This is a genomic window from Gardnerella sp. Marseille-Q9691 (assembly GCF_046507715.1).
Lineage (GTDB): Bacteria > Actinomycetota > Actinomycetes > Actinomycetales > Bifidobacteriaceae > Bifidobacterium > Bifidobacterium greenwoodii.
The window spans coordinates 173,015-230,685 of record NZ_JBKFXI010000002.1 but is presented as its reverse complement, the minus strand read 5'-3'; the positions used below and the strand labels follow the sequence as shown (position 1 = coordinate 230,685).

The 57,671-nt window shown below is 45.8% G+C and carries 35 protein-coding genes (2 of these 35 running past the window's edge); 25 read left to right on the top strand and 10 right to left on the bottom strand.

Translation table 11 applies throughout. The features are described from left to right. On the top strand, positions 1-844 hold the 3' portion of the coding sequence (locus tag ACLD6A_RS04450; protein ID WP_410313716.1) for an ATP-binding protein. It extends 413 nt beyond the left edge of the window; 844 of the gene's 1,257 nt are visible here — the last part of the coding sequence; its start codon lies off the left edge, out of view; its stop codon occupies positions 842-844. Between the two features lie 161 nt (positions 845-1,005). On the opposite strand, the gene ACLD6A_RS04445 is transcribed toward ACLD6A_RS04450, so the two are convergent. Both ACLD6A_RS04445 and ACLD6A_RS04440 read right to left on the bottom strand, forming a co-directional pair. Then, complete coding sequence (locus ACLD6A_RS04445; protein ID WP_410313715.1) at positions 1,006-1,446, bottom strand: hypothetical protein; 441 nt, start codon at positions 1,444-1,446, stop codon at positions 1,006-1,008. Positions 1,447-1,482: 36 nt separating this feature from the next. Further along, positions 1,483-2,526, bottom strand: coding sequence for a hypothetical protein (locus ACLD6A_RS04440; protein ID WP_410313714.1), 1,044 nt, complete (start codon positions 2,524-2,526; stop codon positions 1,483-1,485). A gap of 172 nt (positions 2,527-2,698) precedes the next feature. Between ACLD6A_RS04440 and nusA the strand changes: the two genes are divergently transcribed. The 5 genes from nusA (at position 2,699) to ACLD6A_RS04415 (ending at position 9,874) form a co-directional block, all read left to right on the top strand. Continuing rightward, positions 2,699-3,736, top strand: coding sequence for a transcription termination factor NusA (gene nusA / locus ACLD6A_RS04435; RefSeq protein ID WP_004135703.1), 1,038 nt, complete (start codon positions 2,699-2,701; stop codon positions 3,734-3,736). Between the two features lie 212 nt (positions 3,737-3,948). Then, on the top strand, positions 3,949-6,846 hold the full coding sequence (gene infB / locus ACLD6A_RS04430; protein ID WP_410313713.1) for a translation initiation factor IF-2: 2,898 nt from the start codon (positions 3,949-3,951) through the stop codon (positions 6,844-6,846). Between the two features lies 1 nt (position 6,847). Continuing rightward, positions 6,848-7,399 carry a 30S ribosome-binding factor RbfA gene (gene rbfA / locus ACLD6A_RS04425; protein WP_410313712.1) on the top strand — a complete coding sequence of 184 codons (552 nt, stop codon included), beginning with the start codon at positions 6,848-6,850 and terminating at the stop codon, positions 7,397-7,399. Positions 7,400-7,422: 23 nt separating this feature from the next. Further along, positions 7,423-8,559 carry a tRNA pseudouridine synthase B gene (locus ACLD6A_RS04420; RefSeq protein ID WP_410313711.1) on the top strand — a complete coding sequence of 379 codons (1,137 nt, stop codon included), beginning with the start codon at positions 7,423-7,425 and terminating at the stop codon, positions 8,557-8,559. A gap of 70 nt (positions 8,560-8,629) precedes the next feature. Further along, positions 8,630-9,874 (top strand): bifunctional riboflavin kinase/FMN adenylyltransferase, encoded by a 1,245-nt coding sequence (locus ACLD6A_RS04415; protein ID WP_410313710.1) that lies wholly within the window; start codon positions 8,630-8,632, stop codon positions 9,872-9,874. A 25-nt stretch (positions 9,875-9,899) separates the two neighbouring features. Here ACLD6A_RS04415 and radA read toward each other — a convergent pair whose 3' ends face one another. Then, positions 9,900-11,402: a DNA repair protein RadA gene (gene radA, locus ACLD6A_RS04410; protein WP_410313709.1), complete on the bottom strand. Its 1,503-nt coding sequence runs from the start codon at positions 11,400-11,402 to the stop codon at positions 9,900-9,902. A 117-nt stretch (positions 11,403-11,519) separates the two neighbouring features. On the opposite strand from radA, the gene ACLD6A_RS04405 reads away from it, so the two are divergent. Together ACLD6A_RS04405 and ACLD6A_RS04400 are read left to right on the top strand one after the other, a co-directional pair. Next, positions 11,520-12,122 carry a hypothetical protein gene (locus tag ACLD6A_RS04405; protein WP_373276889.1) on the top strand — a complete coding sequence of 201 codons (603 nt, stop codon included), beginning with the start codon at positions 11,520-11,522 and terminating at the stop codon, positions 12,120-12,122. Positions 12,123-12,226: 104 nt separating this feature from the next. Next, positions 12,227-12,316 carry a 30S ribosomal protein bS22 gene (locus tag ACLD6A_RS04400; protein WP_004268639.1) on the top strand — a complete coding sequence of 30 codons (90 nt, stop codon included), beginning with the start codon at positions 12,227-12,229 and terminating at the stop codon, positions 12,314-12,316. Between the two features lie 456 nt (positions 12,317-12,772). On the opposite strand, the gene rpiA is transcribed toward ACLD6A_RS04400, so the two are convergent. The 4 genes from rpiA to ACLD6A_RS04380 all read right to left on the bottom strand — a co-directional run bounded on the left by rpiA (position 12,773) and on the right by ACLD6A_RS04380 (position 17,481). Further along, positions 12,773-13,471, bottom strand: coding sequence for a ribose-5-phosphate isomerase RpiA (gene rpiA, locus ACLD6A_RS04395; protein WP_004105437.1), 699 nt, complete (start codon positions 13,469-13,471; stop codon positions 12,773-12,775). Positions 13,472-13,619: 148 nt separating this feature from the next. Further along, positions 13,620-14,549: a ribonuclease H gene (locus ACLD6A_RS04390; RefSeq protein WP_410313708.1), complete on the bottom strand. Its 930-nt coding sequence runs from the start codon at positions 14,547-14,549 to the stop codon at positions 13,620-13,622. A gap of 98 nt (positions 14,550-14,647) precedes the next feature. After that, on the bottom strand, positions 14,648-16,321 hold the full coding sequence (pgm, locus tag ACLD6A_RS04385; protein ID WP_004134346.1) for a phosphoglucomutase (alpha-D-glucose-1,6-bisphosphate-dependent): 1,674 nt from the start codon (positions 16,319-16,321) through the stop codon (positions 14,648-14,650). A gap of 35 nt (positions 16,322-16,356) precedes the next feature. Beyond that, complete coding sequence (locus ACLD6A_RS04380) at positions 16,357-17,481, bottom strand: diacylglycerol/lipid kinase family protein (protein ID WP_410313707.1); 1,125 nt, start codon at positions 17,479-17,481, stop codon at positions 16,357-16,359. 112 nt (positions 17,482-17,593) lie between these two features. On the opposite strand from ACLD6A_RS04380, the gene ACLD6A_RS04375 reads away from it, so the two are divergent. From ACLD6A_RS04375 to ACLD6A_RS04350, 6 genes are all read left to right on the top strand, one after another. Further along, positions 17,594-18,541: an alpha/beta fold hydrolase gene (locus ACLD6A_RS04375; RefSeq protein ID WP_410313706.1), complete on the top strand. Its 948-nt coding sequence runs from the start codon at positions 17,594-17,596 to the stop codon at positions 18,539-18,541. Positions 18,542-18,624: 83 nt separating this feature from the next. Continuing rightward, positions 18,625-20,469 carry a L,D-transpeptidase gene (locus tag ACLD6A_RS04370; protein WP_410313705.1) on the top strand — a complete coding sequence of 615 codons (1,845 nt, stop codon included), beginning with the start codon at positions 18,625-18,627 and terminating at the stop codon, positions 20,467-20,469. Between the two features lie 10 nt (positions 20,470-20,479). Beyond that, the gene (locus tag ACLD6A_RS04365; protein ID WP_004134358.1) at positions 20,480-21,904 is read left to right on the top strand and encodes an App1 family protein; all 1,425 of its coding nucleotides are present in this window, start codon (positions 20,480-20,482) and stop codon (positions 21,902-21,904) included. Between the two features lie 10 nt (positions 21,905-21,914). After that, positions 21,915-24,515 (top strand): S9 family peptidase, encoded by a 2,601-nt coding sequence (locus tag ACLD6A_RS04360; RefSeq protein WP_410313704.1) that lies wholly within the window; start codon positions 21,915-21,917, stop codon positions 24,513-24,515. Between the two features lie 168 nt (positions 24,516-24,683). Continuing rightward, positions 24,684-25,409 carry a Crp/Fnr family transcriptional regulator gene (locus ACLD6A_RS04355; protein WP_019260739.1) on the top strand — a complete coding sequence of 242 codons (726 nt, stop codon included), beginning with the start codon at positions 24,684-24,686 and terminating at the stop codon, positions 25,407-25,409. A 36-nt stretch (positions 25,410-25,445) separates the two neighbouring features. After that, on the top strand, positions 25,446-27,773 hold the full coding sequence (locus ACLD6A_RS04350) for a transglycosylase domain-containing protein (RefSeq protein ID WP_410313703.1): 2,328 nt from the start codon (positions 25,446-25,448) through the stop codon (positions 27,771-27,773). A 130-nt stretch (positions 27,774-27,903) separates the two neighbouring features. On the opposite strand, the gene ACLD6A_RS04345 is transcribed toward ACLD6A_RS04350, so the two are convergent. Continuing rightward, complete coding sequence (locus tag ACLD6A_RS04345; protein ID WP_410313702.1) at positions 27,904-29,058, bottom strand: quinone-dependent dihydroorotate dehydrogenase; 1,155 nt, start codon at positions 29,056-29,058, stop codon at positions 27,904-27,906. A gap of 175 nt (positions 29,059-29,233) precedes the next feature. On the opposite strand from ACLD6A_RS04345, the gene ACLD6A_RS04340 reads away from it, so the two are divergent. Then, positions 29,234-30,091: a DeoR/GlpR family DNA-binding transcription regulator gene (locus tag ACLD6A_RS04340; RefSeq protein WP_410313701.1), complete on the top strand. Its 858-nt coding sequence runs from the start codon at positions 29,234-29,236 to the stop codon at positions 30,089-30,091. An 80-nt stretch (positions 30,092-30,171) separates the two neighbouring features. Here ACLD6A_RS04340 and ACLD6A_RS04335 read toward each other — a convergent pair whose 3' ends face one another. Both ACLD6A_RS04335 and ACLD6A_RS04330 read right to left on the bottom strand, forming a co-directional pair. Beyond that, positions 30,172-30,999 carry a peptide ABC transporter permease gene (locus ACLD6A_RS04335; RefSeq protein ID WP_410313796.1) on the bottom strand — a complete coding sequence of 276 codons (828 nt, stop codon included), beginning with the start codon at positions 30,997-30,999 and terminating at the stop codon, positions 30,172-30,174. A 31-nt stretch (positions 31,000-31,030) separates the two neighbouring features. Then, positions 31,031-31,720 carry a tRNA (cytidine(34)-2'-O)-methyltransferase gene (locus ACLD6A_RS04330; protein WP_410313700.1) on the bottom strand — a complete coding sequence of 230 codons (690 nt, stop codon included), beginning with the start codon at positions 31,718-31,720 and terminating at the stop codon, positions 31,031-31,033. A gap of 468 nt (positions 31,721-32,188) precedes the next feature. On the opposite strand from ACLD6A_RS04330, the gene rpoB reads away from it, so the two are divergent. The 10 genes from rpoB to thiD all read left to right on the top strand — a co-directional run. Continuing rightward, positions 32,189-35,737 (top strand): DNA-directed RNA polymerase subunit beta, encoded by a 3,549-nt coding sequence (rpoB, locus tag ACLD6A_RS04325; protein ID WP_032841565.1) that lies wholly within the window; start codon positions 32,189-32,191, stop codon positions 35,735-35,737. Between the two features lie 82 nt (positions 35,738-35,819). After that, positions 35,820-39,839 carry a DNA-directed RNA polymerase subunit beta' gene (locus ACLD6A_RS04320; RefSeq protein WP_410313699.1) on the top strand — a complete coding sequence of 1,340 codons (4,020 nt, stop codon included), beginning with the start codon at positions 35,820-35,822 and terminating at the stop codon, positions 39,837-39,839. Between the two features lie 434 nt (positions 39,840-40,273). After that, positions 40,274-41,356, top strand: coding sequence for an ORF6N domain-containing protein (locus ACLD6A_RS04315; protein WP_410313698.1), 1,083 nt, complete (start codon positions 40,274-40,276; stop codon positions 41,354-41,356). Positions 41,357-41,606: 250 nt separating this feature from the next. Continuing rightward, positions 41,607-41,948: a type II toxin-antitoxin system RelE/ParE family toxin gene (locus ACLD6A_RS04310; protein WP_004134390.1), complete on the top strand. Its 342-nt coding sequence runs from the start codon at positions 41,607-41,609 to the stop codon at positions 41,946-41,948. Continuing rightward, a complete protein-coding gene (locus tag ACLD6A_RS04305; RefSeq protein ID WP_004134392.1) occupies positions 41,948-42,280 on the top strand; it encodes a helix-turn-helix domain-containing protein in 333 nt (110 codons plus the stop codon). The genes ACLD6A_RS04310 and ACLD6A_RS04305 overlap by 1 nt, the downstream gene beginning before the upstream one ends. Positions 42,281-42,995: 715 nt before the next feature. Further along, the gene (locus ACLD6A_RS04300) at positions 42,996-44,969 is read left to right on the top strand and encodes a SpaH/EbpB family LPXTG-anchored major pilin (protein ID WP_410313697.1); all 1,974 of its coding nucleotides are present in this window, start codon (positions 42,996-42,998) and stop codon (positions 44,967-44,969) included. 232 nt (positions 44,970-45,201) lie between these two features. Continuing rightward, positions 45,202-45,375, top strand: coding sequence for a hypothetical protein (locus ACLD6A_RS04295; protein ID WP_375169074.1), 174 nt, complete (start codon positions 45,202-45,204; stop codon positions 45,373-45,375). Positions 45,376-45,744: 369 nt separating this feature from the next. Continuing rightward, positions 45,745-46,911, top strand: a complete 1,167-nt coding sequence (locus tag ACLD6A_RS04290; RefSeq protein ID WP_375169073.1) for a class C sortase — start codon at positions 45,745-45,747, stop codon at positions 46,909-46,911. 170 nt (positions 46,912-47,081) lie between these two features. Beyond that, on the top strand, positions 47,082-56,684 hold the full coding sequence (locus tag ACLD6A_RS04285) for a hypothetical protein (protein ID WP_410313696.1): 9,603 nt from the start codon (positions 47,082-47,084) through the stop codon (positions 56,682-56,684). 331 nt (positions 56,685-57,015) lie between these two features. Then, positions 57,016-57,671: the 5' portion of a bifunctional hydroxymethylpyrimidine kinase/phosphomethylpyrimidine kinase gene (gene thiD, locus ACLD6A_RS04280; RefSeq protein ID WP_410313695.1), read on the top strand. Its footprint extends 277 nt past the window's final position; only the first 656 of its 933 coding nucleotides appear in the window; the start codon lies at positions 57,016-57,018; the stop codon falls past the right edge of the window.

The following is a 57,671-nucleotide window of genomic DNA, read 5'->3' as shown; positions in this document are numbered from 1 at the left end:
TACTCAAAATAGTGGAAATATCGTAGATAGTCTTATAGAAAGTAATCCAAATCTTAAATATGAAAAAGAAATAAGCAGAGAAGAAGTATATAAAATGATGGCTGCTGGCGGATTCCCAGAATATCAGCAATCATATGATTCTTACGAGGCTTGGGAACGCGAAAAGCTTGTGTCAAGCGATATTCTTGCGGTGTTGGGAGATACTATTCTTCCAGGAGAGCGATTAGACAGAAGCTTGGCTGTTAGCATACTTAATAAGTTGCTGTGTGCTCCTGGTGGGATTCTTAACACGAGTTCAATAGGTCAAGATCTTGCTTTAGATAGGCGAACTATTGAGCGTTATGTTAGCGTATTCTTACGCAGGTTTTTAATAAATGCTCTTCCGAATATAAAAACTGCGCCGAATCGTCAAACTTTCGCTAGAGCAAAAATACATCCGGTTGATACGTCTTTAAGTGTTCAAACAATGATTAGTAAGGGTCATAATCCTTTGGAAGATCCCGTTATGTATGGGAATTTGCTCGAAAGTTTTGTTGTAAATCAGATTATGCCTGCTGTGCAATGGTCTAAAACGCATCCGGATTGCTTCTATTGGCGTGAAACTGGTAGCAGTCCTAAAGAAGTTGATCTTGTGCTAAGTTTCCGCGGGAATCTGGTTGGAGTGGAAGTAAAAAGCTCTAGTATGGTGAACCGTAACGATTTTAAGGGACTTGTAGCTCTTTCGCAAAATCCTGAATTTAAGCGCGGATACGTTGTTTATTTGGGTCAAAAAATTATGCAGTGGGCGGATAATTTGTGGGCAATACCACTAAGCGCACTGTGGGAGCGTGAAGCATTTGAATAACTTGAGATAAATAATTTAAGATTTATAAATATAAGTTTTGTAATATTCAGCTTGCATTTGTTATATATCTATGTTGAATATAAAAGAGGCCTGCTAGCTATTGCATAGTAGGCCTCTTTTTGCCGATTGCTCTAGATTTTTAGATTATAATGACATTTAGTTTAATAAACTTTATTTTCATTTGCTTGTGATTCTTTTTCTAATACGGAACTAATCCAATCTAAGTCGTCCATAGTAGATATCTGCAATTCATTGGTATATCTACGAAGATATAGCCATCGTCCAATTACATCCCAAATAAAAATACTTCTTGTACAAGTATTTTTTTCATCAAAATTAGGTGTTTTTCTCTTTCTAACTAATTTAACGTATTTTTGCAATGATTTAGATTCTTCTATATCTTCAACAACAGATGCAGTGGAATTTGCATTTACTACAGCATATTCACAAACTGATTCCTCATGTTCAAGAAGTATATATGATAACAAAAGTAAAATCATATACGAAGCAATAAAAACAGTAATATATTTACGAATACGTTTTTTAGCTTGCTCTGATAAGCGATTAGACAGTGTACGTTTTAAATAATGTAGTAACGACATTAGTTATACCTCTATTGGAGACCATACCAAATTATACTATTTCAAAACCAAATTTGTATCTGTTGGGTAGCCTAGAGCGTAGGCGCGCAATAATCTGGAAGTAATCAGCTTTATTACAGCATCTTTAAAATCCTTATGCGCTTGAACAGCAGAGTATTCGTAGCTTGTTTCGTTGCGATTGTTTTTTGACGCGCTTTTAGTTTTATTTTCTTCAATAACTATTATTTGATTAAAAGCAGTAAGTTCAGTTCGTGCGCAATCCATATAAGCTATGGCTGCAATCGGCAAATCTTTTCCGCTTGCCTTATCTTGCGCTTTTCCACTTTCAAGAGCGTCGGATGGAATCTCATATATTTTTTTGCGCAAATCATCGCCTTTTCCGGATGCGTTCATAAAAGTTTGAGCATTTGTTGATGCCATATCGCTATATTCCAACGGCAGTCCTGGAACTTTTTTTGCGGCTAAAGTTTGTAGTATAAACGCTAGCTGATCTTCTGCAGCTGCTGCGCTGGCCAAAGGGTGATGTGTCCATTGAAAATTGTTGTAATGCTTTACTGTTTTTGTAAATTGTATATAAGCATTACGCTCTAGTTGATGAGTTATTGAAGATTCTGGGTTTTCTTGGTTTTCTGTGCTTGCGTAAGCATTTTCCTCATCGCTTGTGCCAGCAATCTCTTCGGCGATTTTTGACTTATTGTTTCCAGATTCTTTAGATAATATTTCCCATTTTGCTTTAGCGCTATAAACAATACTTTCGCTTAATCTTCCTGGGCATTGTTGTGCTACAGTTTCCCATTCTTTTGCGTAAGATTCCAAGTCTGAAGTAGATACATTATTTACGTTATTTTCAATAAATTGTTGATTTTTTTGCGCTAAACGGTAGGCTTTTGCGCAAATATTTTCGCCAGAAGTAGATTTTACAGTATGATCTACGTGAATGTTTTGCAATGTGCCGCAAGATGCTAGAGTAAAAACTAGCGTAGGTGTCAATAAAGCACAAACGAAAATCTTAAGCGCAATTTTTATGCTGCGCTTTGCGTTAGTACGCACGGCTTTTAACAAAACATAAAGTGTCTGCATAATCTACTAAAATAGCCACTGACTGTGACCAATATCGACTGTATTAATTCAGTAAGGTGTTGGCTTGTCTGCAACTTAAAGCAAATCTGATTATAAATGCTGTATCAGAAGGCAAAACGGTTGCAAAAATAATAATCATAAATGAATGCGTTATAACGAGAGGACGTGCGCGATGGAATTGGATTTGGCGGGAATGCATCAGCTTGCGGCACAGCAGGGGATTAATGCCGAGGAGCTGGACGAGGCGCTCGCCGAGGCCTTGCGTCTTGCGTATATGAAAACCGCTCATCCTGCAAAGCATGTGCGAGTTGAACTGGATGAACGTGCAGGTTCGTTCACTGTGTGGGCTAGGGATGAAATTCCTGGTAAGCCTACTGAAGATAACCCGTATCCGGCTCCAACGCTGGGAGAAGAGTACGACGATACTCCTCGCGATTTTGGTCGTCTTGCTGCGGCAACAGCCCGCCAAGTTATTAGCCAAATCTTCCGTAAGGCTGAAGATGATCGCGTATTTGGTGCTTTTTCTGGTCAGAAAGGCAAGCTGATTAACGGAATTATTCAGCAGGATGCCAAAGATACTACTAATATTCACGTTGCTGTTGGGGATGTTGAAGCGATTTTGCCTCGCCGTGAGCAGGTTCCAGGTGAACGTTACCGCCATGGTGAACGTATTCGCGTATATGTTGTAAATGTTGCGCGTGGTCTTCGCGGACCAGAAATTGTGGTTTCTAGGTCGCATCCTGAGCTTGTTCGTCGTCTTTTTGAGCGTGAGGTTCCAGAGCTTGTTTCTGGCGCTGTTTCGATTATGGCGATTGCTCGAGAGGCTGGAGCTCGCACAAAGATTGCTGTACGCGCTAACTCTGAGGGCGTTAATCCAAAGGGAGCTTTGATTGGTCCTGGCGGTTCTAGGGTGCGTGCGGTAATGGAAAATTTGGGTCAAGAAAAGATTGATATTGTCGATTGGTCGGATGACCCAGCGAAGTTTGTTGCCGCCGCGCTTTCTCCAGCAACTGTTACGCAGGTGCAGGTAGTTAGCGAAAAAAATCAGACTGCTGTTGCGTTTATTCATGATGCTCAGCTTTCTCTTGCTATTGGCAAGGAAGGTCAGAATGCTCGTTTGGCTGCAAAGCTGACTGGTTGGAAGATTGGCATTGAGTCTCAAGAAGAGCATGATAAGAAAGTTGCTGCAGCTCAAGGTCAAAACGCATAATCTTTAGTAGTGGCGACACTCGCACCAATCCAACGTTTCGAGTATGCTGAAAGCTGGAATCTGGGCGAAAAAGCAGTAGCATCGTCCTGCACAAGACGAGGTACAAGATCATGGTCGCACGATGATATATCGCACGATAATAAATAATAAGCTCGCAATAATGTAAAGTGGCCGCGTGTGCTAGCGCTGCCACAGACAGAGGAGAACACTGAGTGGTTAAAAAGCGCGTGTATGAACTGGCCAAAGAATTTGGTGTAGACAGTAAAACCGTGTTGGAGCGTTTGAAGGGCATGGGCGAATTTGTTAAGTCCGCTTCTTCAACAGTTGAGGCTCCAGTAGTGCGTCGTTTGCAGGCGGCGCTGGCAGCTGAAGGAAATCAAGCAGGTAACAAGTCAGGTAGCAAGCCTGCTAAGGCTGCTGCAAATCCTGCTGCAACTACAGCTTCAAAGCAAGCTGCAAATCAGTCTGCAAATCAGTCTGCAAATCAGTCTGCAAAACCTTCTGGTGCTGCAAAACCTTCTGCGCCAAAAGCTAAGTCTCAGGCTGAATCTCAAAAACGCGCTGCAGGCAATCAAAATTCGGAGCAATCCGAACGTTCTGCAGCTTCTAAGGCCTCACCAAAGTCTGAAGCAAATCACTCTCGCGCAAATCATAATCCTCGTCCATCTTCTTCTGGCGAATCAAAGAATGCAGAGCGTCGTGGTGAAAACCGTGAGAATCGCGAGAATCATGCGCAGATGCCTCCTCGTCCGCGCCCGCATCAGGGTGCTCAAGGAGCAGGTAATGCAACCCCTCGTCCTGGTAATAATCCGTTTAGTCGTAAGCAGGGCATGCATTCTCCTACCCCTGGAGATATTCCTCGTCCTCACCCAATGTCTCGTCCAGGCGCTAAAGATGGCCGCGGTGGCCGTCCAGGCCAGGGTGGAGCTGGTAACGCAAATGGTGCGCGCGGTGAACGTGGCGGAAATCGTTCTCGCGGCGCTCGCTCTAACCAAGGAGCTGGGCGTTCTCAGTGGTCAGGTCAGCGTCGCGGCGGCGCATCTAATGGCTCTGGCTCTTCAAATAGCAGGCCGTCTGCAGAATCGCGCTTTAATGCAAATCAAGCTGCAACTTTCCAGGCTGCAGCAGCTGGTGCTCCAAACGGTGGTCCATCTCGCGGCGGCGGTCGCGGTAGAGCAGGCGCTGCAGGTGCATTCGGCCGTCAGGGAGGCAAGTCTTCTAAGGCTCGTAAGAATCGTTTAGCTAAGCGTCGTGAATACGAAGAGCTTAAAGCACCAGTTATTGGTGGCGTGCGCATTCCTTCTGGTAACGGCGCTACTATTCGTTTGCGTCAGGGCGCAACTCTTTCTGACTTGGCAGAAAAAATTGATGTCAATCCAGCAGCTTTGGTAACTGTGCTCTTCCACTTGGGAGAAATGGCAACAGCTACACAGTCCTTGGATGAGTCGACATTCCAAATTTTGGGTGAAGAAATCGGCTGGAATATCAATATTGTTTCTGCTGAAGAAGAAGATAAAGAGCTTTTGCAGCAATTCGATATTGATTTGGACGAAGAAGAGTTGCAGGAAGATGACGATTTGCAATCTCGTCCACCTGTTGTTACCGTTATGGGTCACGTTGATCACGGTAAAACTCGTTTGCTTGACACTATCCGTAAGTCGAATGTTATCGATCGCGAAGCTGGCGGTATTACGCAGCGAATCGGCGCTTATCAGGTAACTGTAAATCTTGAGGGTAAGCCTCGTAAGATTACATTCCTCGATACTCCAGGTCACGAAGCGTTTACTGCTATGCGTGCTCGTGGTGCTGAGCTTACTGACGTTGCTATTCTTGTTGTTGCAGCAGACGATGGTGTTATGCCTCAGACTGTTGAAGCTATTAACCACGCTCAAGCGGCTCACGTGCCAATTGTTGTGGCTGTGAACAAGATCGATGTTGAAGGTGCTAACCCAGACAAGGTTCGCGGTCAGCTTACGGAATACGGTTTAGTTGCTGAAGAGTACGGTGGCGACACCATGTTTGTGGATATTTCCGCAAAGCAGGGCACTAACGTTAATAAGCTTCTTGAAGCTGTGCTTCTTACTGCAGACGCTGAGCTTGATCCTAAAGCAAATCCAAATATGGATGCTCGCGGCGCAACTATTGAGGCTCGACTCGACAAGGGTCGCGGTGCTGTTGCTACTGTTTTGGTGCAGCAGGGTACTCTTCACGTTGGCGATTCTATTGTTGCAGGCACTTCTTACGGACGTGTTCGCGCTATGCTCGACGAAAACGGAAATCACCTGCAGGATGCAGCTCCTTCTACTCCTGTTCAGGTGCTTGGTTTGACTTCTGTTCCAACAGCTGGTGATTTGTTCTTGGTTACTTCGGACGACCGTTCTGCTCGTCAGATTGCGGAGAAGCGTGCAGCTACAGAGCGTGCAGCTCAGCTTGCTAAGCGCCGCAAGGTTGTGTCTCTTGAAAGCCTTAAGGAACAGTTCGCTAAGTCTGAAGTTGATATGCTGAACATTGTTATTAAGGGTGATTCCTCCGGTTCCGTGGAAGCTTTGGAAGATTCCTTGATGAAGATTGAGGTTTCTGAAGAAGTTGGAATTCAGGTTATTCACCGCGGTGTTGGTGCAATTACTCAGAACGATGTGAACTTGGCAACTGTTGACAAGGCTGTGATTATTGGCTTCAACGTGCGTCCAAACCGTCAGGTTGCTGATTTGGCAGATCGCGAAGGCGTGGAAGTTAAGTACTACTCTGTTATTTACAAGGCAATTGAAGATATTGAAGCTGCTTTGAAGGGTATGCTTAAGCCGGAATTCGAAGAAGTTGTTACTTCGCATTCCGAAATTCGCGAAATCTTCCGTTCTTCCAAGTTTGGCAATATTGCTGGTGTTATGGTTCAAGACGGCGAAGTCAAGCGTGGTACGAAGTGCCGTATTTTGCGCGACGGCGTTGCTACAGTCAACGACCTGGAAATCTCCAGCTTGCGTAGGTTTAAGGATGACGTGCAGTCCGTTAGCGAAGGTTATGAAGCAGGTATTAACCTTGGAAGCTTCAACGACATTGAGCTTGGCGACGTAATCGAAACCTTTGAAATGAAGCAGATTGAGCGCAAGTAATATGGCAGGAACAAATCCTAGAGCTGCACGTATTGCAGCGTTAATTCAGCGCGTAATCGCCTCTAATATGGAGTCGCAGTTGCACGATAAGCGTCTTGCTAGTGTAACTATTACGGAAGTTAGAGTTACTAACGATTTGCAAATTGCAAAAGTTTATTGGACTCAGCTTGGTCATGCTGGAAAAGAGCAGGGTGAGCGTCAGCGTGCAGCCCAGGCTTTGCAGCAGGCTCACGGACGTTTGCGATCCTTGGTTGGTGCAAAAGCTGGCTTGCGTTTAACTCCGCAATTGCAATTCGTTTACGACGAAGTGCCTACGGAAGCGCACGAAATTGAGGATATTTTGGTTGCTGCTCGTCATCGTGACGAAGAGTTAGCTAAAATGCGCGAAAATGCTAAGTATGCTGGCGAGTCGGATCCGTATAAGAAGCCGCATGAAGATGATGAGTCTGACGACGACTTTGAAGATGACGACTTTGAAGACGACGACTTTGAAGACGATTCTGACGACGACGAACCTGCAGAATCTTCCGAATCTGCAGAATCTGCAGAATAGCGCGAAAAAATCTTAATTTGCATATGTCGCAATTCACACCATCTTCCGGCCTTTTACTTGTAGATAAGCCGCAAGGCGTTACAAGTCACGACGTTGTAGCCTGCGCGCGTCACCTTTTGCACACAAAACGTGTAGGTCACGCAGGAACGCTAGATCCTATGGCAACAGGTTTGCTAATCGTAGGTTTTGGTAACGCAACGCGCTTGCTCAACTACATGCTCGGTCACAACAAAACCTACGAGGCGGTAGTTCGCTTGGGTGAGTCTACGACTACAGATGATGCAGACGGTGAGATTTTGCAACAAAACAATCTGCAATTAGGTCCGGGAGTTGTTACTAAAGCTGCAGACGATTTGCTTTTGAAGCTTCTTTTTGAAAGCGATTCTTGTAATAGTGAGCTTATAAACCGAGCTTTTGAGCGCATTAAGCAAGTTATTAAAGAAAACTTAACTGGCAAAATTATGCAAGCTCCAACCGCTTTTTCTGCAATTAAAATTAACGGTCAGCGAGCATACGATTTAGCTCGCGAAGGAAAAACTGTAGAAATTCCGTCTCGCGAAGTAACTATTAGCGATTTTTATGTTGCTAATCCTTGTATTTTGCGCGGCAAAAGCGGAAGAAAAGTATGCGATATTACTGCAACTGTTTCTTGCAGTAGTGGCACGTATATTCGTGCTTTAGCGCGCGATTTAGGCCGTCTTCTTGGCGTTGGTGGACATTTGATTTCGCTTAGACGCACAAGCATCGGCGATTTTTCAGTAACAGATCCTCGCGTTCTTAAACTTCGCACGGAAACTCGCGAATTTACCGATAGGGAAGGTGTTTTACAAAAACGTTCAAAAGCTGTGCCGGAAAAAGATTTTGACGCCGATATTTGTCTTCCTAAAACCTGCTTAAACATGTTTGAAGCAGCCGAGCATACTTTACCAATGCTACAAATTGACGAAACTCAAGCTCGAGACTTGCGTTTTGGACGCTGGCTTAGTTTTGAATCAGAAGAAAATTCTCAACAATATCCTGCAATAGCCTACGTTAAATCCTCAAACAATGCGCAAAATGACGTAGTTGCTGTAGTTGAGCAAGCAAAAAATAGCAAAACTAATCAAATCAAACCAATTGTGGTATTTCCGGCAAGCCAGAAGACTGGTAAACTGTATTAAGGATTGAAAATAAGGAATTACGCAAGACGTATTGCGTACGTAAAGCTTCAACGCGGATAGTAAGGATATCATGAAGGTCATCGACATTCGACCAGATGCCAACGGCATGATTAATTGGCCAACGCTAAGTGCAGAGCGTAAAGCAGTTGTTACAATTGGTGTGTTTGACGGTATGCACAAGGGGCATCGTGAGGTTGTTCGCCGCACTGTGGAACTTGCGCACCGTCACGGCGCGTTTTCTGTTGTTATTATGTTCGATCCGCGCCCAAGTGTAGTACATGCAAACCCTGATTTATACGACGATTTTGGAGATTTCAACACGGATCTTCCGGAAGATTCGGATGCGCTTACCAGCGTTCGTCAACGCTTGCGCGCGCTTTCTGAGCTAGATGTTGATCACGTTGTTATTGTGCGTTACAGCCTTGCTTTTGCTGCAAAATCGTACCGTTTCTTCTTAGGTCAGCTTGTAGGAAAGCTTGGTATGCGAGCTTTGGTTCTTGGCTCTGACGCTGCTCTTGGTGCTCGTAGGGCTGGGAATATTCAAGCGATCCGCGAATTATCTAAAGCAACGGGCGTTTTTGAGCTTATTGAGGTAGAAGATTTAGGTCCGGAGGATGTTCGCGTGCCGGATCCTATTGTGCGCGAAGTTCCTAAGGGTTCTGGAGAGCCGGAAGATCCTGCTGAAGGCATGAATAAGGCGGAATATCGCGCTTGGAGTAAGAGTATGCCGAATAAGAAGGTGCGTGCTTGGAGCTCTACGAATGTTCGTTGGATGCTTGCAACTGGGCGCGTTAAGGCGGCTCGCGAAATTTTGGATCAACCGCATCGCGTTGAAGGAACAGTGGTTCATGGGGATGAGCGCGGTCGTGAGATTGGTTTCCCAACAGTAAATCTTGGCGAAAAAATTGAAGGATATATTCCAGTTGACGGCGTATACGCTGGTTGGGTTGTTGATTTAGATTCAGATAATAAGAATGAAATGCGCCCAACAAAGAGCACTGTGCCGGATGTTAGCGTTTTGCGCCGAGATGAGCTTCATTTAGGCGTACATTCTCCATGGCGTTGGCCAGCTGCGATTTCAATCGGCACAAAGCCAACGTTTAATAAAGATGGTGAGGACGAAGCTGAGCGCACAGTTGAAGCTTACGGATTGTTCGACGATTGGAAGGATTTGTACGGACACCGCGTTTGCATTGAGTTTGCTAGCTTCTTGCGCCCACAGCAGGCTTTCGATTCTGTTGATGAGCTAAAAAATATGCTTAAAGCCAATGTTGAACAGGTGCGTGAAATTACTGACGCTGAGGCTGAAGACTAAGTTTACTTAACTTGTCTTACATCCTTTACAGCCCAAGCGCTTGCAACGCATCTCGAACGTTGCTCACTTCAACAATCTGCAATCCTGGAATATTAATTTTCTTTCGAAGCGGGCACACAACAGCTCGCTTGTATCCTATTCTGGCCGCTTCGCGCAAGCGTGGCTCCATTCTAGGAACAGGACGCACTTGACCAGTTAAGCTTATTTCGCCAATTGCGCACGTTTTTTTAGCTACAGCTTTTCCGCTGGCAGCGCTTGCCAAAGCGGCAACAATTGCAACATCGCACGAAGGCTCTTTTGCAAGCGCGCCTGCAATCGTAGAAACATACAAATCTTTTGCAAGTAAATTAACTCTTCCATGACGATACAAAACAGCCGTAAGCATTGCAATACGGTTTGCATCAACACCAGAAACTGCGCGACGAGGTGTTGGGAGTGCAGATTGCGTTACAAGCGCCTGTATTTCAATTGGCAGGCTTCTGTGTCCTTCCAGTGTAAAAGTGACGCAAGTTCCGTCGTTTGTGCCATCTTGCGCATTTTTACCTTGATTATCGTTTTCTGTAGAAGATAAAAATAGTCCGGAAGGATCTGGCACTTCCTCAATTCCCTCGCCACTCATATCGAAGCAGCCAACTTCGTCAGTTGGTCCAAAACGATTCTTAACAGCCCTAAGCATGCGCAAAGCCGTCTGCGAATCTCCCTCAAACTGGCAAACTGTATCAACTAAATGCTCAAGAGTGCGAGGGCCTGCAATAGAGCCGTCTTTAGTAACATGGCCAACCAGCATAACTGGAATATTATTCGTTTTAGCAACGTCAATAAGAGCGCTCGCAACTTCGCGCACCTGAGTGGAGCCGCCGGTAATGCCTTCAACGTCTCGAGCAACAATTGTTTGAGCAGAATCAACAATAGCAAGCGTTGGCCTGTGTGCTTCAATAAGATCAAGAACAGTGTCTAAGTCTCCGGTTGTTGCAAGAAGCAAGTAGTCGTTTACAGCGTTAATTCTCGATGCGCGCAACTTTACTTGAGCGGCTGACTCTTCGCCGGAAATGTATAAAACAGGAGGATTTCCATTTAATTTCGCCTGTTTTGCAATATTTGCAGCAGCTTCTAAAAGAAGAGTTGATTTTCCGATTCCAGGCTCGCCTGCAATAAGAGTTACTGAACCAGGCACAAGACCGCCGCCTAAAACGCGATCAAATTCGCCAAAGCCTGTGTGAATACGAAGCGCATCGTCGGCTTCAATCTCGCTCATCGGTTGAGCTGCAACTGATGCGTTTATTGCGTTTATTTCGTTGGCTGAGTTGCTTGAGTCTGCTACCGCATTTCTAGTATTTCTAGCATTTACAGCATTTCCTGCGCGCGTCATCCTCGAAGCGCGAGTGGTTTTTGAAAGCCCGCTAACGCGCGCTTCTTTAAACTCGTTTACTGTGCCCCATTCTCCACATTCCGGGCAGCGTCCATACCATTTTGACCCGCTCCATCCGCATTCGGAGCATAAATAGTGCAGGGGAGATTTACTAGCCATATTTAGACGCTATATGTCTTTAGCGACAATGACGCGCTGTGCTTTATAAAGCCTCAAAAAAGCAGCATTGCAGACTTACGCGTCATCGTGCTGTGAGATAATGCAAGTATGTCGGATATGAATGTTTCAAATGCTAATGGATCAACACATCACAAATTATTAGTTGTAGTTACGTCTGCAGCAGTAGTGGTTATTTTAGCGTTTCTTTCAGCTTTCGTGTGGCCGGGTTGGGCGCTTAATCACGATAATTCTGCAAATAAAAATCATGTTGCTTTACCAAAAACACCATCTATACCTGCTAAAGCTTTGCCGGTTTCTTCAACAGCTTTGTTGAAGTCTATGCCAGATAGTGTTCTTGATTTTGCGCGAGTTGACGCAATTCCTAGCGCAACTTGGACTGAATCGTCGCCTTTGGAAGAATATAGCGTAAAGTATTCAACTGGTCAGAGCGATGGTGAGGTTTCGCTAACTGTTGCGCAATGGTCGAATCGTGATTCTGCAAATAAGCAATACGAAGCATTGCTCGATGGTCTTAAAGGCTCGGATGTTGCAAGCGGTAAGATTCAAGTTGCTGGTAAAACGGTTGGCAGCTATGTGCTTCGCGTTGATGAGAATGATAAAACTCAGGCTAGTGCATTATGGCAAAACGACACTGCTGTTTTTGAGGTAACTGGTTCAAAGCAAGCTGTAGAGCGTTTTTATCACAGCTTCCCAATGTAAATTTCTTCAAAAAGCACTGTTCTTTGTGACGGCACTGTCCAAAGTCGTCAAAACGGTGTAACATTAGGCAAGTTGCACACTTTACATAGGAATGGAGGCTTCAGATGGGTTCTGTCATCAAGAAGCGCCGCAAGCGGATGAGCAAGAAGAAGCACCGCAAACTGCTGCGTAAGACTCGTCACCAGCGCAAGTAATTATGCTTATGCGTTGATGCGTGTCTGAACGTTTAGGCACGTAAATACTTTTTATAAAGCGTCGGGTTTCCGGCGCTTTTTTATTTATTTACATATTTCGCGGATTGTCTTGCAAATATTCGTGTAGTGAGATTTGAGATTTTTCGCACTGAGCGAGGCGAACGTCAGAGCCGAAGGCTGCTGATTCGTCGAGTGAAGAAGAAAAATCGAAAAATCTCTGCGATTGAATGAGGCTATTAAAGATTAAACACGCAGAGTTTGGGGGATTTCTTTACGAGCACTAAAAGAGGACTGAGAAGCTACATTCTTTAAAGAAAGGCGAACACACTAAACTCTTTTAGCAGCCAGAGCGCCCGAAGGACGGGACGTGCGAGGAAAGAAATCCCCCAAAACTCGCGCCACAGTAATAAAAAAGTAGAGCCCGCGTTTGCGGACTCTACTTTTCGATTAGTTTCGTTACTTATTTGGGTTTGTAAGCGTGCGAGGACCGTTAGGGTCGCCGACAATTACGGTGTCAACCATGTTCAAGAACAAGCCGTGTTCAACAACGCCTACGGTCTCAATCAAATCCTTCGCAAGCTCCTGCGGATGCTCAATGCGCTCCATGTGCAAGTCAACCACGAAGTTGTTCTCGTCGGTGCGCACTTCCTTGCCATCCGCGTCAAGACGCAAAACTGGCTTGTATCCGCGCTTTTCAAACTTACGAATCACCTGTGCGGAGCCGAATGGAATCACCTCAACAGGAAGTGGGAACTTGCCGATTGTGTCTACAACCTTGCTTGCGTCAACAATCCACACAATGCGGTCAGAGTTAATAGCCACAATCTTTTCCCAAAGAAGAGCTGCGCCGCCGCCTTTAATGCCGTTGAAGTTCTTATCGACTTCGTCGGAGCCGTCGATTGTAACGTCAATGTGGTCTACTTCGTTAATGTCTAGAATCTTAATGCCGTAGCCTTCTGCCTGCTCTTGCGTGCGGCGAGAAGTGGTAACTCCCGTAAAGCTCAAGCCTTCTTCTTTAACTCTGCGGCCAAGTTCGTCTACCAAAAAGCGCACGGTGGAGCCGGTGCCGAGGCCAACCATCATGCCGTTCTTCACAATCTTTGCGGCTTCAATGCCGGCTGCTTTTTTAAGCGCGTCTTGTTGTGCTTTATCCATTATTCCTGCTTTCTTATGTTTTGTTATTCCCGAGTTCGTCGATGAACTTCCATCGCATTTGCGGGAGAGGCGCTTATGCTTTTATGCGTGCCTCGTTTTCGTACATTTCCATATTAGTCTTTGCCAAGATTTTTATGGCTTTTTTGCCTTACTGATTCAGGTAGAAGGCGGTTGGAGCAAAGTGTAGTGTGCCGTCGGGCTGCACATAGCCGCTTACGTTAATTGTGCCGGAAATAAAACGCGGCTTGCCGTCAAAAGTTGGGCTTGTGTTTGGCGGGGGAGTAAACTGCAGCACGCCAGAAACGCTTAATCCTTGAACTGGCTGAGGCTTTATTTCTGACTCGTGCGCTTCATGCGACTCGTCTGCTTCGTTTGATTTTTGCGCGATATCTTCCGTATTTTCGGCAATTTTAGACGCGTCTCGAACGCTGCTATTTTTAGCAAAATCTGGGTTTGTATCTTCTCCAACTGCGCGCCCAATATGGTAATCCTCGCAAGAAATCTTATTTTCCATTAGATCTTTTGCGTCTTGCGGAACGTCAGTTCCACTTGCGTATGGCGAAGAAAGTAGCGACTTCCAACCTTCTAAAGGCAAGTATCCGCTTTTTGCGCCGCTTCGGCAATCTTCTGCGTATGTGCGCGCTAATGTATCAACTTTTTCGTTTCCAGCGTTTCCAGCGTGACCTTTAACCCACACGAACTTTACTGATCCTTCGCGCTTAGTAAGTTCCGCGTCAATTGCGCGAATCAAATCTGCGTTTTTAACAGGCTCGTTTTTGGAATTCTTCCAACCGTTCTTTTTCCATCCGTGAATCCACGTAGTTGAGCAGTTGATTGCGTATTGTGAATCAGTTTCGATTGTGAGCGGCTCGCTTCCTGGGTGCGCTCGCAAAGCTTCCAAAACAGCGCATAATTCGCCGATTTGATTTGTGCCGTTAGTTGCGCCTCCAGCGTCCGCGTTGCCGGTGTGATGGTGCTCGCTAGTGCTTCCAGCTTCTAAGCTGTGATCTGCCCATGCCCAACCCATTGAACCATTCGGGTTTCCTAATGCGGAACCGTCTGTAGAAACAACTATCATGGCAAACCTTTCAAAAATGCGCCGGCTGCAAATTGCAACCAGCGCAATTAGTTTTTATTTACGTAAGATTATTAATATTCCTACGTGAGATTATTACGTTACGCTAAAGCCTTGTCGACTACGGCAGTAGCTTCTTCAAGCACCTTGTCAAGTGCTTCTGGAGAAACGAAGGATTCTGCGTAAACCTTGTAAATGTTTTCGGTGCCAGATGGGCGAGCGGCGAACCAGTTGTTCTTGGTAGTCACCTTTAAGCCGCCAATCTTTGCGCCGTTTCCAGGAGCTTCCGTAAGCTTTGCGGTAATATCTTCGCCAGCAAGCTTAGTTGCTTCCACGTCGTCGCCGCTTAGAGCTGCAAACTTCTGCTTCTGCTCAAGCGTGGTTGGGGTATCAACGCGCTTGTACCAGCTTTCGCCAAAGCGAGCAACCTGGTCTTGGTGAAGCTGAGCTGGGTTCTTGCCAGTCTTTGCAGTAATTTCAGCTGCGAGCAAGTCTGGAATCAGGCCGTCCTTATCGGTAGTCCAAACGCGACCATCCTTGCGCAAGAAGCTCATTCCGGAGCTTTCTTCGCCGCCGAAAGCAACTTCGCCGCTAAAGAGTGGGTCAACGAACCACTTGAAGCCAACTGGCACTTCCACGAGCTTTGCGTTAATAGAAGCAGCCACGCGGTCAATCAAGGAAGAAGACACAAGTGTCTTGCCGATTGCCGTGTTCTTTGGCCAATCTGGGCGAGCGCCGCCGAACAAGTACTCCACGCACACTGCAATGTAGTGGTTCGGGTTCATAACGCCCCAGTTTGGGCACACAATACCGTGGCGGTCAGCATCTGGATCGGTGCCGCCAACCAAATCGTACTTATCCCAAGCGCCGGCGTTAAGCTGGTCAACTAAGCCCTTCATTGCGTAAGGGGAGCTTGGATCCATACGAATCTTGCCATCGTGATCAATGGTCATGAATCGCCAAGTTGGATCAACTTCTGGGCGAACAACGCCAATGTTAAGGCCGTACTTTTCGTTCATAAGTGGCCAGTAGTTTACGCTTGCGCCGCCGAGTGGGTCGATTCCCAAACGCACGCCGCTGGAGCGAATCACGTCGAAGTCGATTACGTTAGCCAAATCGCTTACGTAATGTTCGCGGTAATCGAAGCCTTCGACTAAGTCAGACTTGATTGCTTCTTCGAATGGAACGCGCTTTACGGACTTGTAGTTGTCGAGCAATTCGTTTGCGCGAGCTGCGATTGCGTTAGTTACGTCTGCTGGGGCAGGGCCGCCGGTTACAGGATCGTACTTAAAACCGCCGTCGGTTGGAGGATTGTGCGAAGGGGTGACGACGATGCCGTCAGCTAAGCCGTCGCCGCTAAAACGCTGAGTGCCGTCGGCTGCGCGATTATGCGTCAAAATAGCTTGGGACACAACAGGCGTTGGCACGAAGTCGCCGCGAGAGTCCACGCGAACGTGAACGCCGTTAGCAACCAAAACTTCGATTGCGGTTTTTTGAGCAGGCTCAGAAAGTGCGTGCGTGTCACGGCCGATGTAAAGTGGGCCGGTTACGCCAGCTTTCTTGCGATATTCGGCGATGGCTTGGGTGATTGCCACAATATGAGCTTCGTTAAACGAAGTTTTTAAAGCGGAACCACGGTGGCCGGACGTGCCGAAAATCACGCGCTGTTCTGGAATATTGGAATTTGGAACTTCATCATAGTAAGCGCCAACCAAAGCGTCGACGTCGACTAGATCTTCTGGGGTGGCGGGCATTCCCGCATTTTTTGCTACCATAATTTTTTATTTTGCCACGGCGCTTGTATTTTATATTATTCACTCACAGAAGCGCTAGTTTTTACGCTTGCTGGCACGCGCACGCACAGTGCTTGTTTGTCAACAGTGAATCGCAAATGTTTTGTGTAACCCAAAATGTCGCCGTCCACCTGCACTGGCGCCGCTTTTTCCAACTGCACTTCCGCACTAAATCCTTGCGTCTGGTCAATTCTGGAGCCGGCCGAAAGTGACTCCTGCTGTAGTGCGTGCCCGGTTACGGTTTGGTGTACTACTCCGCGGAATAAATTAGCCCAGCCAATTAATCCGCCCGAAGTATCAATAATTTCAAAGTCGAGTACGCCGTCGTCGTAAGCTGCTTCTGGCATTAGCGAGAACATAGGAATTTGCCCGCAATTTCCTGCCATAAGTGTTCGGAAGGTGAGTCCTTTTAGCACGCTTTCGTCGCCGTTTGATCTTTGCAAGGTTACGGTTGCGCGATACTTCGGCATAAACAAATGTTTAACTCCGGCCACAAAATAAGCAAGCCAACTAATATTTTTCTTTAGCTTCGGGTCGGTGTCGTCAATCATAAGCGCATCGAAGCCAATTCCAGCAATAATCAAAAACGCGTGGCCGTGGTCTTCGTTTGGATTGTCCAGAATTGTTACGCGTCCAACATCAACCTGCCTGGACCCGTGCGAAGTAGCCACGCGCAACGCAGCTTCCACATCGTTTACAGGTATGCCCATGTTTCTTGCAAAAAGATTTCCGGTGCCAATAGGAATAATTCCCATCGCATGCCCTTTGCCGCTTACTGCGCTCGCAACTGTTCTAACTGTGCCGTCTCCGCCAACTGCCACAACAACGTTAGCTCCGTTGGAAAGTGCATCTAAAGCGCACTCGCGTCCGTCTTTATCTAGCTGCGTGTCGATTATTTCGTAAGTTAGCTTGTGCTCGTTGCAATAATTTTGAATACTTTCGCGGTAAGATTCTGCCTGCGGCTTTGAAGGATTTAAAATAAACGCGTAATGCACGGAGTCGCCGTGTCGTTTTGCGAGTTTTTTCGCTAAATGATGCCGTTTCATGGCGCGCGTAACAATCATGATGACGAATGGCGCAATAACTAGCGCAAAAACAATCACCATAAGTGCAATGGTTGCTTGAATAGGCATAATTGGCATACCCCCTATTCTTGCACATTATTTCTATTGATACGATAAATTTTGCTTAATACTGTGAATATTTACGTTTTTTACACATTTGTGTTATTGGCTAAGACTATTATTAGGCACTATGTGTGAAGCTTTTAATAACGCAAATAATAAGTGCGATTCTTTTAAGGATTGCTCACTTTTTCAGTTGCACAATACGGTTTATAGAGATGTAAAAAATTCTGACGATTCAAACAATTCCAATATTGTTCCAATCGTTTTAATCCACGGTTTTCCGGTTGATCACCGCATGTGGGATGCTTGTGCAGATTCTTTGAACGCACAAATTGATGCCGCTCTTGAATCCGGCTTGTTAAAGCATGACGTTCCTATTTTTGCTCCGGATATGGTTGGTGCCGGCTTGAGCGAGACTCCAAAAGCCGAAAGCTCTGAGTTTAACGAGGCTGATTACGCTCACGCTCTCGACGCTCTTAGCGCATCTTATGTAAAGCTTATTAACGATTTGGGCTTTAAGCGCGCTGTATGGGTTGGTCTTTCTATGGGCGGCTATGTGGCTTTGGACGTTCAGCGTCTTCTTCCTAAAGCTGTTGCCGGCATTGCTTTATGTGATACTCGAGCCTGCGTTGACGCTCCTCAAGCACGCGCTAAGCGTCTTGAAATTGCAGATGTTTGCGAGCGCGACCAAACGGTTGAACCAGTTATGCATTTTGCTCACGCAACCGAAAAAGATTCTACGGTTAAACAGTCGCCTGAGTTTATTCAAACTTTTGAAAATTGGATTCATGATCAGAAGCCTGAAGGTTTGGCATGGCGTCAGCGCATGGCAGCCTTCCGTCCGGACATGGAAGATCAGCTTCCTTTGATTACAGCTCCGGCTGCTGTTATTAGCGGCACTTTGGATCCTTCTAGTGCGCCTGAAATTATGCGACCAATGGCCGAGGCAATGACTTCTTCAAAGCATGTTGATTTTACGGTTATTGAAGATTGTGGACATTTCAGCGCTACTGAGCATCCGTATGAGGTTGCTTCTGCTTTGGTGACTTTATTGTCGGCAGTGCAGCGTTTGTAGAGCAATATGTAATTTCGTGCGTCGCTAGTGATAGACTGTACGAGCGTGTTTTTGCGTACAATTATTGAGCAGAGGTTATTAATATGACTGATATGCAGCACAATCCTGAAGGCGAAGATTCCTTCAATCAAATGCCGGGTCATACGCCTGATGACGCAAGCGACGACACAGTTGCTTTTGCGCAAGTCGAGCAGAATCAGGTAGATAATCAATCTGCCGATAATGATGGAAAAACTCTTGCCGAAAATCTTGGTGAAGTTGCAGACGAGTACGAAGATCAAGATTCTTTCGACAGCGGTCTTTCTGTACAAGAAATACTTATTAACAATTCTGCTGATTCTACAGCAACAGACACTTTTAAGGCTGTAACGCCTGATTCTCAATCTGAGTCCGAAAATGGCGGCAGCAGAAATGGTAAAGGTGGCAATCGAGGCGGTCGTGGTGCTAACGAAGCGAAGGCAGGCTCAGCTAATCACGGCAATCGTTCTGCGCTCGCATTGCTTTATTCTCTTCTAGTTTTTGTTATTTTGATAGCTGTAGCATTCTTTGCGCTACAGTGGTATTTCCACGATCGCGTATCTCCAGGCGTTAATTTTGGTGATGTTTCTGTTGCTCGTAATCTTACGGGTTATAAGGAGGATTCCGTAAAGCGCGTTGTAAGCGATGCCGTGGATGCTTCTTCTTTGGTTATTAAGGACGACCGTGGAAACAGTATTACTGCAGATTTGGGTGAGCTTGGTGTAAAAATCAATCAGCCGAACACTGTGCGAGCAATTATGCAAGCTAAGCATGATAATTTATTCACTCGCATTATGCCTTGGATTCAGCAGTCTGTTAGTTTGCAAGCTAAGGTTGATCATTCTGCAATGGATTCGTATGTGCTTACTAGGTTTGTTCGTGAGCGTGATCGTGCCGTTCCTTACAGCGCAAAATTCGACAAGAATTCCGAGTCTTACGTTGTAGAAGATGGTATTCCTGGACGCACTATTGAAACTTTGTCCGTGCGCGAAGCTGTGAAAAAAATACTGGCTCATCCTGGTAAAAGCTTAAAAGTTTCAGTTACTTCTCGCAAAACGCAAGCTCCTATTAAGCGCGATGCTGCACAGAAACTTGTTGACGAATTAAATAAGTTGCTGTCGAAAAAAATTACGTTTAATAACGGCGACGGAAAAGATTTTACTGTTCCTAAAACAGTTCTTGCTTCTTGGATTACTGTAAAAGCTGATACTACGCGTCGTAAGCTTTCTTACACTATTGATACAGATAAAGCTGACGAGTTCTTGTCTCAGGCGCTTCCTAAAGAGCTTAATCAGCAGAAAGTTAATCAGGAAGACGCAATCAATAAAGACGGAAAGTTTATTTTCACAACCATGAAGGGTTCTAATGGTGTTGAAATCACTTATGCAAAATCAGCTGCAGAAAAAGCAGTTGAGGCTTTGCGTAAGGGTAATGATTTTAAGCTGACTCTTCCTGCGAAAATCACTAAGTTTACGGTTGAGAAAAAGCTTGTGGAAATGCGCATTGTTGTTGATAAGTCAACTCAGACTGCGTCTGTTTATAGAAACGACGAGCTTGTGAAGACTTTCCCTGTTTGCACCGGTAAGACTGGCGCGGATGATTCAACTCCTGGCACGTTCTTCATTTACTTGCGTTACGCTTCTCAAGATATGCGCGGTAGAAATGGCGATGGTTCTTCTTACTTCTCGCCTAATGTGCGCTGGGTTAGCTATTATCACGCTGGAGAAGGATTCCACACTGCTTCTTGGAATTATGATGGTATTGCTACTGGCGATGCTGCAAATCACGGTTCTCACGGATGCATCAACATGTACGAGCAGGATGCGCGCTGGATTTATGAGAATTGCCCGCGCGGCACAATCGTGCAGATTGTAGGAACTACTCCGGATGGCCCTGTGCGCGAGAAATGAGCGTATGAGCATGTATGAGGGTGAGGGTTCTGGGAATGAAACTAGCTCATTCGATAAGAATGTAGCTACTTCTGCAGCGCCCTCAAAGCCTGCTGCCGCGCAACCTGCAGCACCTTCGCAATCTCGTAGAATTAGCAGCACACCAATTCCTGTACACGTTACAGCCACACTTTTTGACGCACCGTCTGAAGACGAAAAAATCAACAATAAACCTTGGTTTGTGCGCGTAGTAAGACGTGTTATTACGTCTTGTGTTGGAATATGGATGCGATTTGCTTCTCGCATTGCTCGCCGGTTAGGGTGGTATCCAAGCGTAGAGCCGTATATTGGTTATGGAACGCATCGCTATGCTCGCTTAATTTGCCGCACAGTGTACGCACCAAAACGCGGACACCATTCGGCTCTAAAGCGCGGTATTTACGCTATGCTTGTGATTCCAGCTGTTCGTGTTCGTGTTGCGCTATCAATAGACAATATTCCTGTAGAAACCGCGCAAGTCGGCGATTCTGAAGTTTATGACAAGCCGGAAGAAGCTCGCGGTGGTAGTGCTGAATATTGTATTTCGGATCGCGCAGGCTACTTGGATTTGATTACCGAACGCGCTCTTTTGCCGGGTCGTCATGTTGTTTCTTACACGCTTGAAAATCGTGAGCCGGTTAAAGCAAGCTTGTTTGCTATTGATGACAACGTGCCAATCGGAATTATTTCCGACGTTGACGACACTATTATGGTCACTCAAGCGCCTTCTCCAATTCGCGCCGCCTACAATCTGCTTATTATGAATCCGGCGCATCGTTCGCCTGTTGCTGGAATGTCGGAGTTTTTCCAGTCGCTGTCTAATTTGCGTAACGATATTCCATTTTTCTATCTTTCAACTTCTCCTTGGAATGTTGAGGCTTCGATTCGTCACTTTATTGAGCGCGAAAAGTTTCCTGAAGGCCCTCTTTTGCTCCGAGATTTAGATCCTCGTCCTAAAACTTTTATTCCAAACGGGCCGCAGCATAAGTTGGAGTTTGCAACCCAGCTTATGGATGATTTTCCAGGTATGCGTTTTGTGCTTATTGGCGACGACGGTCAAAAAGATCCAAGTACTTATGCGAATATTATTCGTCAGCATCCTGGCAGAGTGCTTGCTGTTGGTATTCGTCAGCTTCATAAGCGAGATACTGTAGACAATTTCCGACGTAAATTATCGCGTGACTTTGCGGTTGCTCTTAGTGTTTCTCGTCGCGCTTATATTTTTGAAGACGAAAACATTCCAGAAATTCCTACAACGGAACTTGAAAAGTTTGACGATAATCTAAATGTTGTAGAAGCAAAAGGTGCTGCCGGAACATTGCAAGGAGTGCCATTTTTTGCAGCGCCTACAGGTCAAGGATTGTCGGAAGTAATGCTTCCGTTTATAAAAGAGGCTATTAAAAGCAGAGTAAGGTAAAAAAATATTTATGAGCGAAAAGATTTGCGAAACAAGCTGTAAAACAACTTCCCAAACAGTCTTTGAAAAACCTGCAGAAGCTAAGCGAATACCCTCGAAGCGTGAATTTCATGGCGATACTTATGTTGACGAATACGCTTGGATGAAAAATCGTAGTAGCAGCGAGCTTCTTGAGTATATCAATTCTCAAAATGCGTATACTGCTAAGCGTGTTAAGCATTTAGAAAACTTGCGTTCTACATTATTTAACGAATTGCGCTCTAGGGTTCAAGAAACAGACATGTCTGTTCCTGTGCGAATGAATAATTACTGGTATTATGTTCGTACGCAAGAAGGAAAACAGTATGCTATTCAATGCCGTATGAAAGTTAGCGATGAAGCTAATTGGAATCCGCCTACTATAGATGAGTCTGCTGAGCCGGGCGTAACTTTAGGTGAAGAAATACTTTTTGATGCAAACAAAGAAGCGGAGCTTGCTGGAAGTAAATTCTTCCGGCTTGGAGGCATGGATTTAAGCTCCGACGGCACTCGCATGCTTTACGGAGTTGATACTCAAGGCGACGAACGTTTTAGCTATTTTATGCGCGATTTTTCTTCCAGCACATGCTCTTGGTCTACTTTGGAAGAGTCCTGGGAGAATCTTTCTTCTGCTTCACTTTCTCCGGACGGAAAATGGGTGTTTTATGTAAAAATAGACAGCGCATGGCGTCCTTACCAGGTTTGGCGTCACCGCGTTGGAACACCAATAAGCAGCGATGTAAAAGTTTTTGAAGAAAAAGACGAGCGCTTTTTTGTTGACGTTTACGAAAGTTTTGACGAACGCTACATGATGATTAGTAGCAGCTCTAAAACAACCTCTCGTGTGCTTATGCTTCCGCTGAGTACGCCTGAAGGTGATTTTCGCATGGTTATTGAGCCGGTTGAAGGCGTTGAATACGACATTTCCTTCGCATGCTTTGAAGGCGCTGGTAAAAACGGTGAAGATATTCCGGTTGCTATTGTTTGCCACAATGCTAAAAATCCTAATTTTGAGATTGACGTTATTGATATGCGAAATCTTCCGGACGCAGAATCGGACGCAGAATCGGACGCAAATACGGACGCAAATGCAAGCGCTGGTGCAAGCGCAACTACAAGCGCAGTCTCATCTAAAATTGCAACTTATAAATTAGGCGATGGCGTTTGCGTTGCTTCCGGTTCTCCTTACGGCTGTGAAAATGGAGATTTGTGGGAAGATTCTGCCAGCAAAAAGCCTATTTGTCAGCCGTATAATTGCGAACAAAATCCTGAAATATTGCGAAACTCAGTAGGCTTAAGCATAAGCGGATTGTCAATGTATAAAAATTATGTTGCGTTGGCGTATCGCGCTCAAGGATTGCCGCATCTGGCTGTAGTTAGCAAAAAGCGCGCTGCAGAAGACTTTTTAAACGGAAAGCCGTGGCGTTTTTACGAAGTTCAGCCTCAAAGTGTTTTAGAGCACGAATCTACTCGCGTTAATGTTCAAAACGTAAGTACTTCGCACGCTAATAATCTGGAATCTTGTATAACTAATCAAACTAAATCTTCTTCGCGTGAATCTCTTTGCAAAATATCTAAAGAAGAAATCAAAAATAATCGCTTGTTTAGTATTTCTATGACTGGAAATCCTTCTTATGAAGCTCCTCGCATGCGTTACGCTTTTGGAAGTTACGCAACTTTAGGTCAGCTTCGTGAGCTTGATCCTTCTAGCGGCGAAGACGTGTTGCTTAAGCGCGGGAAGATTCTTGGCGAGTTTGACGAGCATAATTACGCCGAAAAGCGCATATGGATTAGCGCTAGAGATGGCGAGCGCGTGCCGGTGTCTATTGTTTGGCGACCGGATAAAATTTCGCAAAACGAAGCAATGTTTATTACAGGCTACGGCGCGTACGAAGTAAGTTCGGACCCTAGTTTTTCTGTTGGACGCTTGAGCTTGCTAGATCGCGGAGTGCTGTACGCGCAAGTGCATGTGCGAGGTGGCGGCGAAATGGGTCGCGCGTGGTATGAGCAGGGTAGGCGCGTTAATAAAAAGCACACTTTTGAAGATTTTGTTGACGCAACGCGCGCATTGCAGAATGCTGGTTTTGCTTCGGCTTGCCATACTGTTGCAAATGGTGGTTCTGCAGGCGGTTTGCTTATGGGTGCTATAGCAAATATGGCACCACGATGTTATGCGGGAATTGAAGCGGACGTGCCGTTCGTTGACGCACTTACTTCTATGCTCGATTCTTCTTTGCCGCTTACTGTAACCGAGTGGGATGAGTGGGGAAATCCGCTTAATAATGCTGAAGATTACGCTTATATGAAGTCGTATACCCCTTACGAAAACGTGCCTTGTGCTAGTAGTGAAGAGGGGCGCAAAAAATTAGCTGATTTTCCGAAAATCTTAATCACCTCGTCTATTCACGATACTCGCGTACTTGTTACTGAACCTATGAAATGGCTTGCGAAATTGCAGGCTTCTGGGGTGGATGCTATTGCGCGTGTTGAAACTGACGGCGGCCACGGCGGAACTTCTGGCAGGTATAGGCAGTGGCAGGAGCTTTCGTACGAAAACGCTTGGTGTCTTGGTGCGATGGGCATAAACGAATAGCCTAACGACCAAAACTACTCAGTTGCGAGTAGTTTATGTGCCTTCCAGCTAATATTCGTGATATTATAGTCCTTAGTGTTGTTCGTTTACGCGCATACGTTTACGTTCATCCGTGTGCGTAGGTAACTCAAAGGCGATGTATCTACTTTGCTTGAGAAGGGTAAAGCAATGGTGATAAGCAAAACTAGTGCAGTGATCACAAATAGTGATAGATTGTCTCTGCAACACACTGCATTGTTTAAGCAAGTTCCTGCGGATCAAATGAAGGAACTTTTGGTGCATCTTCAGGAGTCGATTTTCAACAAAGGTGAGTCGATTTTTAATGAGGGAGATACCGATCACAGAATGTATCTTCTTGAGCGCGGTCGCGTAAAATTAGTGCGTCATTCTAACGATAATCGCGTGCAATTGCTTAGTATTCATACTGCTGGCGAAATTTTGGGCGAAATTCCTGTTTTTGACCCAAAGGGCGGTCCTCGTACCGCTTCGGCAATCACGATTACAAGCAAAACAAAAGTTTTGTGGCTGGAAAACGATATTTTATTCGCTTGGCTAAATAATCATCCTCGAGTTGCTGTAGATATGCTGCAAGTTTTGGCTGCGCGAATGAGAGCGAATAATGAGAGAATTTCCGATTTAGTTTTTATGGATGTTCCAGCTCGTTTGGCAAAAACTCTGTTGAATTTGGCATCCAGATTTGGCGAGCCAATGAGTGACGGTTTGCTTGTGCCGCACGATTTAACTCAGGAAGAATTAGCTCAGTTGGTTGGTTCTTCTAGGGAAACTGTAAACAAGGCGCTTATGGATTTTGCAAATCGAGGGTGGATTATGCGAAAAGGACGCTCGATTATTATTTATAAGCCGGGAATGTTAATTCGAAGAGCAGAGCGCTGATTGTTCAAGTAGAGGCAAACCTTTAGAATAGTACGCATGCCGAAAAAGAATTCACTTACTGCTCGCCGTGTGCTAGCGCTGTTTCTTACCTACATCACTTTGTGTGTTGCTGGTGGTGTTGCTGCAAGTATTATGTTCGTTCCTGGCGTTATGAGTGTGAATAGCGTGGTGAAAACAGTTGTTCCTTCACTTCGCGTTGATGGCATCGATTTTGACGTAACTGCTTTGCCACAAAAATCGCGACTTTATGCAGCTGACGGCAAAACAATTATCGCAACATTTTACGCGCAAAATCGCACTGTTGTGCCGCTTAGACGTATTTCGCAATATATGCAGCAGGCAATGGTTGCTCGTGAAGATAGGCGATTCTTTGAGCATTCTGGCGTTGACGTTCAAGGCGTTATGCGCGCGTTTGTGAAAACATTCGTTAAAAAGTCAGATATGCAAGGTGGCTCTTCCTTAACACAGCAGTATGTGAAAAATGTGCTTATGATCAAAGCGCGCGAAAACAACGATCCTTTGGCGGAATATCACGCTTCTGAAGGCACAATTGCGCGTAAGCTTCGCGAAATGCTCATAGCAATCCAAATGGAAAAGAAGTATTCAAAACTTGAGATTTTGCAAGGCTATCTTAATATTGCGCAATTTGGTAGCAATAATATTTACGGTGTAGAAACTGCAGCTCACCGCTACTTTAATACGAGCGCAGCAAAGCTTAATCTTGTGCAGGCTGCAACTATTGCTGCAATCACAAAAAATCCTTCTCATTACGATCCATCTATTGAAGAAAATCAACCAGAAGCGCAAAAGCAGCGCAATATTGTGCTTGATTTAATGCTTCGTCAAGGTTTTATAAATCAGAAAGAGCACGATACTGCTGTAGCAACTCCGCTAAAAGATACTCTTAATGTGCAGCGAGAAGTGTCTAAGATTGGTTGCCAGGCTGCAGGTGACGCTGCATTCTTCTGCGATTACGTAACCAAGCGAATTTTGCACTCTCGCGAATTTGGAAAGACGGCTGTTGCTCGAGAAAAGCTTCTTACTGAAGGTGGTCTCGATATTTACACCACTATGGATTTGCGCGCAAGTAAGGCTGCAATGAAAGCTGCCCGTGACACGATTCCAGTAAACGATAAAAGCGGTTTTGAAGTTTCGATTGCCGCTATTAAGCCTGGAACTGGTGAGGTTTTGGCCTTTGGTAGCAACCGTATTTATGATGCGTCCGACGCTGCTAGGTCTGACCCAACTCATACTGCTCTTAACTACGCTGTTGACGAGCGAGATGGTGGCGGTCTTGGCTGGCAGATTGGTTCTACTTGGAAGCCTATAAATATGGTTGCGTGGATGCTTGCTGGAAAGTCAATCAACCAGCCTCTTCGCACAACTATTAGATACAATAATTCTGATTTTAACTGCAATAAGTTCCGCGGAGCCGGATCATGGTTTGTGCAAAACTCCGGCGGTGGCACTGTTAGCCCAGAAACGCCTTTGCAAGGTCTTGTTCGTTCTCACAACACTACGCAGGCGTCTATGGCTCAGCAAATTAAGCTGTGCTCTATTGCAGACGCTGCTAAAATTCTTGGCTACCATAATTCGCCTCTTGGTCAGGAAAGCGTGTATTCTGCCAATTCTTTGAACCCGCCAATGACCATTGGTTCTGTGCAGGCTTCGCCTTTAACTGTTGCGAATGTGTATGCAACTTTGGGTGCGGATGGTGTTGCTTGCGACCCGATTGCCATTAAGCGAGTTATTGATAAGAACGGCAAGCGTTTAAGAGTTCCTAGTGCGCATTGCCATCAGGCTATTCCAAAGGGTATTGCACAAACTGCCGCATACGCACTTAATCAGGGTGTTGTTCAACCTGGTGGTGAGGCTTCAACAACTCAGCTTGACGGCGGACGTAAAACCTTCGCAAAAACTGGTACTAACGAACAGTACTACATGACCACAGCAGGATTTGTGCCGTATCAGGTGGCTTCGTTTGTGGCTGTCGGCAATGCCGAATCACAAAAGAGCTTCAACGGCATGACTATTAACGGTCGCACAATGGCAGCTTGGTATGGTATGTATATTGCAACGCCTGCCTGGAAGCAGTTTATGAACGACTATTTGAAGGCTGCTAATATTCCTGTTGATAACGATTACGGAAAGCCGGATCCAAAGTACACTGCCGGAGCTTCCCCAACGCACGACTCGCTTTATAAGAAGCCTGCACAAACTGAGCAGGAGAAGCGAGATGAAGACGCTCGTCGTCAGGCCGCTAGCGAACAGCAGGAAGAGGCTAATAGGCAGCAGCAGACTCAGGATCAGTATGGAACTGCTCGTCGAGATGACTACAGCACCTCCACAGGAGATGGGTATTAAGTTTTAGATGATTAAACAGCGCAGGCGGCATAAACTACTTGCACGTGCGCTGTTTTGGCCAAAAATGCGCAAAAAAAACGGCATAAACTACACGCAACTGAGTAGTTTATGCCGTCACTTTTAGTCTAATTTAGTCTAAATCTGCTCCAACAGCGTCGGAAACATGCTCGAATCCGTCTCGCTTCAAAAGATCCGCAAGTCCGCGCTTTAGCGTCGTAATCTGCTGCGGTCCTCTGTACATAAGCGACGTAATAAACATAACCAAATCCGCACCAGCGCGAATCTTCTCGTATGCTTGCTTTGGTGTAAATACGCCGCCGATTCCAGCAATAGCAAAACGATCGCCAAAAGCCTTACGCGTGCGACTAATAAGTTCGTTACTTGCTCTGTAGGTAGGGCCTCCAGAAAGTGCGCCTTGCCAATCTGCTGGAACGTCAAGTCCGGAGCGGTTCTTCTGCAAGTTTGCAATACTTACGCCATCAACCTTATGCTCGGCAAGAACGTCTAGAAGTGACTTAAACTGCTCCCATCCTCCCGGCAAATTAAGCGGCATCTTAACAAGAGTTGGCTGCGGTCGCTTAATAGTATCAAGATCGCTAAAAAGCTTATCCAGCGCTTCCGGCTCTCTAAAAGGCTCACCTACGCGAGTATTCGGGCAGGAAATATTCACCTCAATAATCGAGCTGCGTCCAGCAGCGCGTTCCATAGAAATGTGATAATCTTCAATGCCTTCGTTTAAATCGCCAACTAAATCGTCGTTAGTGCGAGCAATCGAAATAGACATATTCATTGACTTAGCTTTAGTCCACGCTTTTTCTGCGCGCGCAACAACCGCTTCGCTGCCGTCGTTTGCTAAGCCTGCGTGTACCAAAATAGAGTCGTATTGCGGAAGACGATGATACCAAGGCTTCTGGTTTCCTTCGCAAGGACGGCTTGTAGTTGAGCCAACTGTTTCAAAACCAAAGCCGGCATTGTCTAGCACTGTTGCCATTTGGCAGTTTTTATCTAAGCCGGCGCTTAAGCCGAACGGGTTCGCAAAATCCAATCCCATAACATTCGTTTCAAGAACCGGATCCGTGTAGTTAAGCATTGTGCGAAGAAGCCACATAAGTCCCGGCGTATTTTCGCTGAATTTGCAGAAGTCAATCATGCGTTCGTGAGCTTCGTCAGGAGGAATGTTGAACACAAAATGAGGCTTTATTACATGCTTGTAGGAGAAAGTGAAAAGATTAGTCGTGGCTTTATTGACGACATTGTGCAATGAATTTTCAGAAACGTAATGCATATCTATATACTAGTGCATTATTTGTGCGTTTGCCACCCGAATGCGCGTTCGTTTTTGTGCGATTTATTACAAAAATAAGATTTGTACGCGGGTAAATGTGCGTTCTTTTCGTTTTTACACCCCAAAACGCTCAATCGCGTTTGTTTTTTGCGTATACTTGTGCGATAATGTTCGTATGATTTCTTCGCAGCGTCAACATTTGATTTTAAGCCGTCTTCGTACTCGCGGTGCAGTTCGCATTACCGCGCTGTCTAAAGAGCTGAACGTTTCTGCAATGACAGTTCGCAGAGATATTGCAGAGCTTTCCGATCGCGGTCTTTTAAAGCGAGTTCACGGCGGCGCTGTAACAACCAACACTTTGCTTTCCGAGCCGCTGTTTTCTGTAAAGTCGCAAATGGACATTGGTTTGAAGGATGCTATTGCGCGTTTGGCTGTGGACTACGTTTCTCCGGGAGATGTTATTGCTATTGGCGGCGGCACAACAGCTTACGTGTTTGCGCAGCATTTGCTGGAGTCTCGCAGGGCTTCCGGAATTACGATTTTGACTAATTCGATTCCTGTTGCCGAGCTTGTGCAGGCTTTGGAATCCAAGGATGTTGAGGTTATTGTAACCGGCGGCGTGATTACGCGCTCCAACTCTCTGGTAGGCCCAATTGCAGACAAAGTTGTGGCTTCTCTTCGCGTGAATACCGTGTTTCTTGGCACGCACTCGGTGTCTCTTCCTCGCGGATTCCTTATGCCGAACTCTTTGGAAGCGGCTACAGATATGGCTTTAATGGATATTGCTGACCGCACTATTATTTTGACGGATCACACTAAGTGGAGCTGCACGTCGCTTTCGCTATTTGCGCGTTTTGATCAGGTTGATACTGTTATTACCGACGATGGTTTGGACGCTGATTCTCAGCTTCGTACGCGCGAGCTTGTTAAGGATTTGGTTTTGGCGCCTGTTGGTGACGATCGCGAGATTCTTAATTCTGCTACAGATTCTGCGGATTTTGATTTAGCACATAATTCTGCAGACGAAAACTGACGCGAAGTTTTGCGCGAAGTTGCGATAGGTTTGCGCGAAGTATTGCGCGAAGCTGGAATACGTTTTTGCTTAACTCACGCTTAGCGCACGTTTACAAAAAGCGGCTCGCTATGCAATCCCGCAACGCGCTTATGCTCAACTCTAAGAACATAAGTTCCGCGATTTACCTTCGGCAAATCCTCGTCTGCAGTGCAGCCTTTTCCTGCATTCGTATTGGTATTCCAGGTAATCTTCTTTTCAAAATGATCGCCCTTAGCCATAAGAAGAGGTTTCAAAGCAGTATCGCAAGTATCTGAACGCCACACTGCGTTAGATAAGTAGTTGCTGCTATTTGCGTCTTTCGTGTCTTTTGAATCTTTAGTATTTTTGCCGCTTTTTACTTCTTTGTTATCTTTGACATCTTTACTATCTTTTGCGTCATCATTCGCCTTACTAACAGCATCGCTACTGTTTACAGACAGCACAGAATTCATATCTGAAGCATCAATAAGACACGAAGTATTCCCCTCATAAACAAAACGCTCAGTAAGCTCAACGCTTCCGCCCATAGGAACGTTTTGAGATTTCACAGAAAGTTCAATATTAATATCGCGCGCAGTGCATCGTGGAGTAAGGCCAACCGGGCGCGGATCCGGCACGGACTTTCTAGAAACATTAACCTCATGTCCTGTAATCGCTCCGCCAACTGCAGCAAGTCCCTTACCTAAGCTAATAACGCAAAATATTGCCAGCGACACAATCAAAAAAAGCACTACACACACAAAAACGCGTCTGCGAAAATACATTTTTTGCTGCGACGTGCTCATTTTTTTGCCGGATTTACGCAATTTACTGCGATTAAATATGGCGCTCGCTTTGCGCTGCACCTGTCGCTTTATTTTGCGCTGTATTCCGGATGGTGTGAACATATTATCCATTGTAATGCATAGTTTGATGTGCTTACTTGCCGCCGGCGAAACCGAGCTGTCTCCACGCTTCATACACTGCAATAGAAGCGCAATTCGTAAGATTTAAGCTACGAAGCGAAGGTCGCATTGGAAGACGAACCTGCTCTGCCACATGCGGGCCTGCCATAACATCCATCGGATCCGGAATATCTCCTGGCTCTGGTCCAAAAAGCAGAATATCGTTCGGCTTGTACTCAATATCAGTGTAAAGTTTCGTAGCATTTGCTGTAAAAGCAATAATTCGCGAATTAGGCATCGACTCAACTAAATTCTCAAAATTAGGATGCAAAACAACGTGAGCCATATCGTGATAATCCAAGCCTGCGCGACGCAGTTTAGTATCGTGCAAATTAAAACCAAGCGGTTCAACCAAGTGCAATATAGTGCCAGTTACAGCGCAAAGACGAATTGCAGAACCGGTATTTCCTGGAATACGAGGGGAGTAGAAGCAAAGATGAGGAGTGTGCGTTTCTGCTCGTGCGGCATCGTCGGCGCTGAGCATGGCGTCCATAACGCTAATTGGATTTCCATGAGCGTCGGTTACAAGCTCGTCCGGACCGTAGTTTGACTTGCGGTATCCGTACTCGTACATTTGCTCTACGCGGCTTGCGGCGGCTTTGTGCGCGTCGGTTTGCTCTTCGGTTTTTGCCGCTGCTTCTTGCGTATTCTCGCTGTTATCCATTCTATTCCTTAGCTTTTAAGTATTCCTTACGTAACTTCGTAATCGTAACGTATTTAGTTTACTCGCAACTTGCACATTATGTTTCATTGTTTTGGGAAACATTTGTCGTGTGGTTTTCTCGCGTTTGGAGGGTTTGGGGTTGCGTATCGCTCCAAATGTGGGGTGGTTTTCTCGCGTTTGGAGGGTTTGGGGTTGCGTATCGCTCCAAACGCGCGCAATTTTTCCGGCGTTTGTTGTCGGTTTTTTATTGGCGTGGTGATAGCTGCGAAAAGTCCGGAGCTTTCGCTAGAATAGACAGTCTGTGTAAGGTGTGTCATATAGCGGGCATGCTCATGGAACCGAAGAAGGCGCCCGCGAATCAAAATATGCTTAAATAAGCACCAAATTTGCCGCGATTTTCTTCAGTTTTCAAATATTGATATTAACTAGCGAGTGATAAAGGAACGTCCATTGGCTGCTGAACAAGCTATGACGAGCACCACGAAAGTCATCGCACGTGCTGACGAGCATGATATTAAACTGCACAAAGCGTCAGATCGTGTGAATTTTGGCTCCATTTGTGAGCCTATTGATGTGCCATACCTCCTCGGCGTGCAAACCGACAGCTTTGATTGGTTGATCGGCTCTGAGCGCTGGAAGAAGCGCGTCGCTGAAGACGAGGCAAACGGAACTCACACCGTGCCTCATGTTTCCGGTCTTGACGAAGTCTTCCAGGAGATTTCCCCAATCGAGAACTTTGCTGAGACAATGAGCCTCACATTCTCCGACCCATACTTTGAAGAACCACGCCACACTGTGCTTGAGTGCAAGGAAAAGGATTACACCTATTCCGCACCACTTTATGTGAACGCTGAGTTTGAAAACGGCGAAACTGGCGAAATTAAGAGCCAGACTGTTTTCATGGGTGATTTCCCACTTCAAACTCCTCACGGCACCTTCATTATTGGCGGAACCGAGCGAGTAATCGTTTCTCAGCTTGTGCGCTCCCCAGGCGTGTACTTCGACCGTGCGCAAGATCGCACTTCCGACAAGGATGTTTTCGGTGCGAAAATTATCCCAAGCCGCGGTGCATGGTTGGAATTTGAGATCGACAAGCGCGACGTTTTAGGCGTTCGCGTAGACCGCAAGCGCAAGCAGTCCGCAATCGTATTCCTTATGGCAATCGGCATGACGAAAGACGAAATTGCCGAAGCTTTCCAAGGATATCCTCTTGTTTTGGATGCGCTCGCAAAAGAGCCTATCGATACTCAAGACGATGCACTTACCGACTTGTATCGTAAGATTCGCCCGGCTGACACTGCAACTCCAGAAGCTGGCCGCAATCTTCTCGATTCCTTCTACTTCAACACAAAGCGTTACGATTTGGCTCGCGTTGGTCGCTATAAGATCAACCGCAAGCTTGGTCTCGAAGCAGACTACAGTGATCGCAGCTTGAACCGCGAAGATATTATCGCCACTATCAAGTATTTGGTAACCTTACACGCAGGCGAAAAAACCTTCCCAGGTAAGCGCGATGGTCAAGACGTGCAGTTGCGTGTTGACGTTGACGATATTGATCATTTCGGCAACCGTCGTATTCGTCAGGTTGGCGAGCTTGTGCAGAATCAGCTTCGTACCGGCTTAAGCCGCATGGAGCGCGTTGTGCGCGAACGTATGACAACTCAGGATGCGGAAGCAATTACTCCACAGTCCTTGATTAACATTCGTCCAGTAAACGCAACTATTAAGGAATTCTTCGGAACTTCCCAGCTCAGCCAGTTTATGGATCAAAACAATCCATTGGCAGGCGTTACGAACAAGCGTCGTCTTTCCGCACTCGGCCCTGGTGGTCTTTCTCGCGATCGCGCTTCCATGGAAGTTCGAGACGTGCACCCATCCCACTTCGGACGTATGTGCCCAATCGAATCCCCAGAAGGTCCAAACATCGGTCTTATCGGTTCTTTGGCAACCTTCGGACGCATCAACCCATTCGGCTTCATCGAAACCCCATACCGCAAGGTTGTTAACGGTCACGTAACTAACGAAGTCGAATACATGACTGCAGACCGCGAAGCTGAGCACGTTATTGCTCAGGCAAACCAGGAACTCGACGAAAACGGCAACTTCGTTGGCACTCAGGCACTTGCCCGCGTGGACGAAGAAGAAGCAGTCGATGTGCCTGTAAGCACTGTAGATTACATGGACGTTTCCCCACGCCAGATGGTTTCCCTCGGCGCTTCCTTGATTCCATTCTTGGAGCACGACGAAGGCCACCGTGCTTTGATGGGTACGAACATGCAGCGTCAGGCTGTGCCGCTTATTAAGTCCGAGCGACCACTTGTTGGTACCGGCTCTGAATGGCGTGCAGCAGTTGATTCTGGCGACGTAATTTTGGCAGAAAAGCCAGGTGTTGTAACCTACGTTTCTGCAGATATTATTCGCGTTATGAACGACGATGGAACTCAGTCCAGCTACAAGCTTTCTAAGTTCCAGCGTTCTAACCAAACTACTTGCTACAACCAGGTGCCACTTATTAAAGATGGCGAACGCGTTGAAGCTGGTACTGTTTTGGCAGATGGTCCTGCAACCGAAAAGGGTGAACTTGCATTGGGTAAGAACTTGCTCGTTGCATTCATGCCTTGGAATGGTTACAACTACGAGGATGCTGTGATTATTTCCCAGCGTCTTGTGCAAGACGATACGCTTTCTTCCATTCATATTGAAGAATACGAAATCGATGCTCGCGAAACCAAGCTTGGTTCCGAAGAGATTACTCGCGATCTTCCAAACGTTGGCGAAGATGCGATTGCAAATCTCGACGAGCGCGGCATTATTCGCATCGGTGCAGAGGTTGAAGCCGGCGACATTTTGGTTGGTAAGGTAACTCCTAAGGGCGAAACCGAGCTTACTCCAGAAGAGCGTTTGCTTCGTGCAATCTTCGGCGAAAAGAGCCGCGAAGTGCGCGATACTTCTTTGCGCGTGCCACACGGCGAAACCGGTACTGTGATTGCAGTTAAGGAAATCACTCGCGAAGACGCTGAAGACGACGGTGACGAGCTTCCAAACGGCGTGAACCAAATGATTCGCGTCTACATCGCTCAGCATCGTAAGATTACGCAAGGCGATAAGCTTTCCGGCCGCCACGGCAACAAGGGTGTTATTTCCCGCATTTTGCCAGAAGAAGATATGCCATTCTTGGCTGATGGTACTCCAGTTGACATCATGCTTAACCCGTTGGGCGTGCCTTCTCGAATGAACTTGGGCCAGGTGCTCGAGCTTCACTTGGGTTGGATTGCTCACGCTGGCTGGGATATTAACTTGGATCCAGATCTTGAGGCTGCTTGGAAGAAGTACGTGCCGCAGGGCGCTGAGCATGGCGATCCATGCACTCCAGTTGCAACCCCAGTATTCGACGGCGTTCGCCCAGAAACTTTGAAGGGCTTGCTTTCTACAACGCTCGCAAATCGCGATGGTGAAAAGCTTGTTGGCTCAGACGGCAAAGCAACTTTGTTCGACGGTCGCACTGGCGAGCCATTCCCGAAGCCGATTTCTGTGGGCTACATGTACATTTTGAAGCTGCATCACTTGGTTGATGATAAGATTCACGCTCGTTCCACTGGTCCTTACTCCATGATTACCCAGCAGCCGTTGGGTGGTAAGGCTCAGTTCGGCGGCCAGCGCTTCGGCGAAATGGAAGTGTGGGCGCTCGAGGCTTACGGTGCTGCTTACACATTGCACGAAATGATGACCACGAAGTCTGATGACGTCGACGGTCGCGTGCGAGTGTATGGCGCTATTGTTAAGGGCGATAACCTCCCACCAGCAGGCATTCCTGAATCCTTCAAGGTGTTGCTTAAGGAAATGCAGTCGCTTTCCCTTAATGTTGAAGTGTTGAACGCTGAAGGCGTTGCAATCGACATGAAGGATGAAGAGGACGACCCAGTTTCATCTTCCGACGATCTTGGCTTCAATATTGGCGCTCGACCAGATTCGTCCGCCAAGGAAGACCAGATTGCTGTTGAACCTGAATACCAGTGATTCGGTAACCGATTCGGTAACGAACACACTTTAAGAAATTAAGAAACATTAGAAAACAATTTCATGAGACAGGACGATAAGAGTGCTGGACGTCAACGCATTTGACAAACTGAGGATTGGACTGGCCACCGCCGAAGATATCCGTAGCTGGAGCCACGGCGAAGTAAAGAAGCCAGAAACCATTAATTACCGTACCCTAAAGCCAGAGAAGGACGGTCTGTTCGGTGAGCAGATCTTCGGTCCAACTCGCGACTGGGAGTGCGCGTGCGGCAAGTATAAGCGCGTGCGCTTTAAGGGAATCGTGTGCGAGCGATGCGGTGTAGAAGTTACCCGCAGCCGCGTTCGCCGCGAACGCATGGGTCATATTGAGCTTGCAGCTCCGGTAACACACATTTGGTTCTTCAAAGGTGTGCCAAGCCGTTTGGGCTACTTGCTCGACATTGCACCTAAGGATCTTGAAAAAGTAATCTACTTCGCAGCCTACATGGTTACGAAAGTCGACGAAGAGCAGCGTCATCAAGATCTTCCAGATTTGCAAGACGAATTCGATACTGAAATCGGCAATCTTCGCAAGCGTCGCGATAACGAAATCGAAGCGCGCGCAAAGAAAGTTGAAGAAGACTTGCACGAGCTGGAAGAATCTGGCGACGGTAAGGGTGCTGCAAAATCTAAGTTGCGCGCTAGTGCAGAACGCGAAATGTCTGCTATTCGCACTCGCTACGATGAGCAGATTCAACGTTTGAACGCCGTGTTTGACCGCTTCAAGGGCTTGCGTGCAGGAGACATGGAAGGCGACGTTGACTTGTGGCGCGAGATGGAAGATCGCTACGGCGACTACTTCGAAGGCTGCATGGGTGCTGAAGCTATTAAGAAGCGTTTGCAGGACTTCGATTTGAAGTCTGCCGCAGAAGAGCTTCGCGCAGAAATCGACAATGGAACCGGTCAGCGCAAGGCTCGCGCTTTGAAGCGACTGAAGGTTGTAAACGCATTCTTGACTACTGGAAACAAGCCAGAAGCTATGGTTTTGGACGTAATTCCAGTAATCCCACCAGATTTGCGACCAATGGTTCAGCTTGATGGTGGTCGTTTCGCAACTTCCGATTTGAACGATTTGTACCGTCGCGTAATCAACCGTAACAACCGTTTGAAGCGACTTATTGAGCTCGGCGCTCCTGAAATCATGCTTAATAACGAAAAGCGCATGCTTCAGGAAGCAGTCGACTCGCTCTTCGACAACGGTCGCCGCGGCCGCCCAGTAACTGGCGCATCCAACCGACCATTAAAGTCGCTTTCCGACATGCTTAAGGGTAAGCAAGGCCGATTCCGCCAGAACTTGCTCGGTAAGCGTGTTGATTATTCCGGCCGTTCCGTAATCGTCGTTGGTCCAAGCCTTCGCATGCATCAGTGCGGTTTGCCAAAGCCAATGGCATTGGAGCTTTTCAAGCCGTTCGTTATTAAGCGTTTGGTAGATCAGGGCTTCGCTCAGAATATGAAGAGCGCAAAGCGTTTGGTTGACCGCGGCGACTCCGAAGTTTGGGGCGTGCTCGAGGAAGTTATTTCCGAGCATCCTGTGCTTCTTAACCGCGCACCTACACTTCACCGCTTGGGTATTCAGGCATTCGAGCCAATTTTGGTTGAAGGTAAAGCAATCCACCTGCCACCACTTGCCTGCGCAGCATTCAACGCAGACTTCGATGGTGACCAGATGGCAGTGCATCTTCCGCTTTCTGCAGAAGCTCAGGCTGAAGCGCGCACTTTGATGATGGCTTCCGACAATATCTTGAAGCCAGCAGACGGTCACACCGTTACAATGCCTTCTCAGGATATGATTTTGGGTCTTTACTACTTGTCTACCGTAATTGAGGGAGCCAAGGGTCAAGGCCGAGTCTTCTCCTCGCTTGCTGAAGCTGAAATGGCTCTCGACAAGCATGAGATTGACATGCAAGCTAAGGTGCTGATTCGCGTTCCTTCAGACTTCGTATTGCCAAAGAATTGGGAGCCTTCCGAGCTTAAGGTTGTTGATCCTGAGCCAGGCAGCCCAGACGTTGTGCGCGAAGAGCGTTTTAAGGACGGAACTGTACTGTTTGCAACTTCTTGCGGACGCATTTTGTTCAACGGAACTTTGCCAGTCGACTATCCGTTCGTAAACGAGCAGGTGCCGAAGGGCGTGCTTTCTAAGATCGTCGACGAAATCGCAACCCGCTATTCTACAGCTCAAGTTGCTGCAACACTCGACGCTTTGAAGGATCTCGGCTTTACTCGCGCTCCATGGTCTGGCGTAACAATGGCATTCTCCGACATTGTGCTTCCTCCAAACCGCGAGCAAATCGCGCAAGATTACGAGGATCAGGCTGCAAAAATCAACTCCCAGTACGACATGGGTCTTCTTACCGATGAAGAGCGTCGTCAAGAGTTGATCAACTTGTGGACTGAATGCACCGATAAGGTTGCAGACGCAATGCGCGAAAACTTCCACGACGACAACAACGTGAACATCATGGTTCAGTCTGGCGCACGTGGTAACTGGATGCAGATTCGCCAGATTGCTGGTATGCGAGGCCTCGTGGCAAATCCTAAGGGTGAGATTATTCCTCGACCTGTTAAGTCAAACTACCGCGATGGTCTGTCCGTGTTGGAGTACTTCATCTCCCAGCACGGCGCTCGTAAGGGTCTGGCAGATACCGCACTTCGTACGGCAGAATCTGGCTACTTGACTCGTCGTCTTGTGGACGTTTCGCAGGAAGTAATCGTGCGTGAAGAAGATTGCGGCACTAAGCGCGGTCTTATGATGAAGATTGCTGATCGCGACGAAAACGGCAATTTGACGCTTGTTAAGGCTGCTGACGGTGGTCCATACTCGCGCTTGCTTGCTGCAGATGTTCTCGATCCTGCCGACGGCACAACAGTTTTGGCAAAGTGTGGAGATGCGCTTTCTATGGACGTTTTGCGTGATTTGGTTGCGCATGGCGTTGAGGAAGTTAAGGCGCGTTCTGTGCTTACTTGCGAATCTAAGCGCGGCGTTTGCGCAAAGTGCTACGGCTGGTCCTTGGCTACGAGCCGACTCGTGGATGTTGGCGAGGCTGTTGGTATTGTGGCAGCACAGTCCATTGGTGAGCCTGGTACGCAGCTTACGCTTCGTTCCTTCCACTCTGGTGGTGTTGCTTCGGCTTCCGATATTACGCAGGGTCTTCCTCGTGTTACGGAGCTTTTCGAGGCTCGTACTCCTAAGGGTGAGGCTCCAATCGCTGAGTTCCCAGGCGTTGTGAAGGTTGAGGATACCGACCACGGCCGTCAGGTGACTTTGACTCCAGACGACACTACTGTTGAGCCAATCGTTTACCCTGTGACGCGTCGTGCGCCAATGCTTGTAAAGGATGGCGAGCATGTTGACGTTGGTACGCAGCTGATTGAAGGCTCTGTGGATCCTAAGAAGATTCTTCGAATCCTTGGTCCTCGTGCGGCTCAGGTGAATATTGTGGAAGAAGTTCACAACGTTTACCGTTCTCAGGGCGTTGATATTCACGACAAGCACATTGAAGTTATTGTGCACCAGATGCTTCGCCGTATTACGGTGATTGATTCTGGTGACACTGAGCTTCTTCCTGGTGAGCTTGTGGATCAGGCAAAGTTCCGCGAGGCAAACTTGGCTGCTGTTAAGAACGGTGGCAAGCCTGCTGCTGGTCGACCAGAGCTTATGGGTATTACCAAGGCTTCTTTGGCTACGGATTCTTGGCTTTCTGCCGCATCCTTCCAGGAGACTACGCGCGTGCTTACTGAGGCCGCCTTGAGCCAGAAGGAAGATGACCTTAAGGGCTTGAAGGAGAACGTTATTATCGGTAAGCTCATCCCAGCTGGTACCGGTTTGGCGCGTTATCGCAACGCTAACGTTGAGCCGGATCCTCAGGTGCGCGACTCCATTTACCCTAACTTCGGTTTGGGTGGTGCGGATAGCACGCCTTCGAACTTCGGTGAGAGCGATATGGGCGATGTTGACTTCTCCAACATTGATTTTGGCGACATGAAGCTCGGTGACGACTTTAATCCAGATGACTTCCTTGATGATCAAGGCGGTCAGGGCGATTATGGCGACGAAGCTGAGTGATTGCGATAATCTGATATAAATTGGGGCTTCAAGCTTTCGGGCTTGAAGCTCCTTTTTGTTACTGGCGCAGTTGGTGTTCTGCGCGCGTGTCTCTTGCGTAATCTTACGTAACTACTTATTTTCGTGCGTTCAATACCTTTTTCGTGCGCTCAATACCTTTTATCCACAATGCGTTAATCTGATTGCGAAATTATTGTCAAGTCGAATAACCTCAGTCGTATGATTGCAGCAAATACTAGTACTATCAGCATGGTTTCAAGCGCTGAACAAGAGCATCGATGCATCATACCTATTAATTCAGCTCAAAGACTAATAAATCTACGCACGATGTTGTTTATTTGTTACTGGCGCAGTTGATTTAAAAAAGTTACGCAGTAAAAGTTACGCAGTGCGTGGCGGATTGGAAAAGATATTTAGATAATGTTGGGGGCATTATGGCAGAAGAGAATAAAGAGATTGTGATAATAGATGAAACTACGATTAAAAGTAAGATCTACTATATAAGAAATCAAAAAGTTATGCTTGATTCGGATTTAGCTGAAATTTATGGTTATGAGACAAAAATGTTTAATAGACAGGTCAAAAGGAATATTGAAAAATTTGATGACGATTTTATGTTCCAATTAACCGATGAGGAAGTATCTGAACTTTCAAGGTACCATTTTGGCACCTTGAACGATGGGCAAGTATCTGAACTTTCAAGGTCGCATTTTGCGACCTTAAACAAAGCGCAAGGTAGAGGCAGTAATATTAAATACAAGCCCTACGCCTTTACAGAACAGGGTATCTATATGCTTATGACTGTATTAAGGGGAGAGCTGGCAGTTAAGCAAAGTAAGGCTTTAATACGAATGTTTAAGCAGATGAAAGATTTCATTATTGAAAATAGAGACTTTCTTAGCTCAAAAGAAATGGCGCAACTGTTATTGCAAACAAGTCAAAATACAAATTACATAATGCAGCATTCAAAAGAAATAGCAAATATAAATGATAAAATTAGCACCTTTGCAACAAAAGAAGATCTGAAAAAGGTAATGGATAATTTTATAGATAGTAACACCTACAAGCATTTTCTTTTGCTGAATGGAGATAAGATAGAAGCAGATGTTGCCTATACAAAAATATATAAGTCAGCAAAGAAAAGCATCTATGTTATAGATAATTATATAGGGCTTAAAACATTGGAACTCTTAAGGGCTGCAAGAGATAACATGCAAATCATAGTTTTTAGCGATAATGTAAGAAATAAAGATATGCTTACGAAAAATATTTTAGATGATTTTAGAAAAGACTATCCTAATATAGATTTGAATTTGAAGATAGCTGATAAAAAATACCATGATAGATATATTGCAATAGACTTTGGGGCAGAAAATGAGGCCTTTTATCTTTGTGGAGCATCATCAAAGGATGCAGGAAATAAAATATCAAGTATTACCAGGATAGAAGAATCGTCGAAGGATATGTATCATACAATGTTTGCTGGAATGTTAAACAATAAGAATTTGAAAATTTAATACACAGAGAACAAAGTAGATAGTTGTATGAGCTTTAAGCAAGACGGTAGAAATAAAAATCTATCGTCTTTTTAATTACTGCAAATTAGAGAACGCGTGTGTTCTGCGTTAGTGGCTGATTTTGGTTGTTTTGGGACATGCGTGCAGATTGGCGACTGCGTTAGTAACGTATGGTTGCTTGTTTTGACAAGATGTATACAAGCGATTATGCTATATATAACATAAACAGGGGGTTGGGGAATTGTTTGATGTGATTTTTTACAGTGATAAGGATGGTGATAAGCCAGTACGTGAGTTTATTAAAAGTTTGGATGTTAAGTTGCGTGCGAAGGTGGTTTCGGATTTGCATCGTTTGGAGATGTTGGGAAACGATGCGAGGGAGCCGCTTAGTAAGCATGTTGGCAACCATATTTTTGAACTTCGCACTATTTTAGGTAGCAACATAGTGCGTATTTTATACTTTTTTGATGCTAATAAAATTATTGTTGCCACCAACGGATTTGTTAAAAAGCAGCAGAAAACTCCGCGTAGTGAGATATTGGTAGCTATGCAGAGAAGGGCTGAATATTTTAATAGAAAGATAGGCTTGTGATGAAAAAGCAAGAGTTGCAGGGAACGCAAGTAGGGCAGGGAATGCGAATGAATGATTTACATGAACTTACGGACGAGCTTATTAAGGATCCTGAATTCAAGAAAGAGTATGATGCTCTTCAGCCGGAAAGAGATTTGACTATGTCGCTTGTGATGGCTAGGAAAAAGGCTGGTTTGACTCAGGCTGAGCTGTCGGAGAAGACTGGTATAAGTCAGTCGGATATTAGCAGGTTGGAAAATGGTTCGAGGAATCCGACTATTGCTCTTTTGAATCGTATTGCAAATGCTTTGAATGCGACTTGCAGGATTGAGTTTGTGCCGAATGCGCGTTGACGTGTTTTAGCACTGTGATTTAGCGATCAACTTTCCTTGTGCCTTCCAAACGAACCTGTCGGAAATTCCGACAGGTTGAATTTTTGTTATGAATATAAAGAAAGCACAATCGTGTGCGCGCTTGAGCGTAAAGCACAACCTAGTTTCTAAAGCACAGCCATACTAACCTGCCCTGCCTTCGTCTTTATTGACGAAGGCAGACCTCGCTTGCGTTGAAAGCACACCGTGCTTTCAGCATTGAGTCGTCGCTACCGCATTAGTGTATCGAGAAGCGCACTGTGCTGCTTCTCGATACTCTAATGCGACACGCCGTTATTTGGTTTTGAGAAAAAAATAAAAACGCGCAAAAAGCGACTGAGCTAGTAATTTGTCACCCCCAAACCCATTGATTTTTAACGATTTTTGTACCGGGGGGGGGGGTAGATGCTCAGAAATATAAACATTTGACTATGTTATACTTCACGTTATTTTTCGTCTAATTATCAGCTATTATTGTATTTACTCATGGTTGAGCGTTATCGCACAATTGCGAAAAATAGCTGAATGATGAAGGTTGAAGTTGTATTCTGCATTCGCATCGTGTGTTTACAGTCGTGCGTCTGCGTTGATGCAGTTGTTACAACATTATAATCTTTTTTGTTTGGTCTACGATCGGCCTTTTTGAGTCTAAATAAAGAGAATAAGACGATTAATTGATTTATTGAAGAGAGGGAATATGCGTCTAAAGACTTTAAAGTTAAAACGCGCTGTTGCCGTATTAGCCGCGACCTGCACACTCGGAACGTGCTGCGTTGCAGGCTCCATTGCCTGGGCTGCTGGTGGTGAAGATTCAAATAAGGTCAACACCGCTAACATTGACACTAAGCAAAATAATAAAACTTCTATAACCCTTCATAAGTACGAAGGACCAGCAACAAGCACTCGCTCCGACGGTACTGAGCAGACTATTAGTGGCAAATTGCCAGTTAAGGATGTTGTGTTTACTATTTGGCGATTGAAGAAGGCTGGTAATCCTGCAGAAGAAATTGATCTTTCTACGGCTGCTGGCTGGACGAAGATTAAAGACCTCGACAAGTTGGTTGAAACCGCAGAATCTGGCAAGAAAGTTGCTTCCGATTTTGTGAATGGTAACAATCCAGAGTTTGTGAAGTATACCGATGATGGTACTGGCGTTGATAAGAAGGGTGGAGCTACATGCAAAACCGATGCAACAGGTTCTTGCACACTTCCCACACTTCCAATGGGCTTGTACTACGTTGAAGAAACGGATATTTCCAACGCTAAGACGTGCGAAACTAAGCAAGGTGAGAACACTCCAACCTGCACCGCAGTGTCCGTTAAGAATCCGGTAGCTCCATTCTTCGTAACAACCCCACTTCCAAACCCGAAGGCCACGGACGTTACAAAGTCTTGGATTTACAACGTAAATGTGTATCCAAAGAATGACGTGAGTAAGAACCGTCCAAAGAAGGAAGTTGAGGAGCTGAATCGTAAAGATTTTGTTCCAGGAGACGCTAATGGCCACACTACCATTACGTGGAAGATTTCCGTGCCTATTTCCGCTCCAAAGGATGGAAAAAAGTATGAGAAGATTGGCTTTGTGGATAAGCTTACAAAGGGCTTAGTTTACGAAAAAATCAAGAGCGCAACGATTGTGACGCTTGGTGAAGATGGTAAGAAGGTTGCTGACAGTCAAGATGTAGAACTTAATGGTGACACCAAGTATTACACGGTTGATTCAACGACTAAAACTGATGTAGTTAAGTTCACTTTGACGAGTGGTGACGGTGAAGATACCGGTCTGGCAAAGGCTCTTGCTGCTTACAACGCAGTTAAGAAGGAAACAAATAAAACCGCAACGCTTATTGTTGAGCTTGTTACAAAGTTCAAGAAAGACACTACGGTTCAAGATTTTGCTAACGTAGCTAACACATTCGTTGACGACAACAAGACCGGCAGCGGTGACGACACTGAGAACCCATGTAAACCTGGCGATACGACGCCTCCATGCGGTGACGATCACAATCCTCAAGATACCGCTTACTTCGGCACTCTCACTGTTAACAAGTTCGTTGAGCAAGCGGATCAAGGCAAGACTCATCTTCCTTTGAACGGTGCAAAGTTCAAGGTGTTCGAAATCACTGGAACTAAGAAGAATGGCTCGTACGCAGCTACTGACATTAAGAGTGTAGACATTTCCGGATCTGACGATAATAAGACCTACACCTTTAAGGGCGAGAAGCCTCAAACTGGTGATGCTCCAACAATAACAAGCTCTGCTGTTACTAATGGATTGGAAACCAAGGATAAGAAGGTAACTGAAGGTCAAACAGAAAAGACACTCCACGGTACTGATTCTATAGACTTGTTCGTTTACAAGAAGAGCGAAGAAGCAAAGGGAACTACCAAGCTTTACTGTGCAGTGGAAACTGAAGCTCCTACCGGCTACTTGCTCGATACCACTCCTCACTGCTTGGCTTTGAAAGCTAATTCCGCAACAGATTCAGCAACTAGTAACAAGTTGGAAGTGCCTAACAAGAAGGCCACTGGCTTGGACAAGATCCTCAGCGCGCTGCCTATGACCGGTGCTCGCGGATTGGTGATTTTGACAGTTTGCGGCATTGTTGGCATCGCTGGCACGCTCTTCTACATCGTGATGAAGCGTCGCAAGGAGCAGGAACAGGAGTAAAACTCGATCGTTGGCTGAGTGTTTTGAACGATTGTTCAGCTGATTTGCTCTGCCGGTTGCGCAGTTTGGTTTCGAAACAAGCTATGCAACCGGTTTGAGCGGATTAGTTGTGCAGTTATTCAGTTGTGTGGATATTCGCGTGGTAGAGATTTGAGGTTTTCGCACTGAATGAGGGATGCTCGCGCGCTTTGACGGAGCTTGAAATCAATGGGATTTCAAGCTCCGTCAAAGCATGATTTGGCATTTAAAGCACACCATGCTTCACATGTTAAATCAGCCGAACGGCTATGCCGTGATGAATATGCGCGGAAGCAGGTCGGAGCTCAAACGCCGGAAATCTCCGTCAAATGTTTCCGAAGCTTTGCACCAATGCTCTGCAGACGCTGTTCCTGAAGCTTTGCAGTAATGCTTCTGCAAACGTTGATTCCTGTTGATCAGCGGACACTAGCATTTATGCTGCTGCACACACCACACCAAGCACTCCTACCACACAACAAAACACTAGCGGTTTTACTAATAGTGGGAGATAGGAATTGCTTGTCGAGCAATATAAAAGCGGAACGATAGTAATAATCTTGTTGATAAATACTATTTTTGCAGAAAAAGTAAGTAAAAAAACTAAACTCAACTACGCAACCGCTAAGTCCAAATAAGGTATAAGAGCGGAGCGCTGCGAGATAAGTAATTCCTATCTCACACAGCCACTCCAGAAACCTGCCAGCCAAACGCCAGTCAAAATTCATAGCCAAAACTCAAGAATGTCGAAAACAAAATCGTGAGAAAAGAAAACCACCCAAACTCGCGCAACAACGCAAAAAACTGGCACTTCTCTAAGTCCTGTATAATCCCCGCTTTGCTGTTGCTTGCGTCGTTTGCGTCGCTTATTTATCCGCATGCCGCCATGTGGCTGAGTCAGTATCACATGTCGGAGGTTGCGGCTGAGTACGCGAAGCTTATTACGCATGCGGTTCCTGCTCCGCACGAGCAGTTGGCGCGCGCTCGCGAGTACAATAAAAAGCTTTCGTCGGGCGCTATTTACGAAGCGAATACGAATATTCCAACTTCGCATGGCGAAACGTCGGATGCTAGTCAAGACTACTGGGAGCAGTTAAAGGCTAACGATGATGGCCTTATGGCTCGTCTTCGTATTAAGAAGATTGATCTTGATTTGCCGGTTTATCACGGTACGGAAGATGCCACTCTTCTAAAGGGTCTTGGTCATTTGCGTGGAACTTCGCTTCCGGTTGGCGGCAAGGGCACGCGCTCGGTTATAACGGGTCACCGCGGTCTTGCTAGTGCGGAAATGTTCACGCGTCTTGACGAAATCGGGAAGGGTGACACTTTTACGATTGAGGTTTTTGACGAGATTCTTACCTACAAGGTAGTTGACAAAATCGTTGTGAACCCGGACGAGACGAAGAAGATTGCGGCTGTTCCTGGCAAGGATTTGGTGACGCTTATTACTTGCACGCCGCTCGGCATTAACACGCAGCGCATTTTGGTGACTGGTGAGCGAGTTGTGCCAACGCCTGCGGCAGATAAGGCGCTTCGTGGTAAGAAGCCGGATGTGCCGCGATTCCCGTGGTGGGTTTTGGGCTGCTTTGGTAGCTTGTGCGTGGTGGGCGGCTACGTTTGGTGGGCTGGTCTGCCGGTTAAGAAGAAAAAGAAGGAAGACGAAGAAGATAGCGCGAAAGATAGGGAAGAGGATAGCGCTGCAAGTAGCGCGAAAGATAGCGCGAAAGATAACGCAAGTAGCGCAGTAACTAGCGCTGCAACTAGCGCTGTACGCAGAGAAAATCTTGCGCGCGAGGAAGCTAGGGCGATTGCGAATCGGCCAAAAAAGAGGCCGAAGGTCAAAAAGTCTAGCTCGCGTAAGAAACGTAAGAGGGGCAGTCACGGCGAAAAGACGTTCGACTGGCTTATAAACATTCTCGGTTTATAAGCGATTGCGTATAGCAACAAAACTGAATACTAAAACTGAATACTAAAACTTAAAAACTAAAGCTTAACAACAAAACTTAATATCAAAACTTAATATCAAAACTTAAAAACAAACTTACGTTGCCGAGAGGCTACGTAAAGCGCGTAAAACAATGTAAAACAGGTGGAATTATGAAGAGTATTTGGACGATTATGCTAAACGTTCTTGTTCGCATAGGTCAGTTGACCCAGTGCGCAACTCGTGCGGCTGTTCGTGCGGCTAAGCGCGCGGATCAGCATGTGTATCGTGCGCTCGTTAGCGCTTTCCCTAGTGCGCTTAAGACAGTGCTGGTGTGCGCTATTTCTGTGGCTATGTGGCTGCCTGTTTGCTTGACTGCTGAAACTGCGGTTGCGGCGGATGGTGCTAATTCATCTTCTGAGACTTCCGCTAATACTGCTAACGAGGCTTCTAACAAAGCTGCTAACAAGCCTTCCGCAAATACTTCCGTAAATACTTCCGCAAGTCCAGATTCTGATTCTGGTTCTGAGTCGGTTTCTAATTCCGCCAATTCCGCTAATTCCACCGCCTCTGCATCCTATCAATCGTTCTCCTCGTCTTCATACGCGTCCTCTGACCTTTCCTCATTACAGAGTTTCGGCAATCATCGAGTATTTGTAAACGAAAGCAATCCGTTCGCGCAAGATTTAAGCTTTGCAAGCGCAGATTCAAATTACGCTTCTCAAAACATGTCACCTCTTGAGCGCGCTGCCAAAGAAGCTCAAGCCCAAGCACAAAACCGCGACGCTAAGAATTACACAGCTCGTGAATCTTACGAAGTGTATCGCCCTGGATGCAACAAGGATTACGCTTTAGGTGCATGTATTACTACTGACGGCGACGGAGCTGGTTTGCGCGCCACTAACGGCCACGATTTGGATGTTAATAGTCTTGGATACAACTTGGAATCGGGTGACCAATTTGCTAGTGCAGCAACGAGACCTCGCGGCCACTACGAGAACGGTCCTGTGCCTGAAGATCCTTCCGGCACGGATCATTACGGCGCAACTTACTTCACTCCATACCCTAAGGGCACTTTTATTATGGGCCGTTTACGCAACATGGCCTTTAATTATAAGGGTTCCGGCGTCGACAGAATTAACTTGCCTATAGATGACACTGCAGATTTCGTGTTTGTAAAGCGTACTCCTAAGCTTTCCGGCGGCGGCTTCGTGTGGGATGTTATTTTTAACGCTGGCGGCCGTACTCAAGGCGCTGGTGCTGCTCTTGATTACTTTACGATTCCAAAAGGTCAGATCCTAGACAAGGGTAGTGAAGGCGGAAGGCAGTATATTCAGCGTGTTCTTTACAGTGGCAGGGAAGCTACTGCTTTGTATAAGAAGAAGCAAGGCAACAATAATCCTCCTCGCGAAACTTGCTCATTTTCTTGGGATAATCCTAACGGTTTATGCAGCATTAAAACTGACGGTAACGATTTTGATACTGGAGACGATTTAGTTGCAGCTTGGAATAAGATGCGTGGCACTGACGACAGTAAGAATGGCAATTATTCTAGGATTCTTCCGGATGCTGTAACAACTGAGGATTTGGGTAGTACTGAAGCTATTGGTTGGTGCCGTGATGGCACAGGTTTGGACTGCATTAGATCCAGTAGCTATGGTGCTTTGGATGAAGGCGATCTTAGAGTTGTTCCTAAAGTTGAAGGAAGCTATAGCAGAGGTTATAGTCCTGCTTATGTTGCTCTTGTGCAAAATCTTTATAGATCTATAAAAGATGACACGCAGCGCGTATTTAGTTTTGTGAACAATATTAAGCCTGGCGAAATTGCTTATACGTATAAGATTCACTTCACTACTACAACTTCTACGAATAAAAACGACGCATATTGCACTGCTAACAAGGGCGATGGCACGGGTTGTGAAAACTTTTCATTCTTCTACGCTGCAGGATCTTACTACGGTAAGAGACAGAGCAAAGGTTTTTATGGTGCTACTGATCCGTTTGGTGTTACTAAAGCCAGTAAATATTCCATGACTAATTTTGGTCGTGACGCTAACCTTTACATGTACACTGTAATGCATCAGCAGTGGTATGGTGCGCCGCGAATTATGGATATTCAGGCTCCTAGATACCACTTCCTTAAGGGTACTGGTTTGGGACCGTACAACAGTGACAGCGGTAATTATCTTAGGAACAGGCTTATTTCATTCTCTAGTGTGTTACTTGGAATAGTAAATCAGCCTTTGGGATCTTCAAGTCTTATGAACGAGAGTGAAGATATACGCTTATTGCCTGATTATTATTCTCCAAATAACGGCTATGCTAGAGGCAATCAGTGGTTCCGTAATCCTGGTATGAACGACCATAATACGAAGGATTCAACTCCTGGAAGGCATAAGCTTGAGCTTAGATATAACGATAGAACGTATCATATGAGCGAAACTCAGGATTTGTGGTATAGGGTTATTACGCAAGCAGACGTGTTTAAGCCTTTGCAAACTGAGGAATATGACGAAAATAACAAGACTCCTAAGTATTATTCTTACGATCAGCCGCTTCCTAATCCTCTTATTATTGATGATCGTGATAATAATGCTGGATTTGTGAATTTTGTTGGTAAACGTTCCGACTTGTATAAGCAGGTAATGGCTTTCGACCCTAACTTGTTCCCGCCTGTTAATAAGGATGAGTATGGTACAAGGCATAGGTATGGTTCCATAAAACAGAAGAAGGGTTCAAAGGCAAACGATTATCCGCTTGATGCGAGCTATTTGACTAGTAATCCGGATGGAGATTCTAATACTCCTCTTAAGAATCTTGCTGTTTATAAAGCTGAGTGGACGGATAAGTGGGGTGATGAGCCTCGCTCGAATACTCTTCAGGATGCTGATTTAAGCGTTGCTGCTAAAGTGCCTATTGTCAGCGTTGTAAATCCTTGCGGCCATTCTAAGATTCTTGACGAATACAAGGATAAAATTACCGGTCAGTCTAGGTCTTCTATTCAATTTAGATCCGTAGATAGTGACGATGCTTCCGCTGCAAACAACGATCGTGCAGCTATGGGTGAGGATCGTGAAGACAGCATGCCTGAATGCTGGCCTAAAGCGCAAAATGCTACTAAGCGTAATGTTTGGTTTGTAAGTAACGCTCCTAAGACTGGTGATGACGGTAAGGAGTTGAAGCCGGGCGATCCTGTAAAGCAAGAATTGCAGACGAAAGTCTTGGCTAAAATCAAGCGTATTTACAGAAACTGGATGCGAAACAAGTATAGTGCTCAGTTGCAGGATGGCAAGGATCCTAAAGTTTTGCCAAATTACGTGTTTGTAAAGTACGTAAAGATTACGTTCTGGGATAATTCGACTACTGTTATACCTGTTGTATTCCCGTACGTTGATTACGAGAAGCCAACGTTGGATGTAAAAGTGAGCGTGAATAATGGGGATCCTGTTGATGTTCCAGCTGATGGTTTGAAGATTCCTGTTAATAGCAAAATTAAGTTCTGGGTTAAAGGTCATGACGATAAGAGGATTTTGCTTGGTGTGAAGCCGAAGGAAGCTACTGAATACTTTACTAACAATAAAAATAAGAGATTCTTTGATGGTAAAAAAGTCGTTGTGCGCAATGATTTCGATATGATTACGACTAATCGTGATAAGAAGAATGATTGTGATAATCGTGGTTGCGGCGATTTTACTACTATAAGCTACGATCAGTTCATTCATAAAAATGGTGAATCTGATAGTCCGACGGATCAAGTTGGATGGGTTATTAACAGCAATAATTCTAAAGATGAGGGTTCTCCTACAGTATTAGTGGGCGATCAGAATAGAAATCACGGTGTGCATGATTTAATATTCCACGGTTGGGATGCTGCAGGTAATTCCGTAATAAAGAAACTTAGGCTGATTATTGTATCTCCTGGTTACGGTTTGCCAAACGTTTGGTGGGATAAGAAGCCGAATGGGCATTATGTTGGGCGAGTGAATCCTTGGGATGAAGATAAGCGCGTGCGTTCGATTATGGTACGCATTTGGGCGCGCGGTAAGGAAGCTCCTAAGAAGGATCATAACTACTTTACGATGTGCCCGAATGATGGCAGCTGCTACGGCATTGTTGTTCAGCGAGACGGTAATAAGAAGACTGATCTTTGGCATCAGGTTAATACGTATAACCACAATAATGATGCTGCAAGACCGGATGGGTCTAGGGCTGCTGAGGATAGGTCTGCTGAAGATAGGTCTGCTTTAGAGGACAGAGACGCGGCTGGCGATAAGGCAGCTGATGGCAAGTCGGCTGATGGCAAGGATAAAGATAAATCTAAAGCTGACGATAAGAATAAAGCTGGCGATAAGGCGAAAGTTGACAACAAGGCTAAAGCTGATAACGAAAAGACTGAAAATGCTAAACCTGGGGAGAACTCTACCCAAAATCAGCAGGGTAAGCAGGAACAAGGTCAGCAGCAGAAGTCGCAGAAGTCAGAAAATAAGCAGCAGGAGCAGCAGACTAATAAGTCTCAAACTAGCAACAAGCCTGCTTCTTTGAAGATTACTAAAGTGACTAAGAAGAACGCTAAGAAGAACGCTAAGAAGCGCAATGTTCCGGGAAGGCGCGGTAGCGTAAAGCTTGCAGTTCTAAACGAAAGCGATTCTTCTAAGAAAGAAAATACACAAAAATCTGAAGTAAATAACGGTAGCAAGCAGAGTGATGCTGCTAAAACGTCCGAAAATGGTAGCGCAAGCAAGGATGACAAAGGCAGTAAAGATAGCAAGTCTTCCGATAAAAATGACTCCAAGAACGCTGAAGATTCTAAAGATGCTAAGTCGGAAGAATCTAAGGGTCAGGATCGAGATGCTGAAGGCGAAGATCGTTCTGTTGGAATGAATAACGATCAATGGCGTGAAGAATTTAGTAAGCGCATTATTACAGCAAATCTTGGAGACCATATCAAGGGTTGCACAGCTAACGGCGGCGACAGGTGCGAAATAACTTTTGATCCTGTAACTGGAAATATTACGATTCCGGAATACTTTGCGGAAATTGGTTCCAGAATTTACGTAGACACTTACTCTGTGCCGGAAAATAATCCAGATTGGCGTCAAGATAAACTTTGGAAGCTTATGGAGCCAGGCAATCTTCAGGATTACGAAGAGTCCGACCCGCTTCCGCTCGATATTGCGTGGCCAAACGGCTTAGTGCAAGTGAACCCGTTTGAGCTTAATAATAACGAAATCGTGGCAATGCTTTCTTGGATGAGGCATGATAAGCGGAACGAGCGAATCTTCGGCTACCGCAAGGAAGAAATTGGCGTTAAAGGTGAAAATAAGTACGATACTTATGACCAATACGATAACGGTTTTAATCCTGCAAAAACTACAGCAAAGTATGCTTATGGTGAGAATAAGCATCAATACTCATGCCAGTCGAAGACGGATCAGCAGTGGAAGCTGTGCTTAGGTGGTGTTACTGGTATTGGCAAGCTAGGAGAAATTTCCGAAAAGAAGTATGCCGAAAAGAAGCTTTCTTTCAAAAAGTTGGAAGCTGATGACGAGACTACGCTTAACCCGATTGACCATAAGGTGACGCGCTTCGTTGATATGCGTAAGGACTATACGTGGGGATTAGTAGACAACAACAAGAAAAGTGTTGACGGGCGAAATGACCCTGGATTTGACGGGCCGCAAAACGGCTTGCATGGAAATCAGAAGTTTGGCACGCAATACTTTGTGTACAAGTGGAACATAAACTCATATCGCAAGGGCGGCAATGGTAAGCCGTTAAACCTTCAGGATGTGCTAAAGCTTGTAAAAGGTACGCCTAGTATCAATACGAAAGATGAAAATAATCCGCAGCCTTCTCTAACTCCTATGAGCGCGGCGGATAATAGGCAATTTGACGCATGGAATGGTTCGTACCCTATGGCAGTCGATAATGGATTAGGTTACGCTGTGCACGATGGTACATGTGCTGCATCTATTGCTTCTCATAACGGTGTTGCGCAAGAAGGTACGTGCCAGTGGCGAAATAAGCTTAATTTAGTTAAGTACACGCCTAAAGAATTTATTATGGATCGTTCTTCATTCTCTTACAATGCTTCTGTAAATATGAAGAACGGAAGTGAAGTACATATTACAGATAGGCTTATTGAAAATAAGGGTAGTCAGCATGCTGGTGAAGATAAGTATGTTAGTGAATATGCTATTCACAAGGACTTCCTTATGCCTGGCGGTGAAGATCTGAACGGTCAAGCGGATGGCGAAAATATTGGCGACATTATAACTAAGAATATTGATGTTGACACTATGAACGACTACGACGCGTACGGTGAGGGTACTTCGAAGCCTGAGGGATACGCAAATAACAGGCCGTTTATGCATGCGCAACTTTATGTGAATAATGGTCAGGTTACGAACGATCTTATGCTTCGTGATCCTGGTAAGACGCCAGATAACACAACGAACGTTATAAACGTGTGGTTTATGCCGGTTGATAATGAGAAGCCGACGATTAGTGCGAAGAGTTATCAGGAGTGGGACGGTAAGCCGTGGGATATTCACGGAAGATGCATGATTAATGGTGATGTGAATAACTGCAGTACGATTGATGATGATGTTATTACTCTTGATAAGAAAATTTATGAAAAGAATACGAAAGCTTGGTATGAAGCTGATAAGGCTACGATTAATTTGCCTTCAGCGTTAAAGCTAGACGATGATTTCAATGAGTACGAACCAGGCAAAGGTGATCGCAAGTGGGTGCAAGGCCGTGGTTTTAATAGGAAATACGTTACTTTATACCCGAATAGTATAAACAGTAAAGTGCTGGTTAATAATCTGAATGTGTATATTCAAGCGAATAATATTCAGGATTCTAGTGGTAAAACTTCTAGTCCAATGCTGAAGTTTGTTAGTAACGGCGTTACGAATAAACATTTGCTTAGAAGGTTTGTTGAAAAATACAGAAGCACAGATTTAGACAATCCAAGTGTAAATAAGCAAACTGTATTTACAATGTATGCTGAAACTACGGATAGTGCTGGAAAGCAAAGTGCAAAAACTGTTGTTGGATGCTTTAAGGCTACGTGGACAGACATGGTGAAACCATCTGTTGTTGCGTACGATGGTAAAAGTGATGAATTTGCAAAGTATGATAGCTGGCTCAGCAAAGATGGTTCTTCACAAAATCGCGATTATAAAGTTGTAGTTAAATCAGGCTATGGAGCTAAAAGAATGGTAGTTTACTATCACCCTGCTTCAGAGCTTGAAAAGCCTGTTGCTGTTAATGGTCTTTTTGGATCTGCTACAAGTTCAAATGAGCCTGACGTAGAAACCAGCATTGGTAAAACAATTTCCGTGTGCTGGGATAAATCGTGGAGTGTATGCGCTGGTACTTCCAAGCCGAATGAAGTAACGCTTAATCAAGATGATAAGAGTAATGCTGTTATAACATTCCCTAGTGGTTACCTAGCTCCAGGAAGCGTGGTTCGAGCACGCAGCCGTCTTGAAGTTGGCCCATGGACGTATATGCCTGGTGTTAGAAGCCCTGAAGATCTTTCCGATGATTCGCCTAATAGGGACGGAAATAAGACTGCAAGAAGCGGCGGAAGTAATCGAAGCGGCGGAAATAGCAGAAACAGCGGAAATACGCGTGCTGCAAAAGGTAAAAATGCAAAAGGTCGCGCTGCAAAAGATAAAAACTCCTACAAAGACGACGCTAGTTCAGAAGATACTCTTGACGTGCTGCCAATGGCTTACGCAAAAGAAAAGCCTAGCGAAGTATGCCGTCCGGATTACTGGAGCGCAGACAACTGGTCTGGTTTGAAGAAGCCGTCCGACTGCGTGTACTTCGGTGTTACTATGAAGCGTCAAATAGTGCAAATACACCCGATGCTTCTAAGTGGTCACGAGGAGCGCGCAATACGAATGGATTTGCGCAGCGAAAACAACTTTGCGGGCGAACCAAAGAAGGGAATTTGGCTTCAAAACGATAGCGAAATCGTTACGAATGAGGATCCAAGGCTAGATCCTGGTAGAACTATGGTGACTTTTAGGAAGTATGACTATAATGCTATGGACGATGACCATAAGCCTTTGAATCTTCCTGGCTATGGTGATCGTCAAGTAGGAAAGATACAAGACGTTGCTGTTATGACTCGAGGCTGGAGAAGCCGCGTACTTGTGCCAAATCCGAGAGAAAATAAGATTACGCGATTTGTGCGATTGCGTGCACCTCAAAACGTAGATAGTGAGCATGGTGGTGATAGTAACGGTGCTGCAGACTACTTATCTGATGCGCCTACTAGCTTCGACGAAACTAAGGGCGATAAGGCTCTGCGCGTAGATGGTCGTCCGTATGATCCAGGATTTGTTCTTTCGCAAGATAAGAAGTCTCTTCTGTATCTGTACAATGCTTCAACTAAGCGCAACTTTACGCTTAATGATTTGCAATCTGCGTTGAAGCTTAAGCGTAACAGTACTTTGCACCCAGAAAACGAGTGTGGAAACTATGTTGATGGAAGTGATTGGGCGTTTGCTGATTGCCAGCCATCCTTGCTTCCAGAAGTAAGAGGTAGCGATAAGGTTGATGGCGAGCACAATCGAAACGGCTTCAGCTTTGATGGGAGTACGCACTTCTATACGTATAATCCATCTGAAGACCATAGGTCTGGTGCTAACGGCGCTGATAACGACAATGGTGGTGCTGCTAAAGAAACTTGGTATGTAAACGTCATAGATATGATTTCAAAGGGCGGTACCGGCGGTGGATATTCTATTCCTAATAGCTCTGGCGTAACGTCTGAGAGTAGTAATACTGGTCTTTCGCTTACCAACTTCGCTAGGATTGGCGCATGGGGTAGGTCTGGCGCAATCAACAGTAGCTTAATCGGCCATAAGATTCTTAAGAATCCAGATAATGGCTTATCGATTATTATGACATATGGCGATAGCTGGGTTGGTGATACTCATAAAACGCGAGGTAAAGACGGCGGCTGGAATAACGATGCCAATTACGAATTTGTAATGCCTGTGTATCTGATTCCTGTAGATAACGAGAAGCCAACTGTTGCAGCAACTGGAGGATCGCTTCTAAGTGGTCACACGAGTGCTAATAATCCTTATGTTGTAACAATGGAAGAGAAGGACTACGCTAATCTCACGGTTAAGGGTAATCCTGTGGAATACAAGGACGGAAAAGTTTCGAAGTCTCAAAGCAAGGAGAGTGGAAAGACTCTGTTTGCGGATGTCCACGACGATTACGACAGATTTGGCGATCTCAGCAACCTTAATTTGGTTGCATGCAAAGTCAAGAAGCTTGGCGGCGCAACTGATTTTAATAGCTGCACGTCAATAATGGGCAATGATGGCTCTGTAGATGCTGAGGCGTTCAAGAAGCTAAAAACTGACGGCAGTGGAGTTGAATACGCTTTGTATGGACACGCAAAAGATAAGTCCAGCAATGAGAGCGACGGCTTTGGTGAAAATGGTAGCAGAGGCCACTTAGTCGGATACTTTAGCTTCGGATACTTAGTGCGTCCGGTTGCGCTGCCTTACAGCGGCGGTCAGGCTGCAATATGGTTCAGCTTCTTGTTCGGCGTGCTGTTGGCGCTGTTCTTGGCCTCCGGCGCGTTCGGAAGGCGCGGATGGTTGGCATCGGTGCTTAGCGGCAACGGATTCGGCGCGTTAACCGACAGCAAGCATTGCGACGCTTCTGCGGAACTGCTGCGCTGCGGCAAGTCGTTCTTCAAACTCAAGTCAAAGTTCAAGTGGCCTAGGATGTGATGAATAAGCGAGCGCTACTTGAGTGGTATGTAAGTCCCCTTTTGCGCTCGATGGCCATTTTTCGGACACTCGCGCAGTACGATTTCTGCGTGAGTGTCTGATTTTGCTTGTTTTGGGACACTGGTGCAGTATGCGTTCTGCGTTAGGGTCTGATTTTGCTTGTTTTGGGACACTCGCGCAGTACGCTTTCTGCGTTAGGGTCTCATAATCCTGTTCTTTGGACACTCGCGCAGTTTGTGTTCTGCGTGCGCGACGACCTGCCTGAGCGCTTATAGCGCGAGCGTAATAATCTGCTTGGGCATAAATGTGCGCGACGCAATATAATAAAAGTATGACGCTAGTATCAAGCAAACAGCATGCGCAATCGCCTATTCAGCAATCAAATCCAATCATCCCGCGCGTTTTAAGCGTGGCTGGCACAGACCCAACAGGCGGAGCCGGAATACAGGCGGATCTTAAATCAATCATGGCTGCGGGCGGCTACGGCATGTGCATACCAACTAATTTGGTTGCACAAAACACGTGCGAAGTGCGCGAAGTGTTTACGCCGCCGGTCAGCTTTTTCCGCACTCAACTTTCGTGCGTGTATGACGATGTTACGGTTGACGCGCTAAAAATCGGTATGCTTGGCTGCGCTGAATATATTGAGGCTATGCGCGATTGGATGCGTGATAATCCGGTTCCTGTAAGCGTGCTAGATCCAGTGATGATATCGACTTCCGGCAAGCGCCTGCTTGAGGAGAGTGCCGAAAATGCGATGCGAAACTTTATAAGCTGCGTTGATGTTGTAACTCCAAACGTGCCGGAATTGGCGGCTTTGAGCGAGTCGAGCGTTGCGGAAAACTTTGAGGAAGCTTGCAATCAGGCGTGTAAGTTGGCTGCAAAAAATAGCGTTGTTGTGATTGTAAAAGGTGGTCACTTAACTGGCGAAGACGTTGGAAATACTGCGGTTTTTCCGGATGGTGATGCGCGGCACGTTCCAAGCAA

What these genes read in the sequence shown, in the direction of transcription:
- ACLD6A_RS04440 (WP_410313714.1), bottom strand. Translation starts at nt 2,526, where the DNA reads ATGCAGACACTTTATGTTTTGTTAAAAGCCGTGCGTACTAACGCAAAG.
- ACLD6A_RS04390 (WP_410313708.1), bottom strand. Translation starts at nt 14,549, where the DNA reads ATGATAGTTGTTTCTACAGACGGTTCCGCATTAGGAAACCCGAATGGT.
- ACLD6A_RS04420 (WP_410313711.1), top strand. Translation starts at nt 7,423, where the DNA reads ATGTCGCAATTCACACCATCTTCCGGCCTTTTACTTGTAGATAAGCCG.
- ACLD6A_RS04405 (WP_373276889.1), top strand. Translation starts at nt 11,520, where the DNA reads ATGAATGTTTCAAATGCTAATGGATCAACACATCACAAATTATTAGTT.
- ACLD6A_RS04295 (WP_375169074.1), top strand. Translation starts at nt 45,202, where the DNA reads ATGATTTGGCATTTAAAGCACACCATGCTTCACATGTTAAATCAGCCG.
- ACLD6A_RS04335 (WP_410313796.1), bottom strand. Translation starts at nt 30,999, where the DNA reads ATGTTCACACCATCCGGAATACAGCGCAAAATAAAGCGACAGGTGCAG.
- ACLD6A_RS04370 (WP_410313705.1), top strand. Translation starts at nt 18,625, where the DNA reads ATGACTGATATGCAGCACAATCCTGAAGGCGAAGATTCCTTCAATCAA.
- ACLD6A_RS04340 (WP_410313701.1), top strand. Translation starts at nt 29,234, where the DNA reads ATGATTTCTTCGCAGCGTCAACATTTGATTTTAAGCCGTCTTCGTACT.
- ACLD6A_RS04415 (WP_410313710.1), top strand. Translation starts at nt 8,630, where the DNA reads ATGAAGGTCATCGACATTCGACCAGATGCCAACGGCATGATTAATTGG.
- ACLD6A_RS04380 (WP_410313707.1), bottom strand. Translation starts at nt 17,481, where the DNA reads ATGCCAATTATGCCTATTCAAGCAACCATTGCACTTATGGTGATTGTT.
- ACLD6A_RS04365 (WP_004134358.1), top strand. Translation starts at nt 20,480, where the DNA reads ATGTATGAGGGTGAGGGTTCTGGGAATGAAACTAGCTCATTCGATAAG.
- ACLD6A_RS04445 (WP_410313715.1), bottom strand. Translation starts at nt 1,446, where the DNA reads ATGTCGTTACTACATTATTTAAAACGTACACTGTCTAATCGCTTATCA.
- pgm (WP_004134346.1), bottom strand. Translation starts at nt 16,321, where the DNA reads ATGGTAGCAAAAAATGCGGGAATGCCCGCCACCCCAGAAGATCTAGTC.
- rpiA (WP_004105437.1), bottom strand. Translation starts at nt 13,471, where the DNA reads ATGGATAAAGCACAACAAGACGCGCTTAAAAAAGCAGCCGGCATTGAA.
- ACLD6A_RS04285 (WP_410313696.1), top strand. Translation starts at nt 47,082, where the DNA reads ATGAAGAGTATTTGGACGATTATGCTAAACGTTCTTGTTCGCATAGGT.
- ACLD6A_RS04345 (WP_410313702.1), bottom strand. Translation starts at nt 29,058, where the DNA reads ATGCATTACGTTTCTGAAAATTCATTGCACAATGTCGTCAATAAAGCC.
- ACLD6A_RS04330 (WP_410313700.1), bottom strand. Translation starts at nt 31,720, where the DNA reads ATGGATAACAGCGAGAATACGCAAGAAGCAGCGGCAAAAACCGAAGAG.
- ACLD6A_RS04360 (WP_410313704.1), top strand. Translation starts at nt 21,915, where the DNA reads ATGAGCGAAAAGATTTGCGAAACAAGCTGTAAAACAACTTCCCAAACA.
- nusA (WP_004135703.1), top strand. Translation starts at nt 2,699, where the DNA reads ATGGAATTGGATTTGGCGGGAATGCATCAGCTTGCGGCACAGCAGGGG.
- ACLD6A_RS04400 (WP_004268639.1), top strand. Translation starts at nt 12,227, where the DNA reads ATGGGTTCTGTCATCAAGAAGCGCCGCAAGCGGATGAGCAAGAAGAAG.
- rpoB (WP_032841565.1), top strand. Translation starts at nt 32,189, where the DNA reads ATGACGAGCACCACGAAAGTCATCGCACGTGCTGACGAGCATGATATT.
- ACLD6A_RS04300 (WP_410313697.1), top strand. Translation starts at nt 42,996, where the DNA reads ATGCGTCTAAAGACTTTAAAGTTAAAACGCGCTGTTGCCGTATTAGCC.
- ACLD6A_RS04375 (WP_410313706.1), top strand. Translation starts at nt 17,594, where the DNA reads ATGTGTGAAGCTTTTAATAACGCAAATAATAAGTGCGATTCTTTTAAG.
- ACLD6A_RS04350 (WP_410313703.1), top strand. Translation starts at nt 25,446, where the DNA reads ATGCCGAAAAAGAATTCACTTACTGCTCGCCGTGTGCTAGCGCTGTTT.
- rbfA (WP_410313712.1), top strand. Translation starts at nt 6,848, where the DNA reads ATGGCAGGAACAAATCCTAGAGCTGCACGTATTGCAGCGTTAATTCAG.
- ACLD6A_RS04315 (WP_410313698.1), top strand. Translation starts at nt 40,274, where the DNA reads ATGGCAGAAGAGAATAAAGAGATTGTGATAATAGATGAAACTACGATT.
- radA (WP_410313709.1), bottom strand. Translation starts at nt 11,402, where the DNA reads ATGGCTAGTAAATCTCCCCTGCACTATTTATGCTCCGAATGCGGATGG.
- ACLD6A_RS04355 (WP_019260739.1), top strand. Translation starts at nt 24,684, where the DNA reads ATGGTGATAAGCAAAACTAGTGCAGTGATCACAAATAGTGATAGATTG.
- ACLD6A_RS04305 (WP_004134392.1), top strand. Translation starts at nt 41,948, where the DNA reads ATGAAAAAGCAAGAGTTGCAGGGAACGCAAGTAGGGCAGGGAATGCGA.